The organism is Rhizobium acidisoli, assembly GCF_002531755.2.
Lineage (GTDB): Bacteria > Pseudomonadota > Alphaproteobacteria > Rhizobiales > Rhizobiaceae > Rhizobium > Rhizobium acidisoli.
Genome location: NZ_CP034998.1, coordinates 3,163,351 through 3,220,832, shown reverse-complemented (window position 1 = coordinate 3,220,832; position 57,482 = coordinate 3,163,351). Strand labels below are relative to the sequence as shown.

The window sequence follows — 57,482 nt, the reverse complement described above, 5'->3', positions numbered from 1 at the left end:
TCACAGTCTGGAATCGCGATCGCAGCAAGGCCGAGGCGCTGGCGCAAGACGGCGCGATCTGTGCGGAGACACCCGCGGATGCCGTTTCGGGCGCCGACGTCGTCATCACCATGCTCACCAATGCCGAGGCGGTGAAGGACGTGCTGTTCGACCGGGGAGCGGCCGATGCGATGACATCGGGGGGCACCGTGATCGATATGAGTTCGATCGCCCCGCATTTTGCCCGCGACCATGCTGCCAGGCTTGCCGAACGCGGCATCGCTCATGTCGATGCGCCGGTTTCCGGCGGCGTCGTCGGAGCTGATGCCGGTACGCTCGCCATCATGGCGGGCGGCGAAGAGGATGTGATCGACGCGCTTGCAGATGTCTTTGCGCCGATGGGGCGCGTGACCCGCGTCGGCCCAAGCGGAGCGGGCCAGCTTGCCAAGCTTGCCAACCAGCAGATCGTCGCGGTGACGATCGGCGCCGTCGCCGAAGCGATGATGCTGATTTCAGCCGGCGGCGGCTCGCCGGCAGCCTTCCGCGACGCCATTCGCGGCGGCTTTGCCGAGAGCCGTATCCTTGACCTCCACGGCAAACGCATGGTCGAGCGGCAGTTTACCCCAGGCGGTTCGTCCAGCAACCAGCTGAAGGATCTGAACGCCGCCATGGAGACCGCCAACGCCCTGTCGCTGACGCTGCCCCTGACTGCGACGGTACACGCCGAATTCACCGAATTCGTTGCAAATGGCAATGGTGAAAAGGATCATAGCGGCCTGCTCCTGCATCTCGAAGAGAAGAATGCCCTGCCCGGAGGCAAAAGGTGACCGACAGCCATCTTCCGAAGCGGCGCCTGCGGTCGCAGGATTGGTTCGACAATCCCGACCATATCGACATGGCAGCGCTCTATCTCGAGCGTTTCATGAATTACGGCATCACGCCGGAAGAGCTGCGCTCCGGCAAGCCCATCATCGGGATTGCCCAGAGCGGCAGCGATCTTACGCCTTGCAACAGGGTGCATGTCGAGCTTGCCAAGCGCGTGCGCGACGGCATTCGCGATGCCGGCGGCATTCCGATCGAATTTCCGACACATCCGATCTTCGAGAACTGCAAGCGCCCGACGGCGGCACTCGACCGCAATCTTGCCTATCTCGGCCTCGTTGAAATCCTCTATGGCTATCCGCTCGACGGCGTCGTGCTGACGACCGGCTGCGACAAGACCACGCCGTCGGCGATCATGGCGGCGTCGACGGTCGATATTCCGGCGATCGTGCTCTCCGGCGGCCCGATGCTCGACGGCTGGCATGAGGGAGAGCTGGCGGGTTCCGGCACGGTGATCTGGCGGATGCGGCGGAAATATGCGGCAGGCGAGATCGACCGCGAGGAATTCCTGCAGGCAGCGCTCGACTCAGCGCCCTCCGTCGGCCACTGCAATACGATGGGCACGGCCTCGACGATGAATGCGCTCGCCGAGGCGCTCGGTCTGTCGCTGACCGGATGCGGCGCCATTCCGGCTGCCTACCGCGAGCGCGGCCAGATGGCCTACCGCACGGGGCGGCGTGCCGTCGAGATCGTCTTCGAGGATCTGAAGCCGTCGGATATCCTGACGCGCGCGGCCTTCCTCAATGCCATCCGCACCAATTCGGCGATCGGCGGTTCGACCAACGCGCAGCCGCATCTGGCGGCGATGGCCAAGCATGCCGGCGTCGAGCTTCATCCCGACGACTGGCAGGTGCACGGCTTCGATATCCCGCTGCTCGCAAACGTCCAGCCGGCCGGCGCCTATCTCGGCGAGCGTTTCCACCGCGCCGGTGGTACGCCGGCGATCATGTGGGAGCTGCTGCAGGCCGGAAAGCTCGATGGCGACTGTCATACGGTGACGGGCAGGACGATGGCCGAGAACCTGCAGGGCAAGGAAGCCAGCGACCGCGAAGTTATCCGGCCATTCGGCGAGCCGCTGAAGGAGCGGGCGGGCTTTCTCGTTCTCAAGGGCAATCTCTTCGATTTCGCCATCATGAAGATGAGCGTAGTCTCGGAGGATTTTCGCCGGCGCTACCTTCAGGAGACCGGGCGGGAGGGCGTCTTCGAAGGCAAGGCGGTTGTCTTCGACGGGTCGGAAGATTATCACAAGCGCATCAACGATCCCGCCCTCGGCATCGATGAGAATACCATTCTGGTCATCCGCGGCGCCGGGCCGCTCGGCTGGCCGGGTTCGGCAGAGGTCGTCAATATGCAGCCGCCCGACCATCTTCTGAAGCGCGGCATCAGCAGCCTGCCGACGATCGGTGACGGCCGCCAGTCGGGCACGGCAGACAGCCCGTCGATCCTCAACGCCTCGCCGGAGAGTGCGGCCGGCGGCGGCCTTGCCTGGCTTCGCAGCGGCGATATCATCCGCATTGACTTCAACCATGGCCGTTGCGACATGCTGGTCGACGAGACCGAGATCGAACGGCGCAAGGGCGACGGTATTCCGCCGGTGCCGCCGGATGCGACGCCGTGGCAGCAGATCTACCGCCGCTCGGTCACGCAACTGTCGGACGGCGCGGTTCTGGAAGGGGCGGCGGAATTCCGCGGGATTGCCAAAAACCCGCCGCGCCACAACCACTGATCTCAACTGTGTTTACGGACTGCAAGTCCTTTGATCCAAAAGGGGAAAGTCGTAACGGACAGTTCACCTAGTGACTAGTTCGATCATCGGAACAAGGCTTCATTAATGCCGGCCTGAGACCATATTGCAATTATGGAAGCTTCTAAGGCTGAGACCGCGTTGCCAGAAAACAGACCCACACGATCCGAACAAGAGTTTCAGGATCTTCTGCGCCGGCTCGAACTCGCTCTCGATGCATCCCGGATCGGTGTCTGGGAGCACAGCATCGCAACGAGCGGGATCTTGTGGGATGCGCAGATGCACCGTCTCTACGAAACCGGCGAGACATGCCGGGAAGTGCCGGCATGGTTATGGTCGAATGCGATCCATCCCGACGACCGCGAGCAAGCCGAATACGACTTCGACCAGGCGATCGCCACCCGGGGCGCCTATAATTCGCAATTTCGGATCGTGCTGCCGAGCGGCGAAATCCGCCATCTGCGGTCACGCGCACATTTCTACGTGGATGCGGAGGGGCTGCCCTCCTTCATCGGCGCCGAATGGGATGTGACCGCCGACGTCCTGCTCAACGCTGAACTCGCCGGCCAGAAGATGGTGGCCGAGGCGAGGGCGCTGGCGCTCGAGGAAAGCAATGCGCGCATCGAGCATGTCGCCGATCACGACTATCTCACCGGCCTGCCGAACCGGCGTCTTCTCGACAAGCGGCTCGCCGAGCTGCCGGCCGACAGGAGCATCACCACGCTTGGCGTCCTGCATCTCGACCTCGACCAGTTCAAGCAGATCAACGACAGTCACGGTCATGCCGCAGGCGACGCGGTTCTGAGGGCGGCAGCCCTTCGCATCACCGCCGCCATCCCCGCAAATGGCATGGTCGCCCGCGTCGGCGGCGACGAATTCGTCATCGTGCTGGTCAATTTCAGCGATCTGGCCGAATTGAAACTCATTACCGACGACCTTCAGCGCCGGCTGCGGAAGAAGATCCGCTTCGGCCAGGAGATGCTTCAATCCGGCGCCTCGATCGGCGTTTCCTGGAGCGGCGACCGGCGGGCGCGCAGCCTGCTTGCCGAATCCGATCTGGCGCTCTACCAGGCCAAGAAGCTCGGGCGCAACCGCGTCGAATTCTTCACCCGGCAACTGCAGGAGGATCTGCGCGCCAAGCGTCGCCTCGCCGAAGAGCTGAAGCTCGGGCTGGAGCGCGGCGAAATCGTTCCTTATTATCAGGTGCAGCTCGATGCCCGGACGCGGGAAGTCATCGGCTTCGAGGCCCTGGCGCGCTGGAAACATCCGGAGAAGGGCGTGCTCGCCCCGGGAATATTCCTGAAGATCGCCGACGAGCATGGGCTTGCGGCGGAGATCGATGCGGCGATCCTCAAAAACGTTCTTGAAGACCGGCTGTTCTGGCTGTTGCAGGGACTTGCGGTTCCGCGCATTGCGGTCAATATCTCGGCGTCGCGGCTTGCCGATCCGACATTGCTCGGCAAGCTGAGGAAACTCGACATTCCGCCCGGCGTGATCGTGTTCGAACTGGTCGAGACCATTTTTCTCGACGACAGCGACGAAAAACTGCTCGACCATATCGGCGATATCAAACAAATGGGCATCGACATCGAGATCGATGATTTCGGATCCGGCCATGCCTCGCTCATCGGTCTCGTCAAGCTGCGGCCGAAACGGCTGAAGATCGACCGGCAGCTCATCGCCGAAGTCGTCAGCTCCGCCGAGCAGCGGCGCGTGGTGGGTTCGATCGTGGAAATCGCCAAGGCGCTTGATGTCGAGGTGATCGCCGAGGGCATCGAGACCGAGGCACATGCCGTCGTGCTGGCGCAACTCGGCTGCGATGGTCTGCAGGGTTACGCGTTTGGTTATCCCGCACCGGCGGGCGAGACAGCTCGTCTTTTCTCACCCATGGCGAGCGGGATCGAAAAGCAGAAGACGGTGATCGGCGGAACGGCCCGGTGATCCGTCGGTGGGCACCGCCGGCTGGCTTTTGCGGTCGTGGAGAGATAATTGGCGCAAGTAATTTTCTTGAGGTTGCATCGGCATTGTTTCATGCTAATGCGGAAACAAGCTTTCTGCATTGCATCGAAAAATGATTATACGCGTGGTCAAGATCATGAGCGCGACTTTCCATCATTCGCAGCTGCAATCGGGGAACTGGGGACCTGACAATTGCTTTGCGGTTGCCGGGATGGACTTGCGGGACATTCAATCTGGGAAAGTCGCATGAATTCGGAATTTGCCGTTCGTTCGATGCGGCCCGGCGAACTGGAACTCGTGCTCGAATGGGCGCGTCAGGAGGGCTGGAACCCGGGCCTCGACGATTCGCTTGCATTCCTCGAGGCTGATCCGTCGGGATTTTTCGTCGGCGCCATCGGTGAAGTCCCCGTCGGCTCGATCTCCGTCGTCAAATACGGCGAGAGTTTCGCCTTCCTGGGGCTCTACATCGTCCATCCCGATTTCCGGGGCAAGGGTTACGGAAAGGCGATCTGGGAGACGGGCATTGCCAGCGCGGGGGACCGCACGATCGGCCTCGACGGCGTCGCCGCCCAGCAGGACAACTACCGCAAGGCCGGCTTCGAACCCGCCTATTCCACCATTCGCTACGGAGGCGTCGCCACCACCTTGCCTGTTTCGGCGCTTGCCGCGCACCCGGTCATGGATTCGCGCCTCGAAGGCCTGCAGCGTTTTGATTCGGCGATCTTTCCGCAGCCGCGGGATGCCTTCCTCGCCGCCTGGTGCACCGGTCGCAAGGGCCGTCGCTCGGCTGTGGTGCGCAAGAGCGGCAAGCTCCGCGGTTACGGCACGATCCGCCGCTGCTACGAGGGTTACAAGATTGGGCCGCTCTTTGCCAACGATGCCGACAGCGCCGCAGCACTGCTTGCCGAATTGATCCCCGAAGCGAAGGGGGCTGCTGTTTTCATCGATATCCCCACGGAGAACCATGAGGCGGTGGCACTTGCCGAAGGCCTCGGCCTTCGACCGGTTTTCGAGACGACGCGCATGTATCGCGGACCGGCGCCGGCCACTCCGCTGAAGCACGTCTTCGGCGTGACGACGCTGGAGCTTGGTTAATCTACAGGGGAGGCGGGAACGGTCGGAGCCGAAGCTTTCGGCCGGCCTTTTTCGGCAATCGCGATGCCGCCCAAGGTCAGTGCCAGCGCGATCATGTGAAAGGACTGCAGCCTCTCGCCGATCAGGGCGACGGAGAGCAAAGTTCCAAACACCGGCACGAGATTGATGAACAGGCCGGCCCGATTGGCGCCGATCGCCTCGACGCCCTTGATATAGAGGATCTGCGCCAGCAGCGACGGGAAGGTCGCCGTGTAGAAGGTGATGACCCAGCCGGCCTGATCCGGCCATAACGCGGCACCCCGGCCGGCTTCCCAAAGGAGCAGCGGCACCGAGGTCAGCATGGCGCCGAGCGCGGGGAACGCCATCAGCGTGCGCCAGTCGACGGGCGGCTTCCAGCGCAGGAAGATGGTGTAGACCGAATAGGCGGCAATGGCGATCAGCATCAGCCCGTCGCCGCGGTTGAGGCTTAGTTGCAGCAATGTTGCCAGGTCGCCGTGAGCGGCGGTCAATGCGACACCGATCAGTGTCATGCCGAAGCCGAGACATTGCGCCAGCGAGATGCCGGTGCGGAAGAACATGAAATTCAACAGGAAAATCAGCATCGGGATGCCGGCCTGCTCGATGGCGACATTGATCGCCGTCGTATATTGCACGGCCGAATAAAGCATGGCGTTGAAAAGCGTGTAGCCGATGACGCCGTAGAAAAACAGCAGCGGCAGGTTCTTCCTGACCACCGGCCAGTCCCTCCTGAGCTGCGGCACCGAGATCAGGGCGATCAGCGCCACGGCGATGAACCAGCGCAGGAAGGTCAGCATCATCGGGCTGATGTGCCCGACTGCGAGCTTGCCGGCGACGGAGTTGCCGCCCCAGCAGAGGGTGGCGATAACGAGGCAGAAGTAGGCCGTGGCTTGCAAGAGCGTTCTTCCCGTCTTTCCGCGATCGCCAAGCGGCGTTTTGTGACGGGCAATAACCTGCCGGCTGCTGATTTGTCACGTAAAAAGCCCAATCACCTGTGACAACAGGGTCGCTTTCCCAAAAACAAAGCTTTATAGATGCGCGGGTTTGAGCAGGTGCGCGGTTTTCCGCCGGTAACAGGAAGAGTTGGATGACGAACGTAGTCGTGGTCGGTTCGCAATGGGGTGACGAAGGCAAGGGCAAGATTGTCGACTGGCTTTCGGAGCGCGCGGATATCGTTGTGCGCTATCAGGGCGGACATAATGCCGGCCATACGCTCGTCATCGACGGCACCAGCTACAAGCTGTCGCTGCTGCCCTCCGGCGTCGTGCGTCCGGGCAAAATGGCGGTGATCGGCAACGGCGTCGTCGTCGATCCGCATGCGCTGATCGCCGAGATCGGCCGGCTGGAGGCCCAGGGCGTGACAGTGACGCCGGACAATCTGCGTATCGCCGACAATGCGACGCTTATCCTGTCGCTGCACCGCGAGCTCGACGCGATGCGCGAGGATGCGGCGTCGAACAGCGGCACCAAGATCGGCACCACACGCCGCGGCATCGGCCCGGCCTATGAAGACAAGGTCGGCCGCCGCGCCATCCGGGTGATGGATCTTGCCGATCTCGACAGCCTTGCCGGCAAGGTCGACCGTATTCTGACGCATCACAACGCGCTTCGCCGCGGCCTCGGTGTCGCCGAAGTCAGCCACCAGACGATCATGGACGAACTGACCTCGATCGCCGATCGGGTGCTGCCGTTCCGTGATACCGTCTGGCTCTTCCTCGACAAGGAGCGCCGCAAGGGCTCCCGCATCCTCTTCGAAGGCGCGCAGGGCAGCCTGCTCGATATCGACCACGGCACCTATCCTTTCGTGACCTCGTCGAACACCGTGGCCGGACAGGCCGCGGCCGGTTCCGGCATGGGGCCGGGCTCGCTCGGCTATATCCTCGGCATCACCAAGGCCTATACGACGCGCGTCGGCGAAGGCCCGTTCCCGACGGAGCTGAAGGATGCGATCGGTGAGTTCCTTGGCGAAAAAGGCCATGAGTTCGGCGTGGTGACCGGGCGCAAGCGGCGTTGCGGCTGGTTCGATGCCGCCCTCGTGCGCCAGTCGATCGCCACCAACGGCATTACGGGCATCGCGCTCACCAAGCTCGATGTGCTCGATGGCCTTGAGGAGTTGAAGATCTGCGTCGGTTACATGCTCGACGGTGAACAGATTGATCATCTTCCCGCAAGCCAGGGAGCGCAAGCTAGGGTCGAACCGGTCTACATCACGTTGGAAGGGTGGAAGGAATCGACCGTCGGCGCCCGCAGTTGGGCGGACCTGCCGGCACAGGCGATCAAATATGTTCGCCAGGTCGAAGAGCTGATCGGCGCGCCTGTCGCGCTGCTTTCCACCAGCCCGGAGCGGGATGACACGATACTTGTGACCGATCCGTTTGAGGATTAAGCTCACGGGTCACTGTGGAGGATGGTTCGGTAGGGTGCCGGACTTCTTGAGAAAGTACTGATGGCGGATTTTATTGCAGTTATTCGGCGGGCCGTCGACGGCCTGGCTGAAAATACCCCAGAGATGCGGGTGAAGGTCTACGAACGTGCCCGCGGCGCAGTGCAGCGGCAGCTCGAGAACATGAAGCCGCGTCCGCCGGAAGCCATGCTGCAACGCCAGCTCGAAAAGCTCGAGGCCGCCATCCGCGAAGTGGAAGGCGAACACGCCGAGGCGCTGCCGCTCGACGAGCCGGTTGCCGCCGCCGTCGCGCCGGAATTCGCTGAAGAACAGACGGTCCACGACGAAGGCGAACCGGCGCCTGCACCGGAGACGACCGTCGAGGAGCCGGCCTACGAAGCCTCTGCGGAACCGCAGGCGGTTGAGCCCGCCGCCGAGCCGGGTCACGTAGAAGCTGCCGCGCCGCAGGAGCCCCAGGAAGAGCTCGCGGACGAGGAACCTCTCTCCGAGGAAGCACAGAGCCTTCCCACGTCCATTGCGGCCGAGGCTACTGCTCCCGCGCAGGCAGAGACACCGGCTCCTGCCGAAACATACTGGCATCCGTCGCATGAAGAGGAAGGGCCGGCCGAGGAATGGCATTCCGGCGAACGACGCGACGTCACTGCCGAGGCTTGGCCTGCAGATGATGAGCGCTGGGAGGCGCCTGCCGGTCATCGCAGCGAAGAAGCAGACGAATATCATGCTGACGAGCAGCATCCCGCGGAAGAGACCGCGCCCGAGCCGGCGGCGGTGGAAAGCGCGGAGCCGGAGGCAGCAGAGGTTTACGAACCCGTCGCGCCGCTTGAGCCGATCACACGTGGCATAGAGCATGCATCCAACCGGCTGGTGGAGCCGGTCGCCGATTTCGCTCGTCCGCAGGAATTCGTCGAGCACAGCCGTGAGGAGCCGCTGCAAGCTGACGCGGCTGCCCATTTCGATCCCGTCTGGACCGAGCCCGCCGCTGAGACGCCGGCTCCGGCGCCGAAGGATGCGGAGACCGAATGGGCGGAAGAGGAACTTCGGCAGTATTCGCAGACGGCGCCGATCACCCCGGATACCTCGGCGCGCGCCTTCGAGGAGGTGATATCGAGCCTCGAAAAAGTCGCACCTGCGGCCGTCATGCCGGCGGCCAAGGAAAGTTTCTCTTGGGAGACCGCAGTCTTCGACGATCTGCCGCCGATCGAGGCAGACAGCAGCAAGAAGGCGGCGCCGGTCGCCTCGCATTTCGATGATGTCGATATCTTCGCGGAAGTGCACAACGGCAAGCCGGCCGCCGCCGGCAGCGCGCCGAGCGAGGATTGGCGCGAGGCGAAGGCGCTGCGCGGCTACGACCGCCGCGGCTCGGTCGCGGCCGATGACGATGACACCAATCCGGCGATGGATATCGACCAGATGGTCGCTTCCAAGCTGCAGGGCAAGAGTTTCCGGATGGAGCCGAAGCGTCGCCGCTTCGGCATCGGCACCGTGATCACCCTCATCTTCGCGCTTCTCTTGATCGGCGGCGGCGCTTATGCCGGCTGGATGAACAGAGAGGCGCTGGTGGCGATGGTCGACGGGCTCGTCAGTTCGGCACCGTCGCAGGCGACCCGGAACGAGGCGGCGACACCGCCTGCCGGCTCCGCAACGCCGGCCGAGCCGAACGCTGCGACGCCGCCGGCCCAGCCGACCACACCGGGAGCGCAGAATACGCCAGCGGCGCCAGCTCAGCCGAACCAGAACCCGCAGGTGGCGTCAATGAACAATGACGGCGCCGCGGCCAATTCGAAATTCACCCAGCGGCTGCTGACCGATGGGACCGAGGTCGACAGCGGACCGGCGACAGTGCCGGGAACGCCGACCGCGGAAGGAAAATCGGTCGCCGAGCAGAATGTCGCGGCAGCGGACACGCCGCCGGCGGCGACCGCGCAGGGCGATGTCGCACCGGCCGAAACGCCGACGCCGAACGGCCCGGCAGCATCGCCGCAGCAAACCGCTCTCGTCGGCTCGTCGCAAAAGATGTTCCTCTATGAGGAGCGCATCGGTCAAAGCTCGCCGACGGCGATCGAAGGATCGGTGGTCTGGAGCGTGCAGCACGAGGCAGGCCAGGACGGCCGGCAGGAGGCGACGGTGCAGGGCAACGTCACCGTGCCGGAGCGCAATCTCTCGGCTCTCGTCACCTTCAAACGCAATTCCGATCCGTCGCTGCCGGCAAGCCATCTCGTCGAGATCGTCTTCTCGCTGCCGCCGAATTTCGAAGGCGGCAGCATCGACAGCGTCCAGCGCATTTCGATGAAGCGCACCGAGCAGGACCGCGGTGACGCGCTGATCGCGGTTCCGGCCAAGATCACCGACGATTTCCACATGATCGCGCTCAACGACTATCCCGATGCGCGCAAGGCCAATCTCGACCTGATGTCGACCCGCAGCTGGATCGATATCCCCGTCACCTACCGCAACGGCCGCCGCGCGCTGCTGACGATGGAAAAGGGCAATACGGGAACGGATGCCTTCAATACCGCCATCAAGGAATGGACCGCGCTCGGGGACGTCTCGACGAGCCAGTGAGGCGGTCATGGCAAGGGAGTTCCTTGCCCTTCGCTTGCGCTCAGCGCATTCGCCGCTCTGCCGCTCACGCCCCTCATCCGCCTGCCGGCACCTTCTCCCCGTAAACGGGGCGAAGGGGGATCGCCGTAGCCTCTCCGTTCCTCTCTGACCTCTCGCAGGGCACGTCCCCTCGCCCCGTTTTTACGGGGAGAGGGTTAGGGTGAGGGGCAGCTTTCTAACAAAAAAACGCCACCTCCTGCGTAAGGAGGTGGCGTTCCAATTTTCTTAAGTTCAGCCCTATCAGGCCGTGGCTTCGACGACCCGGACGGCCTTGGCGCGTTCCTGGGCTTCCTTGCGGACAGCGTCCTGCACCTTCTCGAAAGCGCGGACCTCGATCTGACGGACGCGTTCGCGGCTGATGTCGAATTCTGTCGACAGGTCTTCCAGAGTCACCGGATCCTCGGCGAGGCGGCGAGCCTCGAAGATGCGGCGCTCGCGCTCGTTCAGCACGCTCATCGCTTTCGCCAGCATGCGCCGGCGGGTGTCGAGCTCGTCCTGTTCGATCAGCACGTCTTCCTGGCTGTCATGGTCGTCCACCAGCCAATCCTGCCATTGGCCGCTGTCGCCTTCGGCCGCCTTGATCGGCGCGTTCAGCGAGGCGTCGCCGGACAGGCGGCGGTTCATCGAAATGACCTCCTCCTCCGAGACCTTCAGCTTGGTGGCGATTTCGGAGACGTGCTCCGGCTTCAGGTCGCCGTCATCGATCGCCTGGATGCGGCCTTTCAGCCGGCGCAGGTTGAAGAATAGGCGCTTCTGGTTGGCGGTCGTGCCCATCTTCACGAGCGACCACGAACGCAGAATATATTCCTGGATCGAGGCCTTGATCCACCACATGGCGTAGGTAGCAAGGCGGAAGCCGCGCTCGGCATCGAACTTCTTGACGGCCTGCATCAGGCCGACATTGCCCTCGGAGACGACTTCGCCGATCGGCAGGCCATAGCCGCGATAACCCATCGCGATCTTTGCGACGAGGCGAAGATGGCTGGTGACGAGCTTATGGGCGGCGTCGCGATCACCATGCTCGGCATAACGCTTGGCGAGCATGTATTCCTGCTGCGGCTCAAGCATCGGAAACTTGCGGATTTCGTCGAGGTAACGATTGAGACCGGCTTCGCCGGCGGTAATGGACGGCAAGGTATTTCGGGCCATAGTGCACCCTCCTCAAGTGAATTCCGGTTCCCGTTGGAAACGCGTCCTCGCGTTAAAAATGGCAAACCGGGACGTGCGGCTCTACTGCGAGCCCGCACTAAGTCAATATACAGATAAGTGTGGCGAAACAGCGGTTCAAGGTGCCGCTCACGCAGCTGTGAGAGGGGTCGGAGAGGACGCCTCTATCCCCGCAACGCCTCGACCAGCTCCACCATATCATCCGGCAGCGGCACTTCGAAATGCATGATTTCGCCGGTGCGGGGATGCTCGAACTGCAGCATGAAAGCATGCAGCGCCTGGCGGTTGAAACCGTTGACGACCTTGCGGACTTCCTCGGGTAGGCGGTTGGCCTTGGTCTTGAAGCCGGCGCCATAAACCGTGTCGCCGAGCAGCGGATGGCCGATATGGGCCATATGCACACGGATCTGGTGGGTACGGCCGGTTTCGAGGTGGCACTCGACCAGCGAAGCAAGTGCGGTCGCGTCCGGGTTCTCCTGGAAGCGCTCGATCACCTCGTAATGCGTGATCGCCTCGTCGGCGTCATGACTGTCGGGCCGCTTGACGGCGCGGCGCGTGCGATCGCCGGTGGCGCGGCCGAGCGGCGCGTCGACCGTGCCTGTCAGCGAGCGGGGGCGGCCCCAGACGACAGCCTGGTAGGCCCGCTCCAGCGGCATGGTGCGGCCATGATCGGCAAACTGGAGCGAGAGGTGGCGATGGGCAATGTCGTTCTTGGCGACGACCATGACCCCTGTCGTGTCCTTGTCGAGCCGGTGGACGATGCCCGGGCGGCGCACGCCGCCGATGCCGGAGAGCGTATCGCCGCAGTGATGGATCAGCGCGTTGACCAGCGTCCCCGTCCAGTTGCCGGAGCCGGGATGGACGACGAGACCGGAAGGCTTGGAGATGACGATGAGGTCTTCATCCTCATGGAGGATAGCAAGCGGGATATCCTCGCCCTGCGGCGTCGGGTCTTCCGGCTCGGGCAGGGTGATCTCGAAACTATCGCCGTTGCGCACCTTGCGCTGCGGATCGGTGACGGGTTCGCCGCGCAGAGAAACCTGGCCGTCCTTGATCAGCGCCTTGATGCGGCTGCGCGAAAATTCCTCCCCGACCTGCGCCGTCAGCCACGCGTCGAGCCGGCCTTCGGCAGTTTCATCGGCGGTCAGGACTTTTCTATTGCCGGCTGCTTGTTTAAAGGGGTCGCTCAAGACGCTTCTTCTCCGACGTATTTTTTTAGAACGGGACGCACAGATGACAGCTATCGAGCCAGACGACCAGGAAGAGAAGCCCCTTGATCCGGCGATGGAAAGTGTCCGGCGCAAGATGGTCCGCCTGCAGATCGTTTCCGGCGCCATCATGTTCGTGAGCCTTATGGCGGTCTTCGGCGCGGTTGTCTATAAGACGATGCACAGCGAAGCCAAGGAGACGGCGGCGACCGTTTCCGCCGCCGGCGTGCCCTCGGATGCGCCGCTTGCGGCGACGGTTTCCTTGCCGCTCGGCTTCAAGGTGCAGTCCACCTCGTTTTCGGCGGGGCAGATCCTGTTTTACGGCGAAACGGCTGAGGGCAAGAGCAAGGCGCTGGTCTTCGACCTGAGGACCGGCCGCACCGTCGCCGACGTCAGCGTCGCGGGCAATTGAGGCCGGCATGGCCGCCGTCCCGATCGCCATCGACAGCGCCGACGATCCGCGCATCGCCGAATTCCGCAATATTCGCGAGCGCGATCTGACGGGCCGGGAAAACCGTTTCATCGCCGAAGGCACCGTCGTGCTGCGCATGCTCGCCGAGGCGCATGCGCAAGACCGCGGCTTTTTCGCCGAGAAGATCCTGCTGCTGCGCAACCGCGTCGACGGCGTGCTGCCGATCCTCGAGCGGCTGCCGGCCGATGTGCCGGTCTATGTCGCCGAGGCCGACGTGCTTGACGGCGTCGTCGGATTCCATCTGCATCGCGGCGTTCTGGCGCTCGGCCGGCGGGAAGATCGCGGAGAGGCGGCTCTTCTCGAGGCGCTACCGGAACGGGCGCTGGTGCTCGTCGGCTGCGGCATTTCCAATCATGACAATGCCGGTTCGATGTTCCGCAATGCAGCCGCCTTCAGGGCGGATGCGGTGCTGCTCGACGAAACCTGCTGTGATCCGCTCTACCGCAAGGCGCTGCGTGTCTCGGTCGGTTCGGTGCTGAGCGTTCCGCACCGGCGCGGCGGCGAGGCGATGGATGTGCTGCTTTCGCTTGCCGAACGCGGCTTTGCCATCTGGACGCTTTCGCCGCACGGCAAGACCGATATCCGCGCCATTCCCGCCTCGGCACGCATGGCGCTGGTCATCGGCACGGAAGGGGAGGGGTTGCCGGAGGCACTGCTGGCACGCTTCCAGAGCGCGCGCATCCCGCAGTCGGAGGATCTCGACAGTCTCAACGCCGCGACGGCAACAGGCATCGCTTTGTTTTCGATGGCGTCGGCGATGGACCGGATCTAACTTACGACTTTATAGCGCGTTGCATCGAATCTGCATCATGCGCCGCGCTTTCGTCCTTTGCATGTCGTTATCCCGGAGCCGCTGCACACCGCCGAGCGGCATGTATTAGCGCTGGGGATCGGCGATGATGGCGGCCGCCCGGTCGGCAAGACTGACGCGATCACTCGGGGTCTTTTCTGTCGCATTCGGCAAAAGAGTGCGGATCGGCGAGGAGGGGCCCTCGTTGAGGGCGGTCAGCGCCACCATGTTGGCGGCGATCGAGGCGATTTCCTCACGGATCTCCCCATCGCGTCCGGTCACCGTCTTTGCCTTCTGCAGGCGCTCGGCAAGGGCGGCGCTGCGCTTGCGGACATCCTCGCCGATCTCAGACGTGACAACAGCGGTGTCCGGCATGGATGTTGTCGTATCTTCGGCCGTCTGTTCCGCCGGCGACTCCGCAACCGTCCCGGCAAGGCCGGCGTCGCGCAGCACGCGGTTGACCTTGCGGATCTCGGCATTGGCGGCCTTCAACTGATCCTTCACCTTGGCGATCTCCTGCTGGCGGCGAGCGACCAGGGCTTCCTTTTCGGCGGCGGAAGCGCTGTCGCGCGCGGCCTTGTCCTCCAGGCGGATCACCATGTGCTGCTGCTGCGTCAGTTTCTGTTCGGCATCCTTGGCGCGCTTCTGCAGCAGGTTGACGTCCTGGCGCAACGTGTCTCGTTCGTCGCGCAACGCGTTGGCGCGGAATTTCAGGCTCTCCGCCTCGGTTTCGCGTGCGGCCAGATCGATCCTCAGCCCATCGGTCTGTTCACCGAGCTTGCTCAGCCGCGTCCGCATCGTCGCCAGTTCGCTCTCCTTGTTGGCCGCGGACTGTTCGGCAATATGCAGATTGGTCTTCAGCTGACTGATATAATTCTCATCCTTGCGCAGACGCGAGCGCTGCTCGGCAGCCTCGACATGCATCTCGCCGATCTGGGCCTGCAATTCGCCGATCTCGGCGGCAAGCCTGCCGGCATCGACGGCGAGCGCGTCGTGGCGAAGCTGGAGCGATAGGGATTTCTCGCGCTCACGCAGCAGGTCCTGGGTGGTCCGGGCGTTTTCGGCGGCATAGAGCGCGCGCACCATATCCTTTTGGGCGCGAACCTCCTGCGGGCTGAGCGGCATGGTCGCCTTCAGGCGGTTCTCGGTATACCAGACGATACGGCGGTGAACGGCGGGCGAGACCAGAAAGACGAGGAAGGCCGCGGTCAGGAAGCCCAATCCGAACAATAGAGCGTATTCGATCACGGCGCGGCCATCGATTCGAAGGTTGATAAGAGGTCAGCCGCGATGATTAAGCACGCATGACGCATATGGGCAAGGCCGCCGATGCGGACGGCGGCGCTTTCCAGCGGCTTTGCCGCCTTAGAAGGGGTTCCAGGTCGGCGCCTGGGTGATCTTGAGATAGCCGACATTGACACCAAGGCGGGCGCCGACGCCGGTGCGGATCGGCACGACCAGCACGTCGTTGTTCTTGAGCAGGGTCATGCCGAAGCCGGCGATCACATAGGCCGAGCCGCTGACGCCGCCGAAGCGGGCATAGATGCCGTTGACCGAGGGCAGGTCGTAGACCAGCATCATCACGCGTGAGCCTTGGCCACCGTAATCGAGGCCGAGCGAGGGACCCTGCCAGTAGAGATTATGTTCGCCGGCGTTCTTGGTGTTCAGCTGGCCTTCGCCGTAGGTAAGGCCGGCGATGAAGGCGCCGCCGCCTTCCTGTCCGAGAATGTAGCCATTCGGCAGGCCGTATTTCTGGAAGGCACTCTCGACGACTTTGGCAAGCCCGCCGCTGGCGGAGCCGAAGAAGGAGTGGCCGGCATCGACGATTTCCTGCATCGTGTACTGGCCGTTATCCTGGGCGGAGGCAGGTGCGGCGACCATCAGCGAGGAAAAGACGAGGGCCGAAAGCAACCTGCAGAAGCCGATCAATCGGTGCGGAAATCGAGGGCGCATGGTGTCATCCGTTCGTCGTTTGGCTGGAGCGGGCAACCGCTCGCGGCGATTGGTGCATTTTGCGCCGATGATCTTAACAATCGGTTTACCAAATATGGTGTCATTATGGCACCGAATACGATCGCAAACTTCGCGCAATTTTGATGAAGCATATTCGCGGGCGCGATGAAATTGCCGCCCCTCAGGAGACGATGATGTCCAAGAACCTTAATCTCACCTTGGCCGGCCCGGATCTGGCCGCGCTTCTTTGCAGCCGCGTTTGCCACGATGTCATCTCACCGGTGGGTGCGATCAATAATGGGCTGGAACTCCTGGATGAGGGTGGTGCCGACGCCGATGCGATGGACCTGATCCGCACCAGCGCGCTCAACGCTTCGGTCCGCCTGAAATTCGCACGCCTCGCCTTCGGGGCATCGGGGTCTGTCGGCGCTTCGATCGATACCGGCGAGGCCGAGCGTGCAGCCAAGGATTTCGCCGTCGCCGAGAAAAAGACCGAGGTGATCTGGAACGGGCCGCGCGCTATCGTCGCCAAGAATCGCGTCAAGCTGCTGCTCAACCTGTTTCTCGTTGCCTATTCGGCAATTCCGCGCGGCGGCGTGCTCGAGGTAACGCTTGAGAATCCCGAGTTCGATGCCAGGTTCAAGCTCACGGCCAAAGGCAAGCTGATGCGCCTGCCGCCGAAATTCGTCGAGATCTCGACCGGCACGATCGAGGAAGCGATCGACGCGCATTCGATCCAGCCCTATTACACTGTGCTTCTGGCGCAGGAGTGCGGAATGACGCTTGATCACAGCGCTAGCGCCGAAGAACTGGTGTTCACGGCAGTGGCCGCGGCGGCGGCCTGATTTCGAGATTGGACGGGTGTCTTAGCCCGTCCGGTAACGATTCGTTAGCCTGATGGACCTATCCTCCAGGGTTGTAAGAGGCCTCTTGCTGCGACGAATGCGAGGGGCAAAGGAGCGCCCATGCAAAGGTTCATGATCACCGATAATTCGGATATCGTCCGCAAGGTCGGCAAGCGCATTCTCTCCGAACTCGATTTTCTCGTCAGCGAGGCCTCCAACGCCGGCGAGGCGCTGCAGCGCTGCCAGACGGAGCTGCCGGAATATCTGATCGTCGATTCCGGCATGGAAGGGGCCCTCGATCTCATCGCCGCTATCCGCGCCATGGATGGTGGCAAAGAGGTCAAGATCTATTACTGCGTCGTCGAGGCGGATCTGAAGAAGCTGATGGCGGGCAAACGGGCCGGCGCCACCGACTTCCTGCTGAAGCCGTTCGACCGCAAGATCCTGACCGCCGTCTTCGGAAACCGCGCGATCGCTGCCTGACAGCAGGCCTCCCTCCCATGCAGCCTCGCCGAACGCGCAAGCACGTTCGGCCGCCGGGTACTCCGTTTTCTTGATTGAAACGGAGAAGGTTCGACCGCTTGTCCAACCAGATCCTTTTATTAACGCGTCTTCTCACTGCCAGGCAGAAACGAAAAATCCCGCCGGAAGGGCGGGATCTTCGTTATCCGACAAGGGGAATCGGAAATATCAGGCGGTTTCGGCGTATTCGGCGCCATCCGGCTCGCGCAGAACGTAGCCGCGGCCCCAGACGGTCTCGATGTAGTTGGCGCCGCCGGCAGCGTTGGCGAGCTTCTTGCGGAGCTTGCAGATGAAGACGTCGATGATCTTCAGTTCCGGCTCGTCCATGCCGCCGTAAAGGTGGTTCAGGAACATTTCCTTGGTGAGGGTGGTGCCCTTGCGGAGCGAAAGCAGCTCCAGCATCTGGTATTCCTTGCCCGTCAGGTGGACGCGCTGGCCACCGACTTCGACCGTCTTGGCGTCGAGGTTGACGATCAGTTCGCCAGTCATGATGACCGACTGGGCGTGGCCCTTGGAGCGGCGGACGATGGCGTGGATACGGGCGACGAGCTCGTCCTTGTGGAACGGCTTGGTCATGTAGTCGTCGGCGCCGAAGCCGAGGCCGCGAACCTTGTCTTCGATGCCGGCCATGCCCGACAGAATGAGGATCGGTGTCTTGACCTTGGACAGCCGGAGCGTGCGAAGCACTTCATATCCGGACATGTCGGGCAGGTTCAGATCGAGCAGGATGATATCATAATCATACAGCTTGCCCAGATCGACGCCTTCTTCACCGAGATCGGTGGTATAAACATTAAAACTTTCTGATTTCAGCATCAACTCGATGCTCTGCGCCGTCGCGCTATCATCCTCGATGAGTAGTACCCGCATAATTATCCCCTTTACCGCCGCCGAAAGGTGGTCTGGCCCCCTACACGATACCGAACACGCTACGTGATTTGGAAGCTGCCACGAAATGGTTAACAAATTCTAATTCACTCTGGCAAGGAGTATCGAATTTATTAAATATTTTTTCCATTTCTCTGTTTTCCAATAGGAATCTCAAATGGCGCTCTTCATCTTCAACATTAGGAAAATGCGCTAAGTGATTCATCCGACTCGCCAATGAAAAGGTTCGAACTTAATGCCGCGGCATTTACCGACCCTTAAATCATCGGGCCTATCATTAACGATGCCCGTAAACGAAAGGTTACCAGCGGTAGGTATTTGTTAATATCGCAGGAAATTTTTTAGCAAACCGTGTCAAAGCGGCGCGCAGGGCGGTTTCAAGTTGAGCCGGGGTCTCGCATCACGGGAGTAATGCGTATGAAGTCGCGAGAGAGTCTCGTTCGCCTGAAAGAGTTTCAGGTGAACGAAAAACGACGTCAATTGCAGCAGTTGCAGATGATGATGTCCGAATTCGAACGGATGACGAAGGATCTGGAGAGCCAGATCGTCGTCGAGGAAAAGAAGTCCGGAATCTCAGATCCGAATCACTTTGCGTATCCGACCTTCGCCAAGGCCGCGCGTCAGCGGGCCGACAACCTGCAGGTTTCGATCAAGGAACTGAAGATGCAGGAAGAGTCGCTGGAAATGGCGCTCGAGGAGATGCAGGCGGAATATGCAAGGGCGACGGCGCTGGAAGAACGTGACACCAGCGCCCGCGCAAGGGCGTAAAAAACGGCGGGCGCCGGCTTCGGCGCCCTGGGATCGCCACTGAGAAGCCATGTATGACGGGCGCGCTGTCCGTCATACATGGCTTTTGGTGTTTCGCCGTTTTACACTCCATCACCCACTCGGAAATCGCAGCCGTTTGGGCAGCAAAGATCAGTTCACGACATCGTGCCATTCCGGATGGCGTTGCGCCTGTGCCTTGAAGAATGGGCAGAGCGGGATGATCTTCCAGCCGCCGGTCCGGGCCGCCTCCACTGCGTGCAGCGCCAATGCCTGGCCGACGCCCTTGCCGCGCAGCGCATCGGGAACGGCGGTGTGATCGACGATGACGAGTTTCGCCGATGTGCGTGAATAGGTCATCTCGGCTTCGTGCCCTTCGACCCCGGTCGCATAACGGCCGCCGGAAGCGCCTTCCTCGTTTCGAATGTCCATTATCTTTCCTCGCTGAGGGATGGGGATATTGTCGTCGGCGACGGTGACACGGCGACGCGATCATGCCAAGCCGGCAAGGCGATTGCTGGAGGAGACGGAGTGTTCATGAAAAATGTCGGGTCGGCGCGAGGTTCGTGCCTATGAGGGCGCTTTCGATGATCCGCCCCGTCCTGCTCGTCGCCGCGCCATTCCTCCTGGCGCTCGGCCTCATCCTGCCGCTGGTCCGTTTCGAGACGCTGTATTTCTTCGATCGGACCCCGTCGCTCATCGAAATCGTCGTCTCGCTCTGGCAGGGCGGGGATGGGCTGCTGGCGGCGATCGTCGCATTGGTCTCGATCGTGCTTCCGCTTTTGAAGATGATCGGGATCTCCGCGGAAGCAGCAGGTGCCGGCGGCGGGGCCGGCAGCCTGTTTTATCGTCGCGTCGTGCCGCATCTGTCCAAGTGGTCAATGATGGACGTGCTGCTGGTCGCGATCGTCATTGCGGCGGCGAAGACAACGGGGTTGGCGGATGCCTTCACGCAGCCGGGCCTTTGGTGCTACGCGGCCTCGTCAATGATTTCGGGCCTTCTTCATTCCCTGATGGGAGATGCGTCCGGCCCGAAATAAATCTCGATGATGGCGTGCGATCAGTGGCGGTATTGCTGGATGCGCGTGGTGCGCAGGCCGGCGAGACCGTGGCTGTTGATCGACGATTGCCAGGAGAGAAACTCTTCGACGGTGAGCGTATAACGCTCGCAAGCCTCTTCCAAGCTCAACAGGCCACCGCGAACAGCCGCGACAACCTCTGCCTTCCGACGGATCACCCAGCGCCGCGTATTGGGCGGCGGAAGATCCGCGATCGTCAGGGGGCTGCCATCGGGGCCGATGACATATTTTACTCGGGGACGTATCATTTCGGTCATTGGACTCTCTACACAACGCAAGACCACGGACGTCACTCTAGCCTGCCACATTTAAAAATTGCCTAAGCTCATCGTAAGACTTTGATAACAAATTTAGATGCCCCGAGGCCCCTGGCGATATGGGATGGCCATCTGCCGCCCCGTCAACTTGGGGCGGCCTGAATGGAGGCTTGCCGAATAAATATGATTGATTTCTCGCGATAAGTTTTGCCGTACCGGGCATAGGGATGAGCGTGAGACATCGTCCCGCTGGTTCAATCCAGCGCGCGCTTTTGATGCCTGTGAGCTCGGGATGCGGGGCACAAGCCGTGTCTGCCGATGCCCCGGCAGGGCCTCTTACTACCGACAACGAGGTCAGGCTGAAGCGGGCCCTACGTGGTATGAAGATGAAAAGTAGATGAGCATGCGCGCGGTGATTGCATTGAGCATACTGGGTTTTTTGCCTTCGCAGTCAGGTCGCGATGGGATCTCGCCGAACGGCGGCAAGGAGCGGCTCGGCAAGATCGCGAGGCTTGCGGGCTTCGGTTTTTATCTGCTCTGAGCTTTCCCAGGAGGTTTTGGCACGGCTCTCACGGAAAACCAGCTGACTGGCCGGAAAGCCTAATCGGTTTTTTTACCGGTCCGGCGATTTTCTTGTCTTGAGGTAGATGTGAGCGCAAGAAGGCGGACGATCGAGGCCGATCTTCAGCGAGGCGGGCGGCGCAAAAAAAGCACCTTCAACCCGCTTTTTCAGATGTACGCCTCGAAGAATATTTTCGCCTTCGCGCCCGCACGACGCTGACCTGAAACAATACATCTTCGCTTTCGGACGGATGTTTCACGCCCGCACGGGCGCAGGCGATGGTGCGCCTGGCGCGAAATCGGATGCCTGCGCTGGTCGCCGGCAAAGCAGCGACGAGATCGCGATCACTCTCGAATTCTTGTCGCATATGGGTTTGGGTTATTTGAAGTGTGCGATGCGCAAGCTCGATTCGGTCAGCCGCAGGAGGCGGTCACCGGAGCGGTCGGGTACCGGCTGCTCTTAAGCTGCCGGCACCTTTCTCAAAAGCTTAGAAGCCTTTTCCGCGGGTCAGCTCGGACACGACGGTGCCGGCAATGATGCGGATATCCATCCCGATCGAAAAATTTCCGACGTAGTAGAGATCGCTCACAATGCGGGCACGTGCCTTGGCCGGACGATCGGTCGGGCCGCGCAGGCCGCGCATCTGGGCAAGGCCCGTCATGCCGGGGCGCATGGCGTGGCGCTGATGGTATTCCGGGACAAGCTCTTCGTAGAGCATGCCGCCGGCGCGCATGCCGATTGCATGGCAGCGCGGACCGACGACGGACATGTGGCCCATAAGCACGTTCAGCAGCTGCGGCAGCTCATCGACATTAGTGCGGCGCAGGATGGCACCGACGCGGGTGATGCGCGGGTCGTTCTTCACCGTCTGGGCAACACCCGAGACATCGCAGAGATCCGTGCGCATCGAGCGGAACTTGTAGACCTTGATGGTCTTGCAGTTCTTGCCCCAGCGGGTCTGCTTGAAGAGCACCGGTCCCGGGCTGTCGAGCTTGATCAGCAATGCGACGAACAGAAGGAAAGGCGCAAGGACGAGGAGGGCGCTCAACGACGAAACGATGTCGAACGCCCGCTTCAGGGTAAGATCCACCCACGACGCCTGGGACGCGTCGCTATGGATAACGGGGGTCTGGATCTTCAGGCTCGGCTGCTGGCGGCGGCTCGGCCTAAAGGACTCAGTCGAAATGCTGTTGTTTAGTTCCGTGATGCTCAAGGATCGTACTCTGTTGTCTTCGAGGGGTGCGGCGGCAATAGGCGATCAATGGTTTACCCTGTCACCAGGGCTGCACTCAGGTCTTGGTAACCCTACTAAAACGGAAAAATGCGACAATTGTGTAATGGTGTCCAGAGAAATATCGCATCGCAATAAATCTTTCGCATCTGCGTTAAGTTGAGGCAACCTCATGATATTTCGTTAATAATTGGAATTTCGTCAAGGTTTTTAGGCCTTTGGCGAGGGCTTCCGGGGGTGGTCGGACGTGTTGTTTCGGCACGCGACCGACCCTCGTCCGGCGGTATTGTTAACGAGTTCCGGCATGAAATTTTTCTGGCTGGGACGCTCGATCGTTCCCAAACTGTGTCACAATATGACAAAATCAAGGCGAGACGGGTAACGATCCGGCGCGGGAAAACGGAAAAACGGGGTTCAAACCGAGAATCACCGGCCGTTTGCGAATCACTCTTAGACCGGCCGCCGAGGCCCGGTCGCGTGGATAGCGGCGAGTTCGGGGATGCAGGGGATGGGCTACGCCGGTTCAAGCACGCGTTTCGTGCCGCCCCAGGAGATGAAGTTCGGATTGGCGAAGTCGAAATCGGCTGCAGCACCCGTCTTGCCATAGGTCAGCGGCGCTCCGTCGAGCGTCACCGTCGAGCCGCCGGCGGCGCGCAGCACCGCATCGCCCGCCGCCGTGTCCCATTCCATCGTGCGGGTGAAGCGCGGATAGACGTCGGCCTTGCCTTCGGCCAGCAGGCAGAATTTCAGCGAGGAGCCGATATTGGTGCATTTGGAGATTGCGTGGTGGGCGAGGAAGCTTCCAGTCTCGGGGCTGTTGTGACGGAGGCTGGCGAGCGCCAGCCTGTCGTCCGGCTGTTCGCGCACGGTAATTGCACTGCGTGCACCGACGGTGAAATCGTCGGTGACCACGAGCCTTTCGGCGTGGCCGCGTTCGCCCAAGAAGGCAAGACCGAGTGCCGGGGCGTAGACGATGCCGGCCAGCGGGGCGCCGTTCTCTATATAAGCGATGTTGACGGTGAATTCCTGCCGTCCGTCGACGAATTCGCGCGTGCCGTCGAGAGGATCGACCAGGAAGAAGCCGCGGCCGGCGATGTCGGGCACTTTTCCGGCGGCTACCGATTCCTCCGCCACGACCGGTATTTCAGGATAATCTCTGGCGAGATGCGCGAGGATGATGCGTTCTGCCTCCTCGTCGGCGACCGTGACCGGACTTGCATCCGCTTTCATGGCGACGGGGAAGCCTTCGCGCAGGACCGTAATAATGGCCTTGCCGGCTTCGAGGGCCGCCCTTTCAAATGTCCTCAGCATTGTCCTTTTGCCGTTCGCCACGCGGGCCGAGCGCCCCACTGTCGCTCGTCCGCAAACCATCCCTGTCACCAGATCCTCGATATGGTGTTTCCCATCGCGCTCTGCATCCCCTAACGCAGTGTCATGAAGCTACCATAAGTTTTCAGCCTTGTCAGACGAAGAAGGGGCATCCTGATCTGAAATGGTATTCGCAAAATTGGTGGGGTTAGGGTGTGAATTTGCGCCATCTTCCAATTCTATGGAATAGCTTACGCGCCAAGCGGGCAAAGGAAATCGCCGACCAAATCTCCGAACCGTTAACTCAGTGGCAGTTTCTGATCAAAAATAGGCCTTTCTTTGCCGATTTTCTGTGGATTTTGGTTCAAAATGCGCCACTTAGGCCTGTTCCGACAAGAATTTGTCGGAGTAAATCCTTTTTGTCTTCACATTTCCACCGAAACCGGTATGCATTCGGCCTATGAGGTTCTCTGAAACGGGGAACCAAAGAACCAAAAAGAGATGCAGCCCGTGCGGTTCGCATCCAGGGGAAAACGACATATGGAGTATTTCGTCCAGCAGCTCTTCAACGGGCTGACGCTCGGATCCATCTATGGCCTTGTGGCTATTGGCTATACGATGGTTTACGGCATTATCGGCATGATCAATTTCGCCCATGGCGATATCTTCATGCTCGGTGGTTTCGCCGCTCTTATCGTCTTTCTCGTCCTCACATCCATCTTCGCAGGTCTCCCCGTGGCAGTTCTGCTGCTGGCGATGCTTGTCGTAGCGATGCTGATGACGAGTTTGTGGAATTGGACGATCGAGCGCATCGCATACCGCCCGCTGCGCGGTTCTTTCCGCCTCGCGCCGCTGATCACCGCGATCGGCATGTCGATCGTGCTGTCCAATTTCATCCAGGTGACGCAGGGTCCGCGCAACAAGCCGATCCCGCCGATGATCAGCTCAGTCTATCAGTTCGGCAACATCTCGGTGTCGCTGAAACAGATCGTCATCATCCTGATTACGGTCGTGCTGCTCGCCGTCTTTTGGTATATCGTCAATCGTACAGCACTTGGCCGCGCCCAGCGCGCCACGGAGCAGGACCGCAAGATGGCGGCGCTGCTCGGCGTCAATGTCGACCAGACGATTTCCATCACCTTCGTCATGGGTGCGGCGCTGGCTGCCGTCGCCGGCACGATGTATCTGATGTATTATGGCGTTGCTTCGTTCGCCGACGGCTTCACGCCGGGTGTCAAGGCATTTACGGCAGCCGTTCTCGGCGGCATCGGCTCATTGCCGGGCGCGGTTCTTGGTGGATTGATGATCGGCCTGATCGAATCGCTGTGGTCGGCCTATTTCACCATCGCGTACAAGGATGTCGCGACCTTCGCCATCCTCGCTTTCGTGCTGATCTTCAAGCCGACGGGTATCCTCGGACGGCCGGAAGTCGAGAAGGTATAACGTCATGGCAAACATTGAAAATTCTGCAGGCAAGCCCGATACCGGACTTGTCCGTAAAGGCCTTACCGAAGCCCTTTTCGCCGCCGTCCTGTCGTTCGGCATGTTCGTTCTCTATGTCGGCCTCAAGACCGACCAGAACATCAATAACGAGTTGATCATCGTCCAGCGCTGGGGGCTGCTTGCGGTCTTCGTCGCTGTCGCCGCGATCGGCCGCTTCGCCACGGTGGTTTTCCTGCGGCCACATCTCGACAGCCGCAAGCTGGCAAAGGCGAGACAGGGCGAACTCGCCATCTCAACCGAGAAGAGCTTCTTCCACCGGCATTTCCTAAAGATCGCGCTGATCGCGCTGCTGCTTTATCCCATGGTGGTGGTGGCGATCAAAGGTCCGCAGGGGTCGCTGACATATGTCGACAATTTCGGCATCCAGATCTTGATCTATGTGATGCTTGCCTGGGGGCTGAACATCGTCGTCGGCCTCGCCGGTCTTCTCGATCTCGGTTATGTCGCTTTCTATGCAGTCGGCGCCTATTCCTATGCGCTGCTTTCGAGCCATTTCGGCCTGTCCTTCTGGGTTCTCCTCCCGCTCTCCGGCATTTTCGCCGCACTTTGGGGCGTTATTCTCGGCTTTCCGGTGCTGCGCCTGCGCGGCGACTACCTTGCCATCGTGACGCTCGCATTCGGCGAAATCATCCGCCTTGTGCTCATCAACTGGACGGATGTCACCAAGGGGACTTTCGGTATCTCGAGCATTCCCAAGGTGACGCTTTTCGGCATTCCCTTCGACGCGACGGCCGGCGGCTTCGCCAAGCTCTTTCACCTGTCGATGTCCTCGGCTTACTACAAGATCTTCCTTTTTTACCTCATTCTGGCGCTCTGCATGCTGACCGCCTACGTGACCATCCAGCTGCGCCGCATGCCGATCGGGCGCGCCTGGGAAGCGCTGCGCGAAGACGAGATCGCCTGCCGCTCGCTCGGCATCAATACGGTGACGACCAAGCTCACGGCCTTTGCGACGGGAGCGATGTTTGCCGGTTTCGCCGGCTCCTTTTTTGCTGCCCGTCAGGGTTTCGTTTCGCCGGAATCTTTCGTCTTCTTGGAATCGGCTGTGATCCTCGCCATCGTCGTCCTCGGCGGCATGGGTTCTCTAACCGGGATTGCGATCGCCGCAATCGTCATGGTCGGCGGAACCGAGCTGCTGCGCGAAATGGACTTCCTGAAAGTGATTTTCGGGCCGACGTTCACGCCAGAGTTGTACCGCATGCTGATCTTCGGCCTCGCCATGGTCGTGGTCATGCTGTTCAAGCCGCGCGGTTTCGTCGGTTCGCGTGAACCGACCGCCTTCCTCAAGGCGCGCAAGGCAATTTCCGGAAGCTTCATCAAGGAGGGCCATGGTTGATGAGCCTCGTCACCAACACCATGTCCAGCGATACGCTTCTCAAGGTCGAACACCTGTCGATGAAGTTCGGCGGCCTGATGGCCATCAACGACTTCTCCTTCGAAGCCAAGCGCGGCGATATCACCGCGCTGATCGGGCCGAACGGCGCCGGCAAGACCACCGTCTTCAACTGCATCACTGGCTTCTACAAGCCGACGATGGGCATGATCACGCTTAACCAGAAAAGCGGCAAGCAGTACCTGCTCGAGCGTCTGCCGGACTTTCGCATCACCAAAGAAGCCAAGGTGGCGCGCACCTTCCAGAACATCCGGCTGTTCTCCGGCCTGACGGTTCTCGAAAACCTGCTCGTCGCCCAGCACAACAAGCTGATGAAGGCGTCAGGTTATACGATCCTCGGCCTCGTCGGCATCGGTCCCTACAAACGGGAGGCGGCCGCATCGATCGAGCTGGCGCGCCATTGGCTAGAAAAGGCCGATCTGATCGACCGCGCCGACGATCCGGCAGGCGATCTGCCCTACGGCGCCCAGCGGCGTCTCGAGATCGCCCGCGCCATGTGCACCGGCCCCGAGCTGCTTTGCCTGGACGAACCGGCCGCCGGCTTGAACCCGCGGGAATCGGCGACCCTCAATGCGCTGCTACAGAGCATTCGTGCCGAAACCGGAACATCTATCCTGCTTATCGAGCATGACATGTCGGTGGTCATGGAAATCTCCGACCACGTCGTCGTGCTCGAATACGGCCAGAAGATTTCCGATGGCACGCCGGATCACGTGAAGAACGATCCGAAGGTCATCGCGGCCTATCTCGGTGTCGAGGATGAGGAAGTGGAAGAGGTGATCGCAACCGTCGAGCAGCTCGAAGGAGGCGCAAACTGATGGGCGATGAAGTAATGACGGATCAAGCGCTCCTTCAGGTGAAGGGCGTCGAAACCTATTATGGCAATATTCGTGCGCTGGCCGGCATCGATGTCCACGTCAACAAGGGCGAGATCGTCAGCCTGATCGGCGCCAACGGCGCCGGCAAGTCGACGCTGATGATGACGATCTGCGGCAGCCCGCAGGCCCGGACCGGCTCGGTCGTCTTCGAGGGCCGCGACATCACCCGCATGCCGACCCACGAAATCGCCCGTCTGCGCATAGCGCAGTCGCCTGAGGGACGCCGCATCTTCCCGCGCATGACGGTTCTGGAAAATCTCCAGATGGGCGCCGGCCTCGACAATCTCAAATACTTCGCTGAAGACGTTGAGAAGATCTTCACGCTCTTCCCGCGCCTCAAGGAACGCCACGCCCAGCGCGGCGGCACGCTTTCGGGCGGCGAGCAGCAGATGCTGTCGATCGGCCGTGCGCTGATGGCGCGGCCGAAGCTACTGTTGCTCGACGAACCCTCGCTCGGCCTTGCGCCCCTGATCGTCAAGGGCATCTTCGAGGCGATCCGCAAGCTCAACGAACAGGAAGGCCTCACCGTTTTCCTCGTCGAGCAGAACGCGTTCGCTGCGCTGAGGCTTTCGCACCGCGCTTACGTGATGGTGAACGGCAAGGTGACGATGAGCGGCTCCGGCAAGGAACTGCTCGCCAATCCTGAGGTCCGCGCCGCCTATCTCGAAGGCGGAAGACACTAGCTCGAAGGGAGAGTTTAACATGCAGGGACTTTTCTTCGAAAGCGATACCGGTGCCCGCTTGATCATCCGCGCGATCGTCGTGCTGATCGGCTTCTGGACGGCCTGGCGCGCCGGCAAGGCGGTTGCCGAAGGCTGGAGCGACTATCCGCTGACAGTTGTCTACACTTTCCTGCTCGCCTGGGCGATGCAGTTCCTGCATCACGCCCTGTTCGATGGGCCGATGCTCAGCGCTCTCTTCTACGGCATCGATTTCGTGACGCTGCTGGTCTTCTCGACCGCCGGCTTCCGCTTTCGCCGCACCAATCAGATGGTCAACAACTATTACTGGCTGTACGAAAAAACTTCCGCGTTTTCGTGGAAGGACAAACATTGACAGTCCGTTGAAACTAGGCATGAATTGCCTTCAGAGTGGAACAGCTTTCCTGGCGCAGTCAATGGTGGGTAGTGCGCTGGGCCTTGGACCGGAACCCGCCCAAAAATTGGGAGTAACAATATGAAGAAGTCTCTTCTGTCGGCGGTGGCTCTGACGGCGATGGTCGCCTTCAGCGGCAACGCATGGGCCGACGTTCTCATCGCTGTCGCTGGTCCGCTGACCGGCCCGAACGCTGCGTTCGGCGCTCAGCTCCAGAAGGGCGCCGAGCAGGCGGCCGCCGATATCAACGCGGCTGGCGGCATCAATGGCGAGCAGATCAAGCTCGAGCTCGGCGACGACGTCTCCGACCCGAAGCAGGGCATTTCGGTCGCCAATAAATTCGTTGCCGACGGCGTCAAGTTCGTCATCGGCCACTTCAACTCGGGCGTTTCGATCCCGGCTTCGGAAGTCTATGCCGAAAACGGCATCCTCGAAATCACTCCGGCTGCTACGAACCCGAAGTTTACGGAACGCGGTCTCTGGAACACGTTCCGTACCTGCGGCCGTGACGACCAGCAGGGCGCCATCGCCGGCAAGTATCTTGCCGATCACTTCAAGGACGCCAAGATCGCCGTCGTTCACGACAAGACACCTTACGGTCAGGGTCTTGCCGACGAAACCAAGAAGGCGATGAATGCTGCCGGCCTGACGGAAGTCATGTACGAAGGCATCAACGTCGGCGACAAGGACTTCTCGGCCCTCATCGCCAAGATGAAGGAAGCCGGCGTCTCGATCATCTATTGGGGCGGTCTGCACACCGAAGCCGGTCTCATCATCCGTCAGGCCGCCGATCAGGGCCTGAAGGCAACGCTGGTTTCGGGCGATGGTATCGTTTCGAACGAACTGGCCTCGATCGCTGGCGACGCCGTTGCCGGCACCCTGAACACCTTCGGTCCTGATCCGACACTGAACCCGGCCAACAAGGAACTCGTCGAAAAGTTCAAGGCTGCCGGTTTCAACCCGGAAGCCTACACGCTTTATTCCTACGCTGCGATGCAGGCGATCGCCGGTGCCGCCAAGGCTGCCGGTTCGGTCGATCCTGAAGCCGTCGCCACGGCCATGAAGGAAAAGGGCCCGTTCACGACGGTTCTCGGCGACATTTCGTTCGACGAAAAGGGTGACCCGAAGATTCCTGGTTACATCATGTACGAATGGAAGAAGGGCGCAGACGGCAAGTACACCTACGTGCCGCAGGAGACTAAGTAAGCTTAGCTTGCTTATTGGTACCATGATCTGATGGAAGCCCGGTTTTGGCCGGGCTTCTTTCGTTCTGTGGGGAACTGAATTTCCGTCCGTCTCCGTGCCGCTTATCTGGCGCCGACGATTTCCGTCAATTGCCGGCCCTCACGAAGGTCCTCGGCAATCCCGGTGGCGATGCCGCCCAATATCCCTCACATCTCGTGCAGTACATGCGTGGCCTTGACGGCGGCCGATGCCCGGTTCTCGACGCCGAGCTTCACGTAGATCTGTTCGAGGTGCTTGTTCACCGTGCGCGCCGACAGTCCCAATATTTCGCCGATGTCGCGGTTGGCCTTGCCCTTGGCGATCCAGAGCAGCACTTCGGATTCGCGCTGGGTGAGCGAGAAGCGCTGGCGCAGCATCTCGTCGTCGCTGCGCTGATTGGCGGCGGTCAGGCGGAAGAGATATTCATCCGGGCCGATCGCGCCGAGAAAAGCAAGCTGCAGTGCCGCCTGGCCGGCATGGGCGATGGAGATGATGCCGTCGCGCACGGCGGCTGCACGCTCGCGCATCCAGCCGGCGATATGGCGGACGACGATTTCCATGCCCTCGTCGCTGCCCATGGCGGCATTGACCAGCCGTGTTGCCTGCGGCGTCGACCAATGGATTGCGCCGTCGCCCTTGACCGCCAGCAGATGGCGGCCGGCCGCGTCGAGCGCCACGCGGGCGCTTTGCGCCGAGCGGGCATTGCGCAGATGGACACGGATGCGGGCGCGCAGCTCGTCGATATTGATCGGCTTGGCGAGATAGTCGACGCCGCCGGATTCCAGCGCGTGCACGACATGCTCGGTCTCGGTCAGGCCGGTCATGAAGATGACGGGCACCTGCGCCACCGCCGCATTTGCCTTCAGCTTGCGGCAGGTCTCGAAGCCATCCATGGCGGGCATGACGGCGTCGAGCAGGATGAGATCAGGTGTGATGCGCTCGACGATGCCAAGGGCTGCCGCGCCCGATGTGGCGATCAGCACGGAGAAGCCGGATTGTTCGAGCGCGTCGGTCAGGAAGCCGAGCGCTTCGGGCGAGTCGTCGACGAGCAGAACGATGTCGCGGGGCAGGGCCGGCTCAGCCAATGGATTCCACCTTTTCGTCGAAGTCGTGCAGGAAGGTCATGAAGCCGGCGAGATCGAAGACGGCGACATAGGCGTAGAGTTTGTCGGTGAATGGCTGATTTGCTTCCACCTTGGCAAGGTCCGAAAGCTTGGCCTCGATGCCTCTGATATAGCCGATTTCGCCGAGCCGCAGCAATTCCTGCACATGGGCGGCACCCGGGCTCAGCATCGGCGCTTCGGTCTTCACAGGAAGGGCTGCTGCAGCAGCGTCGGCGTAGAGCCATGTCAGGCCAAGATGCAAAGCCAGCTTGTCGCGCAGCTGGCGGATGTCGACCGGCTTGCCGATCGCATCATTGTGGCTGTCGTCGCTGTCGCTGAGAACGGCCGCGTCGCCGATATTGGCCGAAAGCATCAGCATCGGCGCCGTCTGGCCGGCCTCGCGCAGACGCGAGACGAGCTGCCAGCCGTTCATGCCGGGCATCAGGATATCGACGAGGAAAAGATCAGGCATGATGCCCTCGATCAGCGTCAGGCATTCGGCGCCGCCTGCCGCCGTCAGAACGATGAAATCGAGAGGCGCCAGGATTTCGCGCATCATCTCGCGATGATCTTCGTTATCGTCGACGACAACCACCGTGCGGCGCGGGCCGTCATATCCGGCGATGCGCTTTTCTTGTGGCGCCGCGGCCACGGCGCGCATGACCGCCGATAGCATGAGGCGGACGCGGAACGTCGAGCCCTCGTCCTTGACGCTTGAAACCGCAATCTCGCCGCCGAGCGTGTTGGTCAGAAGCCGGGTGATGGTGAGGCCGAGGCCGAGGCCCGGCATCGGCCGCACGCTTTCGGCCTCGCCGCGCTGGAAGGGTTCGTAGATGCGCGTCAGATCCTTTTCCGTGATGCCGCGGCCGGTATCGGTGACGGTGAAGGTCGCAACCTGGCTGCGATAGGCGACATCGAAGGTGACGCTGCCCTCGTCGGTGAATTTGATGGCATTGGAGAGCAGGTTGACGAGGATCTGGCGCAGCCGTTTTTCATCGGTGCGGACAAATTGCGGCAAGGCCGGCGCGCGCTCGTGGGTGAAGGCAAGCCCTTTTGCCTGCGCCTGCGGGCGGAACATGTCGACGATCTGATCGAGGAAATCCTGGATGTTGATCTCATTGGAATAGACCTGCAGGCGGCCGGCCTCGATCTTGGAGATATCGAGCAGGCCGTCGATCAGGCCGGAGAGGTGCTCGGCACTGCGACGGATAACCTTGATCGAGGATTGGCGCGGCGCCGGGATGGTTTCGTCGCGCTCGAGGATCTGGGCATAGCCGAGCACAGCGTTCAGCGGCGTGCGCAGTTCGTGGCTCAAGCCCACGACATAGCGGCTCTTGGCGCGGTTGGCAGCCTCGGCCGTTTCCTTGGCGCTCTGCAAGGCGGTATCGGTCTTCTTGTGGGCGGCGATCTCTTTGAGCAGCAGCGTGTTCTGGCGCGAGGATTCCTCCTCGGCGACGACGCGGCTGTCATGGGCGAGCACATAGAACCAGCAGACGACACCTGAAATCACCGAGAAGACGAAGAAGACGATGAGGATGGTGCGGTTGACGACCTCGGCCGTCTCAGGCGAGCCGGCGGCGACCTGATGGGCGATCATCGCCAGGATCGCGCCGATGGCGGTCAAGGCCAGCACGACGGCTATGCCGTAGCGGCCGAGGCGCGTCGTCAGCTTGCCAAGCACAGTCTCCGGCAGCAGCGCCTTGGCGACGGTGCCGACCTGGGCGTTGAGACGGGCGGCCGGCTTGCACATGTCGTGGCAGCGGCTGTCGAGCGAGCAGCAGAGCGAACAGATCGGCGCGGCATAGGCCGGGCACCAGGCCATGTCCTCCGGCTCGAAGGGATGCTCGCAGACGGAGCAGGTGATGCTTGTCAGGTTCTTCCAGCTGTGGCGCGGCTTGCGGGCGAGGTAGAACCTGCCTTTCGTCGCCCAGGCAAGCGCGGGCGAGGCGATGAGCGCGATGACGAGGGTGATATAGGGAGCGAGCGAGGCGGCCGTCGCGCCGAAGGCGCCGAAATGGGCAATCAGCGATACCGTCGCCGACAGCGTCATGGCGCCGAGCCCGACCGGGTTGATGTCGTAGAGATGGGCGCGTTTGAACTCGATGCCGGGCGGCGCAAGGCCAAGCGGCTTGTTGATGCAGAGATCGGCGGAGATTGTGCAAAGCCAGGCCATGGCGATGATCGAGAAGATGCCGAGCGTCTCCTCCAGCAGCCGGTAGATGCCGAGTTCCATCAAAAGCAGGGCGATGGCGACGTTGAAGACCAGCCAGATGACGCGGCCGGGGTGGCTGTGGGTCAGCCGCGAGAAAAAGTTCGACCAGGCGAGTGAGCCGGCATAGGCATTCATCACGTTGATCTTCAGCTGCGAGACGACGACGAAGGCTGCCATTAGCAACAGCGCGGCATTCTGCCAGGGGACCATGTAACCGAAAGCGGTCAGATACATCTGCGCCGGGTCGGCGGCGCGATCGACCGGCACGCCCGAGGCCAGGGTCAACACGACCAGGAACGATCCCGCAAGCAGCTTCGGCGCGCCGATGACGACCCAGCCGGGGCCGGCGAGAAAGACAGCGAGGCGATGGCGCCACTTGCGCCGCGGCTCCGGCGGCAGGAAGCGCAGGAAGTCGGCCTGTTCGCCGATCTGCGACATCAGCGCCAGGATGACGGCGGAGGCGGCGCCGAACTCCACCAGATTGAAATCGGCGACGGTGCCGGGCGGCCCTGAGGCATGGCGGATGCCGGCAAAGGCGCGCCAGAGATCGAATTTCTCCCAGTCCATGAAAGCGATGAAGATGAAGGGCAGGATGTTCAGCACGATCCAGAAGGGCTGTGTCATCAGCTGGAACTTGCTGATCAGCCGCACGCCGTGCGTCACCAGCGGGATCACCATGACGGCGCTGAGGATGTAGCCGATCCAGAGGGGGATGCCGAGGGTGAGTTCCAGCGCCCCGGACATGATCGACGCCTCGATCGCAAACAGCATGAAGGTGAAGCTCGCATAGATCAGCGAGGTGATGGTCGAGCCGATATAGCCGAAGCCGGCGCCGCGGGTCAGAAGATCGATGTCGACGCCGTGGCGGATGGCGTAGCGACTGATCGGCAGGCCGATCGCCAGCATGGCGATCGAAGCGACGATAGTGGCATAGAAGGCGTTGGTGGTGCCGTAGGAAAGGGTGATGGCGCCGCCGATCGCTTCCAGCGCCAGGAAGGAGATCGCGCCGATCGCCGTCTGGGCGATGCGCTGGGAGGAGAAATGGCGGGCGCTCTTTGCGGTGAAGCGCAGCGCGTAATCTTCCAGCGTCTGGTTGGCGACCCAGCGATTATATTCGCGTCTTACCGGAATGATGCGTTGGCGCGCTGCCATGTCTTCCTTCCGGCATTCCGGTTGGCCTATCGTCTCGAAACAGTTTTGGCGGGATGGGTGAGAAAGGCAAGGGCGGAGCACTGGCAGATTCACGGAACCGCCATATTTTTGAAGCCGGTCTGTCACACTAGGCCTCTAACTCTCCCGCCGTTCCTTCAACCATTTCAGGTATCACCTATGTCTGTTTCAAGCTTTTTCCGCCTGAGCACCGCCCTCGTCTGCCTCGTTTCGATCGTGCCGTCGCTTGCCGTCGCCGAGCAGGCCACGGCGGCGAAAGCGCCTTATGCCGAGACGGGAAACACCAACAAGCGCGGTGACGCCTGCTTCTCGACGGTGGACACCAATGCCGCCGTTCATCTTCTCTCCGGTTTCCTCGAAGTCTGGACCCCGCGCACGCCATTCGTCGATGCGGGCGTCGAAGCGCCGGCCAAAGACAATTGCCCGGCGGTCGCCAAGACGGATTGGGATGGCATTCCCGCCAGCAAGACCGACGGCCAGATCGTCAACCAGGCCGTCCATGATGCGAACATCGCCTATGCCGTCAAGGTGACCAAGGCGCGGACGGCCGAGCAGGCCGTGGCCGCCTACCTGGACGACCGGCGCGGCAAGAATACCAGCATCGTCGACGGCCTCGGTCCTCTGACCGATGCGTGGAAGGCCGGCTCCAAGCAGACCACCACGATCACCGAGGTGGCCGCCGATGCGACGACGGTCAAATATGACGACAAGGGCAACAATCGCGGCGCCGGCAGCAAGCCCGACACCGAAAACAAGACCGATGCCAATCCGGACATGGGCCTTGCAATCGACTTCATCAACGCCGCCAGCGGTGATGGCTCGACGGAGCCCGCCAAGCGCTATTTCAAATATGGCCGTCCCTACCGCTGGAGCCAGGACGTCTCGGTCGTCCCGACGCTCGAGTCCGCCAAGAGCGGCAAGCCGGTCGAGGACGGCGGCTTCCCGAGCGGACATACGGCGGAAGCCTGGCGGGATGCGCTCGCCATGGCCTATCTCGTGCCGCAGCGCTTCCAGGAAATGATCACGCGCGCCAGCGAGCTGGGTGAGGACCGCATCCTTGCCGGCATGCATTCCCCGCTCGACGTGATGGGCGGCCGCATGCTCGGTACCGCGACGGTCGTCTACAATCTGAACAAGGCCGACAATGCCGGGCTGAAGAGCGATGCTTACGCCCAGGCACAGTCCTGGCTGATCGCCAAATCCGGCGTTGCCGATACGGGCGCGCTCGAAGTCGCCGCGCATGCGGCGCCGATCGCCGCGGACCGTTTTGCCAATCATGACGCCAATCGCGCCTACGTGCTGCAGCGCCTGAGCTACGGCCTGCCGACGATCCATCCGACCGATCAGCCGGCCCGCGTGCCGCAGGGCGCCGAAGCGCTTCTCGAAACGCGTCTGCCCTATCTCGACGGCGAGCAGCGCCGTGAGGTGCTGAAGACGACCGAGATCGCGTCCGGCTATCCGCTCCTCGACGACGCGGAAGGTTATGGCCGCCTCAACCTGTTTGCCGCCGCCGACGGATACGGCGCCTTCGACCAGGATGTGACGGTGACGATGGATGCGGCAAAGGGCGGCTTCGATGCGATCGACAGCTGGCGCAACGACATCGGCGGCAAGGGCAAGCTGGTGAAGCGCGGCAGCGGCATCCTCGGACTATCGGGCGCCAACAGCTATGCCGGCGGCACCGTGCTCGAAGAGGGCACGCTGGTGGCCGGATCGTCCTCGGCTTTCGGCAGCGGGGGACTGACGGTCGATGGCGGTTCGCTCGTTGTGGCGGCCGACAAGCCGCTGACGGTCGGCGGCGACTATCAGCAATCCGCCAATGCGACGGCGAAACTGGCGCTCGGTGCGAACGGCGTCGGCACGCTTGTTGTCGAGGGCAAAGCAGCGCTGGCCGGCGATCTCGACGTGACGCTTGCCGATGGTTTTGTCCCGGCGGCCGGAACGAAGATCGAGATCCTGAAGGCAGGCACCCTTTCCGGCACCTTCGGCAAGCTCACCATCTCCGGCCACAAGGGGAGCCTCTCTTACGGCCCGACCTCCGTCACCCTGACGATCGAAGGATAGTTTTCTTTCCGAACCAAGAGGGCATTCCCAATTGCGGGGATGCCCTTCGCTGTCCGGCCTGTTCGTTTGCCCCCTGCACCTACGTCATTTTGCGTATGTGATTTTGCGATGCAGCACCCGATAGTCCCCTCGGCAACAGTTAAATTCCGTTTCCGGCCTGTTGCGGAACAAGAAGAGGGGCTCAACCAAATGAATCTCAGATCCACGATCACCGGCGCTGCGCTCGGTGCCGTCATGGCGGCATCGGCCGCCTTCCAGGGCGCGCTCGCCGCCGACGACACGATCAAGGTCGGCGTATTGCATTCGCTTTCCGGCACGATGGCGATTTCCGAAACCACGCTGAAAGACGCCATGTTGATGCTCATCGACGAGCAGAACAAAAAGGGCGGCCTTCTCGGCAAGAAGCTCGAGGCCGTCGTCGTCGATCCGGCTTCCGACTGGCCGCTGTTTGCCGAAAAGGCCCGCGAGCTGATCCAGAAGGACAAGGTTGCCGCCGTCTTCGGTTGCTGGACGTCCTCGTCGCGCAAGTCCGTTCTGCCGGTGTTCGAAGAGTTGAATTCGCTGCTCTTCTACCCCGTGCAGTATGAAGGCGAAGAATCCTCGCGCAACATCTTCTATACCGGTGCTGCTCCGAACCAGCAGGCCATTCCGGCCGTCGACTACCTGATGGAAAAAGAAGGCGTCAAGCGCTTCGTTCTTGAAGGCACCGACTACGTCTATCCGCGCACCACAAACAAGATTCTCGAGGCGTACCTAATTTCGAAGGGTATTCCGAAAGAAGACATCATGACCAACTATACGCCGTTCGGCTTCTCCGACTGGCAGACCGAAGTTTCCAAGATCAAGGAATTCGGTTCGGCCGGCAAGAAGACCGCCGTCGTCTCGACGATCAACGGCGACGCCAACGTTCCGTTCTACAAGGAATTGGGCAACAAGGGCATCAAGGCAACCGACATTCCCGTCGTCGCCTTCTCGGTCGGCGAAGAAGAACTTGCCGGCCTCGACACCAAGCCGCTTGTCGGCCATCTCGCTGCCTGGAACTATTTCGAGTCTGTGGAAAGCCCGGCCAACAAGAAGTTCATCAAGGACTGGCACGCTTATACCAAGAACGACAAGCGCGTGACGAACGACCCGATGGAAGCTGCCTATATCGGCTTCAACGCATGGGTTAAGGCCGTCCAGGCTGCCGGCACGACCGATACCGACAAGGTTCTCGACTCCATCATCGGCGTCAGCGTTCCGAACCTCTCCGGCGGTTATGCGACCGTCATGCCGAACCACCACATCACCAAGCCGGTGCTGATCGGTGAAATCCAGGCCAACGGCCAGTTCGAAATCGTCCAGCAGACGCCCGCCGTCGTCGGCGACGAATGGTCGGATTACCTGCCCGACTCCAAGGACCTGATCTCCGATTGGCGCAAGCCGATGTCCTGCGGCAACTTCAACGTTGCCACCGGCAAGTGCGGCGGCAAGGGCTCCTGAGTACGACCCCGATCAGATGATTGCCTGAAGACTTCCGTCCGGGTTTGACACCCGGGCGGAAGCTCCGTCCCAGCGATTGCGCCGCGAGGCCAACACACTCAAGGGCGAGAAAGCCGATGTATCGCGCCATAAAGATTTTCCTCATCACTGTCTGCCTGACATTCTCGGGCCCGACACTTTCCGGCCTCGCATTTCCGGGCCTGGCAGCATCGAGCGAAGTTTGGGCCGAGGACGATATCCACGTGCTCATCGATGCGCTCGGCATCGGCGACTTCCCGGAGCGCGAAGCGGCCATCAAGACGCTGGTCGCCTCCAAGGACCCGCATGTCAACCAGATCCTGCAGCAGTTGAGCGACGGCCTGCTCTACGTCAATTCCGACGGCGGCCCGGTGCTCCTCCAGGGCGGCACCGATGACGAACCGACCTATTCCGATCCAATCACCGGCGAAGCCGCCGCCGATGTCGACCCTGACATGATGACCAAGGTCAAGATCAACAACGCACTTCGCGGTGTGATCAGCGCCGCCACCAGCCAGCTGACGCTGATGAGCCCAGACCGCTCGGCGCGGCTCGCCGCGGCACAGGGTCTGCTGAAAGACGCCGATCCCGCCAACCTCGACCTGCTGAACGCGGCGCTTGCGGCCGAAAAGGACGCCGAGATCAAGAATACGATGGAAGCGGCGCGTGCAGTGCTGCTGCTGAAGACGGATGCGAGCGTCGAAGACAAGAAGGCTGCGATCGATACGATCGCGGCTCGCGGCAATCGCGATGCGCTGACCATCCTCACGACCACGCTCGAAACCGCGCCTGACGATCTGAAGCCTGCGATCCAGGCCGATATCAGCACCATCAATCGCAGCTTGGCGCTTTGGGATGTCGCCCAGAACGTCTGGTACGGCTTGTCGCTCGGCTCGGTGCTGCTGCTTGCCGCGATCGGCCTTGCCATCACCTTCGGCGTTATGGGCGTCATCAACATGGCGCATGGCGAAATGGTGATGATCGGGGCCTATACGACCTATGTCGTGCAGGAATACATCACCTCGGCCTTCCCCGGCGTGGCGGACTATTCGCTTGCCTTTGCCGTGCCTGCCGCCTTCGTCTTTACCGGTTTCGTCGGCCTGGTGATCGAGCGCGCCGTCATTCGCTATCTCTACGGCCGCCCGCTGGAAACGCTGCTCGCCACCTGGGGCGTGTCGCTGATCCTGCAGCAGGCCGTGCGCAGCATCTTCGGCCCGACCAACCGCGAGGTCCGCAATCCAAGCTGGATGTCCGGCGTCTTCGATCTCGGCGGGCTCTCGATCACCTGGAACCGACTGTGGATCATCGTCTTTTCGATGGTCGTCTTCGTGACGCTGCTCCTGCTGCTCAAGCGGTCGGCCTTCGGCCTGCAGATGCGCGCCGTCACGCAGAACCGCCGCATGGCGTCCTCGATGGGCATCCGCACCGGCTGGGTCGATGCCTTCACCTTCGCGCTCGGTTCGGGCATTGCCGGTATTGCCGGCGTGGCGCTCAGCCAGATCGACAACGTCTCGCCGAATCTCGGCCAATCCTACATCATCGACAGCTTCATGGTCGTCGTCTTCGGCGGTGTCGGCAATCTCTGGGGCACGCTGGTCGGCGCCCTTTCGCTCGGCGTCGTCAACAAGTTCCTCGAGCCCTTCGCCGGCGCCGTGCTCGGCAAGATCCTGGTGCTCGTCCTCATCATTCTCTTCATCCAGAAGCGTCCGCGCGGGCTCTTCGCACTCAAAGGAAGGGCGGTGGAAGCATGATAACGGCCTTCCTTCTCCGGTCACTCGATCGCAAGATCGTCATTGCCATCGCGCTGCTGCTACTGGTCGCCGTTCTCGTGCCGGTCCTGAACCTGATGACCGGGCCGACCAATCCGCTGCATGTGCCGACCTATATCATGTCGCTGTTCGGCAAGTATCTGACCTATGCGCTGCTGGCGCTGACGCTCGATCTCGTCTGGGGCTTCTGCGGCATTCTCTCGCTCGGCCACGGCGCCTTCTTTGCGCTCGGCGGTTATGCGATGGGCATGTATCTGATGCGCCAGATCGGCACCCGCGGCAGCTACGGCGACCCGATCCTGCCCGATTTCATGGTGTTCCTGAACTGGAAGGATCTGCCCTGGTTCTGGTACGGCTTCAACCATTTCTGGTTTGCGGCACTGATGGTACTCGTCGTGCCCGGCCTGCTCGCCTTTGTTTTCGGCTGGTTCGCCTTCCGCTCGCGCGTCAACGGCGTCTATCTCTCGATCATCACCCAGGCGATGACCTACGCGCTGCTGCTGGCTTTTTTCCGCAACGACATGGGCTTCGGCGGCAATAACGGCCTCACCGATTTCAAGGATATTATCGGCTTCAACGTCCAGGCCGACGGCACGCGTGCAGCCCTCTTTGCGGCAACCGCGGTCTTGCTGGCGCTGTCGCTGCTGCTTGCCTCGGCCATCGTGCGCTCGAAGTTCGGCAAGGTGCTGGTCGGCGTGCGCGATGCCGAAAGCCGCACGCGCTTCCTCGGCTATCGCGTCGAACACTTCAAGCTCTTCACCTTCGTCGTCTCGGCGATGATGGCGGGCATTGCGGGCGCGCTCTATGTGCCGCAGGTCGGCATCATCAATCCCGGCGAATTCGCCCCTGCCAACTCGATCGAAGTGGTCATCTGGACGGCGGTCGGCGGACGGGCGACGCTGATCGGGCCGATCATCGGTGCGATCCTGGTCAATGGCGGCAAGACGATCTTCACCGGCCTCTTCCCGGAGTTCTGGCTGTTTGCGCTCGGCGGTCTCTTCGTCGCCGTCACGCTGTTTCTGCCGAAAGGTGTCGTTGGCACGATCGCCCAATATGTCGGCAGGCGGAAAGCCGTCTCCAAGGCTGCCCCACCCGTGGCGCAGGAAGACGTCATCGAACCGAAAATTCAGGCCGCGGAGTGAGCAGTATGATCCCCGACGTCAAACCCACCAGCGTGCTTTATCTCAACGGCGTTTCGGTTTCCTTCGACGGTTTCAAGGCGCTGAATTCGCTGTCGATCGTCATCGAGCCCGGCGAACTGCGGGCCATCATCGGCCCGAACGGGGCGGGCAAGACGACGATGATGGATATCATCACCGGCAAGACCAGGCCCGATGAAGGCGAAGTGTTCTTCAACGGCACGATCGACCTTACCAAGAAGGACGAGGCCGATATTGCGGAGCTCGGCATCGGCCGCAAATTCCAGAAGCCGACGGTCTTCGAAAGCCACACGGTGTGGGACAACCTGGAACTGGCGCTGAACCGCCGCCGCGGCGTGTTCTCCACGCTGTTCTATCGGCTTTCGGGCGAGGACAAGGCACGCATCGAAGAAATCCTCGAAACGGTGCGGCTGACGCATCGGCGCGACGAATTCGCCGCCAACCTCTCGCATGGGCAGAAGCAGTGGCTGGAGATCGGCATGCTGCTGGCGCAGGAGCCGAAGCTGCTGCTGGTCGACGAACCGGTGGCCGGCATGACGGATGCCGAAACGGCTGAGACCGCGATCCTGCTCAAGGATATCGCAAGGACCCGGTCGGTGGTTGTCGTCGAACACGACATGGGCTTCATCCGCGACCTCGGCGTCAAGGTGACATGCCTTGCGGAAGGCTCGGTGCTGGCTGAGGGATCGATCGATTTCGTCAGCTCGGATCCGAAGGTGATCGAGAACTATCTGGGCCGGTGATTCATGCAACTTAGAGGCTTGAACCTGACAAAGGAAAACGCTCTAAAACGGGCGGGTTTTCTTGTGGGGTTTCATCATGGCTTTTCTCGGTATTCTGGTCGCGGCGATCAGCGGCGCGGTCATCTGGTATTGGCGTTTTAAGATGGTGCGTGAGGCGGGAAACGAGATCATCGATTCCGTCGAGCGGATGCGGGGCGCCTATAAGCGCGGAAAGTTGCGCAAGCAGGCGGAGGCAGCGCCGCTGGCCTCGATCGCCGATCCGGCGATTGCGGCAGTGGCTTTCTTCTTCTGCCTCGCCAAGGAAAAGCCGATGTATCTCGACGCTGCGAAGGATGTCGTCCGCAGCCGCATGAAAGGCATCATCCGGCCGGGCGATATGGAAGAGGTACTGGTTTTCGCCGATTGGGCGTCCAAGAACGTCACCAGTCCCGAAGACCCGATCCGCCGGTTCCGAGACCTCTGGATGAAGGCGCTCGACATGCAAGAGCGTCAGCAATTGATCGGCATTGCCGAGGACGTGGCCGTTGCCGGCGGCGAGAAAACGAAGGAACAGGAGTACGCCCTGCAGATGCTGAGGCGTACGCTGATGAACTGATGGGGAATGGGTGAACGGATGCTGACAGTCGAAAACGCAAATCTGCACTATGGCGCAGCGCAGGCGCTGCGCGGCGTCTCCGTCAAGGCGGAGATGGGCAAGATCACCTGCGTGCTGGGGCGCAACGGCGTCGGCAAGAGTTCGCTTCTGCGTGCCGTGACCGGCCAGCATCCGCTGTCGGCCGGCACCGTCACCTTCAACGATACCCGGCTGAACGGCCTGCCGCCCTTTGCCCGCGCCAAGCAGGGCATCGGCTATGTGCCGCAGGGGCGGGAAATTTTCCCGCTGCTGACGGTCAAGGAAAATCTCGAAACCGGCTTTGCCCCACTCGGCCGTCGCGACCGGAATATCCCCGACGACATCTTCAGTCTCTTCCCGGTGCTGAAGTCGATGCTGTCGCGCCGCGGCGGCGATCTTTCCGGCGGCCAGCAGCAGCAGCTTGCCATCGGTCGCGCCATGGTGACGCGGCCTCGGATTCTCGTGCTCGACGAGCCGACCGAGGGCATTCAGCCGTCGATCATCAAGGATATCGGCCGGGCGATCCGTTATCTCCGCGATTTCACCGGCATGGCGATCCTGCTGGTCGAACAATATCTCGACTTCTGCCGGGAGCTTGCCGACTACGTCTACATCATGGATCGCGGCGAGATCGTCCATCAGGGTCTTGCCGAAACGCTGGATACGCCGGAGGCCCGCCGCCATCTGACCGTCTGATCGGCAAATGCTGCATTTTTCGGCAGGTGACGCAGCGCCTTTCAAATCTGCCAGGCCCGTTGCGCGTATCCTTGGACGGCACGGGAATTGCTTGCTTTCCGTAACCCGCGCGATCAGGCGAACCGGTGGCGCGACCGAAAGGGACGTTATGATGATTGCGGCGGCAGGCACGCGACCGCAAAGAGCGGAAGGACGCGGGCATCTGGCGGCAAAGCTGTTCGACGGTCGCACGCGTCTGCGCGAGCTCTACCAGGAGGGCGCGGCGAAGATCCGCCTGCCGGATACATTCGATGCCTCGATGGAAGCCGTCATCATCAACACCGCTGGTGGACTGACCGGCGGCGATCGGATAGATTGGAGCATTGAGGCCGGAGCGGGCACGCGCATCGACGTCACCACCCAGGCCTGCGAGAAGATCTATAAGGCCTCTGCCGGCACGGCCGAGGTGACGACCAGCATCAAGGTCGGAACCCAAGCCCGCGTCGACTGGCTGCCGCAGGAAACGATCCTCTTCGATCGTTCCGCACTTTTTCGCCGCCTGGATGTCGATCTCGACGAGAGCGCCGAATTTCTGGCCGTCGAAGCCATACTGCTTGGCCGCAAGGCGATGGGCGAGACGGTGATGACCGGGCTTTTCCGCGACCGCTGGCGCATCCGCCGCTCAGGTCGGCTGATCCATGCGGAAGAACTGAGGCTTTCGGAAGGGGTGGCGGCGCTGGCAGCGCGCCAGGCGGTGCTCGGCGGGCAGGTGGCTTTTGCGACGCTGCTTTATGCCGGGCCGCTTTCGGAAGCCTATCTCGGCAAGGTGCGGCTGCTCGTCGAAGGCGCGATGGGCGGTGAGAGCGCCTGGGACGGCAAGCTCGTCGTCCGCCTTGCGGCAGCCGACGGCTTTTCGCTGAGAAAAATCCTGATCCCGGTCATTTCCGCCTTGCGCAATGGTGCGCCCGTGCCGAAAGTCTGGAATCTATGAACTCAATAAGCAGGTAGAAGATGAACCTCACTCCGAGAGAAAAAGACAAGCTGCTGATATCCATGGCGGCGATGGTGGCCCGGCGGCGGCTGGAGCGCGGTGTCAAGCTGAACTACCCGGAAGCGATCGCGCTGATCAGCGACTTCGTCGTCGAAGGCGCCCGCGACGGCCGCCCGGTCGCCGAGTTGATGGAGGCCGGCGCCCATGTGATCGGCCGCGATCAGGTGATGGAGGGGATTGCCGAGATGATCCATGACGTGCAGGTCGAGGCGACGTTTCCGGATGGAACCAAACTCGTCACCGTGCACGAACCGATCCGGTAGGGAGACCGATATGCTCGAGCTCAGGCCCAACTGCGAATGCTGCGACAAGGATTTGCCGCCGGAAAGCGCGGAGGCACGGATATGCACCTATGAATGCACCTTCTGTGCCGACTGCGTCGACGAAGTGCTGAAGGGCGTCTGCCCGAATTGCGGCGGCAATCTCGTCCCGAGACCCATCCGGCCGGCAGCGATGCTTGCCAAAAATCCGGCATCGACGAAACGTGTGCTGAAGGCCGAGGGCTGCGCGCCCAAGGCGGCTTAAGGAGATAAGATGATTCCGGGCGAGATCATTGCCGCAAGCGGCGACATCGAACTGAATGCCGGCGCGCCGACCGTGACGCTGGAGGTTTCCAATACCGGTGATCGGCCGGTGCAGGTCGGCAGCCACTATCATTTCGCCGAGACCAATGCCGGGCTTTCCTTCGACCGCGCGGCGGCGCATGGCAAGCGGCTCGATATCCCGGCGGGAACGGCGGTACGCTTCGAGCCGGGACAGACGCGTTCGGTGACGCTGATCCCCCTTTCCGGCAAGCGCGAAGTTTATGGCTTCCGTCAGCTGGTGATGGGCAAGCTTTAACGGGAGGGACGCATGCGTTTGAACATCTGCCTCATCGGGGCGGCGATGCTGCTTTCGGCGGGTAGCGCTTCCGCTCAGGATGTCGATTGCCAGAACCCCAAGACACAATCGGACATGACCTCTTGCGAGGCGGCGCGCCACGACACCGCCGACAAGGCTCTGAATGTGCAATACAAGAAGACCCGCGCCGCTCTGGCGGCGGTCGACAAGGATCTCGACGGCGACATGAAGGGCGCGGAGCAGGCGCTGGTCAAGGCGCAGCGCGCCTGGATCGATTATCGCGATGCCGAGTGCGATGCCTTCGGCTTTCAGGCCCGCGGCGGCACGATGGAGCCGATGCTGGTCGCCGGCTGCCTCGCCAACATCACCGACAAACGCACGGAAGAGCTGAAAGAGCTCGAAGACACGATGAGCAATTAAGGTGATCAGGAAAATCGCAATCGTCGGCAATGGCGAGGTCGCAGAGGCGGAAGCTGGCGTGATCGATGCCGCTGATTTCGTCATCCGCTTCAACGATTGCCGTTCCTATGGGGCCGGCGGCGGCAGGACGGATGCCGTTGCGGTCTGCAATACCGGCCGGCCGGCAAAGGCGATGCTTGGTTCGCCGCAATGGCGTGCCCATCCCGGCGTCGTTTCGGCTCACGAAATCTGGAGCGTGCGCGACCCGGAAAAATTCGCCGCGATGCGGGCGCCGCTTGCCGTCTCGCATCCGGAACTCGACGATTTCTGCGACGATTATACCGATGAATTCACTGCCTTCTGCGCGGCGACGGGCAAGAGACATATCGTCATCGGCAAGTCGGTCCATGACGCCGTCGATGCCGCGCTATCGGCCTTTGCGCCGGCACCCTATGTCGTGCCGAGCAGCGGCTTGATCGTCATTGCCGAGGTGCTGAACAAACATGCCGGGGCCGAGGTGATGCTGGCCGGCTTCGGCCACGTCGGCTGGGAATGGCACCCGTTTGCGGCCGAACGACAGCTCGTCGATCATTATATTGCCGCCGGCCGCCTCACGCGGCTTGGCGGAAACTCACTAGTCTCTTCCTCCCACGGAGCCTGACGGATGCCCTATAAGATCTCGCGCGCTGCCTATGCCGGCATGTTCGGACCGACGACCGGCGACAAGGTGCGCCTTGCCGATACTGAGCTCTTCATCGAGATCGAGAAGGATTTCACCACCTATGGCGAGGAGGTGAAGTTCGGCGGCGGCAAGGTGATCCGCGACGGCATGGGCCAGAGCCAGGTGACGCGGGCGGACGGCGCGGTCGATACCGTCATCACCAATGCGGTGATCGTCGATCACTCCGGCGTCTACAAGGCCGATATCGGGCTGAAGGACGGGCGCATCGTCGCAATCGGCAAGGCGGGCAATCCCGATATGCAGCCCGGCGTCAATATCATGGTCGGCCCGGGCACGGAGGCGATCGCCGCCGAAGGCAAGATCGTCACCGCCGGCGGCATGGACAGCCATATCCACTTCATCGCGCCGCAGCAGATCGAGGAAGCGCTGATGTCGGGCATGACCTGCATGCTCGGCGGCGGCACGGGGCCGGCGCACGGCACGCTCGCGACCACCTGCACGCCCGGTCCCTGGCATCTCGCTCGCATGATCGAAGCGGCCGACGCCTTCCCGATGAACCTCGCCTTTGCCGGCAAGGGCAATGCCTCGCTGCCGGGGGCACTGACCGAAATGGTGCTGGCCGGCGCCACCTCGCTGAAGCTGCACGAGGATTGGGGCACGACGCCTGGCGCCATCGACTGCTGCCTGTCGGTCGCCGACGAATATGACGTGCAGGTGATGATCCACACCGATACGCTGAACGAAAGCGGCTTCGTCGAGGATACGATCGGCGCCATCAAGGGCCGCACCATTCATGCTTTTCACACGGAAGGGGCAGGCGGCGGCCACGCGCCCGATATCATCAAGATCTGCGGCCAGCCGAACGTCATTCCCTCGTCCACCAATCCGACCCGGCCCTATACGGTCAATACCATTGCCGAGCATCTCGACATGCTGATGGTCTGCCATCACCTGTCGCCGTCGATCCCCGAGGATATCGCCTTTGCCGAAAGCCGCATCCGCAAGGAGACTATCGCCGCCGAAGATATATTGCACGACATCGGCGCCTTCTCGATCATTTCGTCCGACAGCCAGGCCATGGGCCGCGTCGGCGAAGTGGCGATCCGCACCTGGCAGACGGCCGACAAGATGAAGCGCCAGCGCGGTCGTCTGAAGGAGGAAAACGGCGACAACGACAATTTCCGCGTCCGCCGCTATATCGCCAAATATACGATCAATCCGGCGATCGCCCATGGCCTCAGCCACGAGATCGGCTCCGTCGAAGTCGGCAAGCGCGCCGATCTCGTGCTCTGGAACCCGGCCTTCTTCGGGGTGAAGCCCGACATGGTGCTGCTCGGCGGCTCGATCGCCGCTGCGCCGATGGGCGATCCGAACGCTTCGATCCCGACGCCGCAGCCGGTGCATTACCGGCCGATGTTCGCCTCCTACGGCCGGAGCCTCACCAATTCCTCCGTGACCTTCGTCAGTCAGGCCTCGCTCGATGCAGGCCTGAAGGGCCGGCTCGGCGTCGCCAAGCAACTCGTGGCGGTGAAGAATACCCGCGGCGGCATCTCCAAGGCCTCGATGATCCACAACGACTTGACACCGGAGATCGAGGTGGATCCGGAGACCTATGAGGTCAGGGCAAACGGCGAATTGCTGACCTGCGAGCCGGCGACGGTGCTGCCGATGGCGCAGCGCTATTTCCTGTTTTAGGCGCACGTCTCCGATGCGAAGGACTGCTCTGATGAAAACAGGCATCCGCTGGCTGTTGCGGGCCGTATTCCTGCTCGTGTTTCTGGCGGCCTGCGGAACCTTCATTCCCCGGCCGCTGATTGCCCCCGTCGAGGCGTGGTCTGCGGCGGCGACGCATCGGATTTTGCTGCTGTCCGGACCGATCCATACCGATATTGCTATTCCGCTCGACGAGGAGACGCGGGCTGCCTTTTCCTTTCTCGCCGAGACCGGTTTTCCGCTCGGCCATCCGGATGCGGAATGGCTCATCATCGGCTGGGGCGGCCGCGCCTTCTATCTGGAAACCCCGAGCTGGTCGGAGCTGAAGCCACTGCCCGTGCTGCGGGCGCTGACGATCGACCGTTCGGTGCTGCATGTCGACCTTGCCGGTCACATTACCGAGCCGCAGCCCGCCGTTGCGGCGTTCGATATCGGCGACGATCAAATGGCGCGGCTGCGCGATTTCATCTCGGACAGCTTCGTTCGCGACGCGAGCGTGGTGGCGCCAATCCCGGATGCGGGTTACGGCGAGATCGACCGGTTCTTCGAGGCTAAGGGATATTTCAACGCCCTCTTCGGCTGCAACACCTGGACGGCTGCCGCGCTCCGCTCGGCGGGGCTTCAGACCGGCTTATGGAACCCGCTTCCACAATCATTGCGATTGTCTCTCGGTGTCTACAATTGAAGCAGTCGCTGGGCGATCCGCTGTTAAAGTGAATTGTGTATCATGCTCTCCGTTCGGTTGTAAAAATCGGTGGAAAAGCCGGTATTTTTCTCAGCTAGACCATTCTGGAACAGTGCCGTCGTCCAGGCTTATAAAGCTGTTTTAAATCAATCGTCTAACTGTCTCACCGCACTGTCCGATTCAGGGATTGGAAGGCTGCATCTCCTGCTAGAAAAAATCTGTCCACCGAAAGCTCCAAAACCGCTCGAATTTTAACGAGTCGATTAAGACACCCGCAGCAATTGGGCTCCTATCAATGCCGTGAAACGCCGGGCAGGAAGGTCGATTCTCATGAGAAACTGGATGTCGCTGCAGGCCGATTTCGGCAATTTCCAATATCGTGGGAACGTCTATGTCTTTGCATTGAAGATGAGCTTTTTGACGGTTCTTCTCTCCGGCGTCATCATGGCGGTGACAATACCGCCGCTCGGTTTTCTCGGGCTGCTGCCGGTGACGCTCTCGCACGCGATCGGCTTCGGCGTCATTTTTTCCTGGCTCGTCGGCGGCACGGTTTCCGGCATGCTGTCGCTGGCCGCTGGTTTTGCCCTGCACGAACTGACGCTGTCGCGGGCGGAGTTCGAAAAGCTCAGCCGAACGGACACGCTTTCCGGACTGTTGAACCGCCGCGCTTTTACAGAGGCGCTCGAAAACACCGAAGGCGACGCCTCGCTTGTTATTTTCGATGTCGACCGCTTCAAGGCGATCAACGATCGCTTCGGCCATGGCTGCGGCGATGCCGTCATCACCGCGGTCTCGGCCATGCTCATATCCGCCTTCGATGAAATGTCCGTCGTCGCAAGGCTGGGCGGGGAGGAGTTCGGCGTCATCATCTCCGGCGAGCCGCTGGAGGCGCGGATGGAACGCATCGAAGGTGTCCGGGCCCGGATCGCAGGCGGCGCCATCGCAGCCGAGGGGCATGATATCCGCATCACCGTTTCCGGCGGTGTCGCCGATCTCGCCGCCGGGCGCAACAAGCAGGCGGTCTATGCGTCGGCAGACCGGGCGCTTTATCTCGCCAAGGCGCTCGGGCGCAATCGGGTCGTACATGAGCGGGAAGGCCTGCATCATGCCTGGCACGGGCTCGCCGATAATGGCCTCGAGGCCAGGGGCAGGGGAGTTGAGAGCGACAACGTGATGCAGGCTTACGGAATATAAAAGCCCGAAGCGAGCACAAAGGCCATTGGTGCTTGCATCGGGAAAGGCTATTTTGCATGGTCGCCTCAGCAAAACGGACATATCATGCAGCGCGTTACCTCCTATCTTCCCGCCGGAACCCCGTCCTCCCATCCGACCGCCCAGGTCAAGCTGCCGCACGATCTGCGCCATCTGCGCCGCAAGCTGCTGCATCTGGAAAATGGCGAGATGGTCATGCTCGATCTCAAGGACCCGGTGCTTTTTGCCAATGGCGACCTGCTGGTGCGCGACGACGGCGAACTGATCGAGATTCTCGCGGCCGATGAGAAACTGTTTGAAATTCGCGGCCATGACCGCACGCATCTGGTCGAGCTTGCCTGGCATCTCGGCAACCGCCATCTCGCGGCCCAGATCGAGGAAGACCGTATCGTCATCCTGCGCGACCACGTCATTCGCAGCATGCTGCAGGGGCTCGGCGCCACCGTCCTCGACATCGACGAACCCTTCCAGCCGGCGCGCGGCGCCTATCATTCCCATGGCGCGCATTCGCACGATCAGGGTCATGCGGCGCATGACCACGGGCATGAGCACAAACATGATCACGGCCACGACCATGTGCATGGGCCGGGATGTGATCACGACCATGACCATGACCACGGACATCATCACGACCATAAGCACGACTGAGGCTCGATGACGGGAGATCGTGAGCTGCAGGCATTGCTGCGTCTGACGGCATGGCTCTCGCCGGCCTTTCCGGTCGGCAGCTTTGCCTATTCGGGCGGGCTGGAGCGGGCGGTGGCGGACGGGCTGGTCACCGATGCCGTCTCGCTGGCGGCTTGGATCGGCACGCTGATCGGCTATGGTTCGGTTTGGAACGATGCGGTGCTTTTGGCCGAAAGCCACAGGTGGCAGGCAGAGCCCGCACGCCTTGTCGAGATTGCCGCGCTTGCGGAGGCGCTTGCCGGATCGCGCGAGCGCCATCAGGAAACCATGCTGCTCGGCGACGCCTTCCTGACGGCGGCACGCGCCTGGCCTGATGGCGTGTTCGAAAGACTGCCTGACAAGGCGGCCTATCCCGTCGCGGTCGGGGCGGTCACTGGCGCGCACGGCATCGGGCCTGAGAAGGCGCTCGCCGTCTTCCTGCATGCCTATGCCTCGCAGGCGGTTTCCTCAGGCATCCGCCTCGGCGTGACCGGCCAGAGGGACGGTGTTGCCGTGCTTGCCGGTCTCGAAGAGTGCATCACGGAGGTCGCGCGGCGGGCAGCGGCCTCGACGCTCGACGATCTCGGCTCGGCGACGGTGCAGGCCGATATTGCCGGCCTGCGGCATGAGACGCAGGCGACGCGGCTGTTCCGTTCGTGATGGCGTAAATTATCCGACCATCTGCGTCATTTGACGGTGGCGTGCGCCCTCGGCGTCGCTATCATCGGGTTCGATTGGAGTAAGGCATATGAAATCTAGAAACGGACCTCTGCGCGTCGGCATCGGCGGGCCGGTCGGCTCGGGCAAGACGGCGCTGACCGAAAAGCTCTGCAAGGCGATGCGCGACAACTATTCCGTCGCTGTCGTTACCAATGACATCTACACGACCGAGGATGCCGAGGCGCTGGTGCGCATGCAGGCATTGCCTTCGGACCGGATCGTCGGTGTCGAAACTGGCGGCTGTCCGCACACCGCCATTCGCGAGGATGCAACGATCAATCTTCAGGCGATTGCCGGCCTCAACCAGCGGATTCCCGATCTCGACGTGGTCTTCATCGAGTCCGGCGGCGACAATCTGGCAGCGACCTTTTCGCCCGATCTTGCCGATATCACCATCTATGTCATCTCCGTCTGCCAGGGCGAGGAAATCCCTCGCAAGGGCGGGCCCGGCATCACCCGCTCGGATCTTCTCGTCATCAACAAGAAGGATCTGGCGCCCTATGTGGGCGCCGATCTCGAGGTGATGGACCGGGATGCGACGCGCATGCGCGCAAGCCGCCCCTTCGTCTTCTCCGACATGAAGCGCGGCGACGGCGTCAGCTCGATTGTCAGCTTTCTCAGGGAGCTGGGCGGGCTCTGACGGGCAGACTTGCCGCTGCAGACCGACGCTGCGGATAGCGGCGAGAACGGCAAAATGAAACGGGCCGGGAGATCGCTCCCGGCCCGTTCATGTTCTGCGTTCTGCTTATTCTGCTGCGAAAGGCGGCAGCCGCAGCACGTTGGTGTCTTTGCCATTGGCGTTCTTGCGCTTGCTTTCCGGCTTTTCGATCGCGGTCAGCCGCTCCTCCAACGAGTCGATATCGTCGCGGTTCTCGCGGGTGACGCGGGTGAGATCCTCGCGCGACAGCGGCAGTTCCTCCTCGTCCTTCCTGCCGACCAGGCGGCCGAACATCCAGCCGAGCAGGCGGGACAGATCGTCCATGATCAGGAAGAAGGACGGCACGACGACGAGCGAGAGCACCGTCGAGACGATGATGCCGCCGATCACGGCGATCGCCATCGGCGCGCGGAACGAACCGCCTTCACCGACGCCCAGCGCGGAAGGCAGCATGCCCGCCGACATGGCGATCGAGGTCATGATGATCGGCCGGGCGCGCTTGCGGCCGGCTTCGACCATGGCTTCGACGCGAGCCATGCCCTGGTGGCGCATCTCGATCGCGAAATCGACGAGGAGGATAGCGTTCTTGGTGACGACACCCATCAGCATCAGGATGCCGATCATCACGGGCATCGACAGCGGATTGCTGGTGATGATCAGAGCCGCCGCGACGCCGCCGATGGCGAGCGGCAGCGAGAAGAGGATGGTGAAGGGCTGAATCACGTTCTTGAAGAGCAGGATCAGCACTGTCAGCACCAGCAGGAGGCCCATCAACATGGCGTTGACGAAGCTCTGCTGCATCTCGCTCTGCACCTTGGTATCGCCGCTTTCGGCAAGATGCACCGTGGCCGGGATATTGGCCGCCTTGACGATCTCGCGGAAGCGGGCCGAAGCCGTGTCGAGCGCTACGCCCTGCGGCAGGTCGGAGCCGATCGCCACGACGCGGTAGCGGTTGTTGCGCTTGATCGAACTTACGCCTTCGGAATAGTCGATATTGGCGACGCTAGCGAGCGGAACGGTGCCGCCGCTGGCTGTCTGGATCTTCAATGCGCGGATGGCCGAGAGATCACGGCGCATATCGACCGCCGCCTGGACCCGGATCGGGATCTGGCGATCGTCGAGCGAGATCTTGGCAAGAGCCGCATCGACATCACCGATGGTGGCGACACGGATCGTCTCGGAGATCTGCTGCGGCGTGATGCCGAGGCGTGCGGCCTCATCCTTGCGTGGATAGACCTGCAGTTCCGGACGGGGCAGGGCGCCGTCGGCGCTGACATTGGCAAGCAGCGGATCGGCGCGGAGCTTGGATTCCAGAATGCCGACGGCGTCGTTCAGGTCCTTCTCGTTCTTGGAGAGGAAGTTGAAGGCGAGGTCGCGTTCACCGCGGTCATTGAGTTTCAGGATATGGACGTCGGGAATGTCGCGCAGCTTGGCGAAAACTTCCTTTTCGATATCCCATTGCGGACGTTCACGACCGTGGACTTCCACCTTCGGCAACATCGGACCGATGACCGGGATGGCGCCGAGCCCGTCATTGACCATCTTCTTGATCAGCGATTGGTCGAGCTTATCAAGCGCCAGCGTGATGGTCGCACGGCGCAGTTCGAGATCACCCTTCGGCGATGCGCCGCCGAGGACGAAGACGCTTTCGACGCCGTTGATATCCTTGACCCTGTCATAGATCGCATCGGTCGTCTTCTCGGTATCGTCAAGCCGTGCATTCGGCGGCAGTTCGACGGAGAGAACGATGCGCGAAGCATCTTCCGTCGGCAGGAAGCTGCCGGGCACGAACATGAACAACGAGATGACCGAACCTACCGTGAAGATGAAGGCTACGATCAGGGTCGTATAACGCCAATACCACTTACGGGTCGTGCCGGTGACAAGGCGCGTATAGCCCTTCATCAGCAGGCTGTCATTGTCGTGATGATCGTCGACGCCGTCTTCCGCACGCATCAGATAGGCGGCCATCATCGGGGTGATAAGGCGTGCCACCATCAGCGAGAAGAAGACGGAGAAGGCGACGGTCAGGCCGAACTGGATGAAATACTGGCCGGGAATGCCCGGCATGAAGGAAACCGGCACGAAGACGGCGATGATGGTGAAGGTGGTGGCGATGACGGCAAGGCCGATTTCATCCGCCGCCTCGATCGCCGCCCGATAGGGCGTCTTGCCCATCTTGATGTGGCGGGCGATGTTCTCGATTTCGACGATCGCGTCGTCGACCAGGATGCCGGTCGCGAGCGTCAAGGCGAGGAAGCTGACGAGGTTCAGCGAGAAGCCCATCATGTCCATGACCCAGAAGGTCGGGATCGCCGACAGTGGCAGGGCGATGGCCGAGATCAGCGTCGCGCGCCAGTTTCTCAGGAACAGGAGGACGACGATGACGGCGAGCAGCGCGCCTTCGAGCAGCGTATGGATGGCGGCTTCGTAGTTGCCGTAGGTGAAATAAACCGAATCGTCGATCAGTTCGATCTTCACGTTCGGGTTTTCGCTGCGGACCTTGTCGAGGCTCTGTGCGACGGTTTCGGCGACGCTGACTTCGCTGGCGCCCTTGGAGCGAAAGACGCCGAAGGTGACAACAGGCGTATCATTGAAGCGCGAGAAGGATTTCGGCTCTTCATAGGTGTCCTTGATGACACCGAGATCGGACAGCTTGACAAAGCGGCCGTTCGGCAGCGCAATCGTCGTGTCGGCGAGCTCGGCGACGTTGCGGGCATCGCCGAGAACGCGGATCGCCTGTTCGCTGCCGGCCACCTGGCCGCGGCCGGAGCCGAGGTCGATGTTTGTGCCGCGCAGCTGCTCGTTCACGCTCGCCGCGGTGATGCCATAGGCATCGAGCTTGCCGGGAGTGAGTTCGATGCGCACTTCGCGCTCGGCGCCGCCGTAACGGTCGACGCGGCCGATGCCGGCCTGGCCCTGCAGCGCACGCTTGACCGTATCGTCGACGAACCAGGAGAGTTCTTCCAGCGACATGTCGGGCGAGGACACGGCGAAGGTCTGGATCGCCTGGCCCTCGACATCGACCTTGGTGACGATCGGTGCCTCGGCGGTCGCCGGCAGATCGCTGCGAATGCGGTCGATCGCATCCTTGACGTCCTGCACGGCCTGCTCCGTCGGCACTTCCATGCGGAACATGACGTTGGTCTGCGAGCTGCCGTCGGTCACCGTCGACTGGATTTCGTCGATGCCGGTGATGGAGGCGATCGCGTCTTCGATCTCCTTCGTCACCTGCATTTCGAGTTCGGCGGGCGACGCGCCGCTCTGCGTCACGCTGATCGAAACAAGCGGAACGTCGATGTTCGGGAAGCGCGTGATCGGCAGCTTGTTGAAGGACTGCATGCCGATGAATATCAACAGGCAGAAGGCCAGCAGCGGCGCGATCGGATTTCGAATGGACCAGGCTGAAAAATTCATCGGATGGTCTCTTTAGTTGGAAGCCGGGGGCTGTTCACGCACCGGCGTGATGTGGTCGCCGTCACGGACATAAGCGCCCGCCTTGGCCACGACCTCGTCGCCGCTCTTCAATCCATCGACGATCTCGACATAGGCTCCGTCCTGGATGCCGGTCTCGACCTTGGCGAATTTCACCACGCCATCCTCGACCTTGCGGGCCGACGAGCCTTCGTTACCAGTGAGCACGGCGGTCAGCGGAAGCGATACGCCCTCCGTCTCGCGAACGATGATCTCGGCGCTGCCATACATGCCGGAGCGCGCCTTGCTGTCGTCGTCGATAGAGATATGGACGAGGCCGAGGCGGGTGACCGCATCGACGGTCGGCGACACCAAGCGCACGGCGCCGGAAAGCTTCTCGCGGCTGCCGGAAAGCGAAATCGCCGCCTTCTGGCCGGCCGCGACCCTGACGATGTCGCTTTCGGCGACCTCCGCGACAAGCTCGACATCGCCGTCGCGGATCAGGGTGAACAGCGGATCGCCGTTGCCGGCGGCAATGGCGCCGACCTTGGCGTTCTTCGCCGAGACCGTGCCGGCCACCGGCGTCTTCACATCGGTGCGCGCCAGCTTCAAATCCGCATCGGCGATCTGGCTGTCGAAGACTTTGAGATCGGCCTCGGCGACCTCGATCGCCTGTTCGGCGGAGACGACGCGGGCATTGGCGGCGGCGGCCGTCGCATCGGCCTGCTCGACCTGGGCGGTGGAAACCGTGCCCTTCTTGACCATTTCCTGGGCGCGGGCCTGCTGCTGTCTTGCCTGTTCGGCATTGGCCTGCGCCTCGATGAGCTGGGCGCGCAGCTGGGCGAGGCTTGCCTCACCCTTGGCTTTCGTCGCCATCATCTGGCTCTTCTCCAGCACCAGCGCGTCGTCGTTGAGCGTCGCCAAGGTGCTTTCCGCCTGAACCTTGTCGCCGACATCGGCTTTCAGCGTGCGGATTGACAGGCCTTCGACCTGTGGTTGAATATAAACTTCCTCGACGGGCTTGATCGTTCCCGTGCCGATGACACGGTCGACGAGCGTGCGATTCACAGCCTTGGTGACGACGATCGCCGGCAGATTCTGCTGCGGTTTTTCGACTGGCTTTTCCTGCGAAAATACCGTGGATGCAGCGAGAGCTGCTGCAAAAAGGGTAGCGGCGCCTAGAATTTCAATCGGCTTGCGTGCCATGCGTCTTCGTCCAATCTTGTAACAAGCTTAGCCGAACTCGCGCGTCTGCCACTCAGCTCGCGACCAGGCCACTGCCTTTCCTGCATTCTCAGGGGTATCCGCACATCATTGCCGTCTTCATCCCTCGCCGGCAAATCGGCTTTTAGTTGGTATCGATTTGCTCGATATGCAAGCCCGGCAGAAAACAATTCCCCATGAGCCGATAATAATTACCATCGAAACCTGAATCAATCACCGTAGGGTTATGTGAACATGACGATGATTGATCCTGCTTCTTCCCCCATGACGTTTGACGCCCGACAAATGCGACAGTTGCAAGGCGTTTTTTATCAGGCGGATAAAAGAAACGCGCGGAGATCTCCCGCGCGTTTCGTTTTTGCATTGTTTGCCGCGGTTACTTGGATGCGGCGTCGGTAATGTCGTGCGTCCAGGCGCCCGAGGGCTCCTTGTTGATGATCTTCTGATCGAGCAGCGCCTTTGTGGTGCGGGCATAGAGCGCTTCGTCCAGCTTGCCTGAGCCGTCACCGACCAGCTTGGCGACTTCGCCCATCATCCGCTTCTGGTGATTATCGTCCTGACCGCCATTGTCCATCACGATCTCGGCGGCTTCGTCGGGGTTTTCGGTCGCATATTTCCAGCCCTTCATCGAGGCGCGGACGAACTTGACCATCTTCTCCTTGAAGGCCGGGTCCTTCAGCTTGTCTTCCATCGCATAGAGGCCGTCTTCCAACAGGTCGTTGCCCATCTCGGTATAGTTGAAGACCGTCAGTTCCTCCGGCTTGAAGCCGGCATCGATCGCCTGCCAGTATTCATTGTAGGTCATCACAGAGATGCAGTCGGCCTGCTTCTGGACGAGTGGCTGCACGTCGAAGCTCTGCTTCAGCACGGTGACGCCGTTCGCGCCGCCTTCCGTCGACAGACCCAGCTTGTTCATCCAGGCGAAGAAGGGATATTCGTTGCCGAAGAACCAGACGCCGAGCGTGTGGCCCTTGAAGTCGGCTTCGGTCTTGACCGGGCCGTCCTTGCGGCAAATCATTTCCAGGCCCGATTTCTGGTAGGGCTGGGCGATGTTGACGAGCGGGACGCCCTTTTCGCGGGCAACCAGGGCGCCGCCCATCCAATCGACGATGACATCGGCGCCACCGCCGGCGATCACCTGCTCGGGGGCAATATCAGGGCCGCCCGGCTTGATATCGACGTCGAGGCCTTCTTCCTTATAGAAGCCCTTGTCCTTGGCGACGTAATAACCGCCGAACTGGCTCTGCGTGACCCATTTCAGCTGCAGCACCACCTTGTCGGCGGCCATCGCCTGGGCAGCGGCAAGCGTCATCGCGCTCGCCATCATTGCAACCATCAACTTTTTCATTTTCTTATCCTTACCCTCTGAAGTTATGCCCGAACCCCA

General features: G+C 61.7%; 53 protein-coding genes (1 of these 53 running past the window's edge). 38 read left to right on the top strand and 15 right to left on the bottom strand.

Annotated features, from left to right (window positions below):
- The 4 genes from CO657_RS15870 to CO657_RS15855 form a co-directional block, all read left to right on the top strand.
- Positions 1-806, top strand: partial view of an NAD(P)-dependent oxidoreductase gene (locus tag CO657_RS15870; protein WP_054182923.1) — the 3' portion only. 106 nt of this gene lie to the left of the window's left edge; 806 of the gene's 912 nt are visible here — the last part of the coding sequence; its start codon lies beyond the left edge, outside the window; it ends in the stop codon at positions 804-806.
- Positions 803-2,587, top strand: coding sequence for an IlvD/Edd family dehydratase (locus CO657_RS15865; protein ID WP_054182922.1), 1,785 nt, complete (start codon positions 803-805; stop codon positions 2,585-2,587). Before CO657_RS15870 ends, CO657_RS15865 begins: the two co-directional genes overlap by 4 nt.
- Before the next feature lie 132 nt (positions 2,588-2,719).
- Positions 2,720-4,546: a putative bifunctional diguanylate cyclase/phosphodiesterase gene (locus CO657_RS15860; RefSeq protein ID WP_054182921.1), complete on the top strand. Its 1,827-nt coding sequence runs from the start codon at positions 2,720-2,722 to the stop codon at positions 4,544-4,546.
- 264 nt (positions 4,547-4,810) lie between these two features.
- On the top strand, positions 4,811-5,659 hold the full coding sequence (locus CO657_RS15855; protein ID WP_054182920.1) for a GNAT family N-acetyltransferase: 849 nt from the start codon (positions 4,811-4,813) through the stop codon (positions 5,657-5,659).
- Here the strand turns inward: CO657_RS15855 and CO657_RS15850 are convergent.
- Entirely contained in the window at positions 5,656-6,573 is a 918-nt protein-coding gene (locus tag CO657_RS15850) for a DMT family transporter (RefSeq protein ID WP_054182919.1), read from the bottom strand. The two genes, CO657_RS15855 and CO657_RS15850, sit on opposite strands and share 4 nt — an antisense overlap.
- Before the next feature lie 191 nt (positions 6,574-6,764).
- On the opposite strand from CO657_RS15850, the gene CO657_RS15845 reads away from it, so the two are divergent.
- Positions 6,765-8,063, top strand: a complete 1,299-nt coding sequence (locus CO657_RS15845) for an adenylosuccinate synthase (RefSeq protein ID WP_003590514.1) — start codon at positions 6,765-6,767, stop codon at positions 8,061-8,063.
- Between the two features lie 60 nt (positions 8,064-8,123).
- Positions 8,124-10,643, top strand: coding sequence for a RodZ family helix-turn-helix domain-containing protein (locus CO657_RS15840; RefSeq protein ID WP_054182918.1), 2,520 nt, complete (start codon positions 8,124-8,126; stop codon positions 10,641-10,643).
- Positions 10,644-10,922: 279 nt separating this feature from the next.
- On the opposite strand, the gene rpoH is transcribed toward CO657_RS15840, so the two are convergent.
- Together rpoH and CO657_RS15830 are read right to left on the bottom strand one after the other, a co-directional pair.
- Positions 10,923-11,831, bottom strand: coding sequence for an RNA polymerase sigma factor RpoH (rpoH, locus tag CO657_RS15835; RefSeq protein WP_003566040.1), 909 nt, complete (start codon positions 11,829-11,831; stop codon positions 10,923-10,925).
- 182 nt (positions 11,832-12,013) lie between these two features.
- Positions 12,014-13,039 carry an RluA family pseudouridine synthase gene (locus CO657_RS15830; protein ID WP_054182917.1) on the bottom strand — a complete coding sequence of 342 codons (1,026 nt, stop codon included), beginning with the start codon at positions 13,037-13,039 and terminating at the stop codon, positions 12,014-12,016.
- A 43-nt stretch (positions 13,040-13,082) separates the two neighbouring features.
- On the opposite strand from CO657_RS15830, the gene CO657_RS15825 reads away from it, so the two are divergent.
- Together CO657_RS15825 and CO657_RS15820 are read left to right on the top strand one after the other, a co-directional pair.
- The gene (locus CO657_RS15825; protein WP_054182916.1) at positions 13,083-13,469 is read left to right on the top strand and encodes a hypothetical protein; all 387 of its coding nucleotides are present in this window, start codon (positions 13,083-13,085) and stop codon (positions 13,467-13,469) included.
- Between the two features lie 7 nt (positions 13,470-13,476).
- A complete protein-coding gene (locus CO657_RS15820; RefSeq protein ID WP_054182915.1) occupies positions 13,477-14,301 on the top strand; it encodes a TrmH family RNA methyltransferase in 825 nt (274 codons plus the stop codon).
- Positions 14,302-14,406: 105 nt separating this feature from the next.
- On the opposite strand, the gene CO657_RS15815 is transcribed toward CO657_RS15820, so the two are convergent.
- Positions 14,407-15,567 carry a coiled-coil domain-containing protein gene (locus tag CO657_RS15815; RefSeq protein WP_054182914.1) on the bottom strand — a complete coding sequence of 387 codons (1,161 nt, stop codon included), beginning with the start codon at positions 15,565-15,567 and terminating at the stop codon, positions 14,407-14,409.
- 117 nt (positions 15,568-15,684) lie between these two features.
- Positions 15,685-16,272, bottom strand: coding sequence for a DUF1134 domain-containing protein (locus CO657_RS15810; RefSeq protein ID WP_003590525.1), 588 nt, complete (start codon positions 16,270-16,272; stop codon positions 15,685-15,687).
- A 194-nt stretch (positions 16,273-16,466) separates the two neighbouring features.
- Here CO657_RS15810 and chpT point away from each other — a divergent pair, with 194 nt between their 5' ends.
- Entirely contained in the window at positions 16,467-17,117 is a 651-nt protein-coding gene (gene chpT / locus CO657_RS15805) for a histidine phosphotransferase ChpT (RefSeq protein ID WP_003590527.1), read from the top strand.
- Positions 17,118-17,237: 120 nt separating this feature from the next.
- Positions 17,238-17,600 carry a response regulator gene (locus CO657_RS15800; RefSeq protein WP_003566026.1) on the top strand — a complete coding sequence of 121 codons (363 nt, stop codon included), beginning with the start codon at positions 17,238-17,240 and terminating at the stop codon, positions 17,598-17,600.
- Positions 17,601-17,807: 207 nt separating this feature from the next.
- Here CO657_RS15800 and ctrA read toward each other — a convergent pair whose 3' ends face one another.
- Entirely contained in the window at positions 17,808-18,509 is a 702-nt protein-coding gene (gene ctrA, locus CO657_RS15795) for a response regulator transcription factor CtrA (RefSeq protein WP_003542362.1), read from the bottom strand.
- Positions 18,510-18,944: 435 nt separating this feature from the next.
- On the opposite strand from ctrA, the gene CO657_RS15790 reads away from it, so the two are divergent.
- Positions 18,945-19,295 (top strand): hypothetical protein, encoded by a 351-nt coding sequence (locus CO657_RS15790; RefSeq protein WP_003566024.1) that lies wholly within the window; start codon positions 18,945-18,947, stop codon positions 19,293-19,295.
- Between the two features lie 150 nt (positions 19,296-19,445).
- Here CO657_RS15790 and CO657_RS15785 read toward each other — a convergent pair whose 3' ends face one another.
- Positions 19,446-19,724 carry a GNAT family N-acetyltransferase gene (locus CO657_RS15785; RefSeq protein ID WP_054182913.1) on the bottom strand — a complete coding sequence of 93 codons (279 nt, stop codon included), beginning with the start codon at positions 19,722-19,724 and terminating at the stop codon, positions 19,446-19,448.
- A 62-nt stretch (positions 19,725-19,786) separates the two neighbouring features.
- On the opposite strand from CO657_RS15785, the gene CO657_RS15780 reads away from it, so the two are divergent.
- Positions 19,787-20,332, top strand: a complete 546-nt coding sequence (locus tag CO657_RS15780) for a paraquat-inducible protein A (RefSeq protein ID WP_184697133.1) — start codon at positions 19,787-19,789, stop codon at positions 20,330-20,332.
- A 20-nt stretch (positions 20,333-20,352) separates the two neighbouring features.
- Here CO657_RS15780 and sciP read toward each other — a convergent pair whose 3' ends face one another.
- Positions 20,353-20,628: a CtrA inhibitor SciP gene (sciP, locus tag CO657_RS15775; RefSeq protein ID WP_007533628.1), complete on the bottom strand. Its 276-nt coding sequence runs from the start codon at positions 20,626-20,628 to the stop codon at positions 20,353-20,355.
- Positions 20,629-21,025: 397 nt separating this feature from the next.
- Between sciP and CO657_RS37130 the strand changes: the two genes are divergently transcribed.
- Positions 21,026-21,169 (top strand): hypothetical protein, encoded by a 144-nt coding sequence (locus CO657_RS37130; protein ID WP_174293577.1) that lies wholly within the window; start codon positions 21,026-21,028, stop codon positions 21,167-21,169.
- 508 nt (positions 21,170-21,677) lie between these two features.
- Here CO657_RS37130 and CO657_RS15765 read toward each other — a convergent pair.
- Entirely contained in the window at positions 21,678-22,403 is a 726-nt protein-coding gene (locus tag CO657_RS15765) for a sugar transferase (protein ID WP_054182911.1), read from the bottom strand.
- Positions 22,404-22,934: 531 nt separating this feature from the next.
- The gene (gene cysQ, locus CO657_RS15760; RefSeq protein ID WP_054182910.1) at positions 22,935-23,732 is read right to left on the bottom strand and encodes a 3'(2'),5'-bisphosphate nucleotidase CysQ; all 798 of its coding nucleotides are present in this window, start codon (positions 23,730-23,732) and stop codon (positions 22,935-22,937) included.
- A gap of 537 nt (positions 23,733-24,269) precedes the next feature.
- On the opposite strand from cysQ, the gene CO657_RS15750 reads away from it, so the two are divergent.
- The 6 genes from CO657_RS15750 (at position 24,270) to CO657_RS15725 (ending at position 29,804) form a co-directional block, all read left to right on the top strand.
- Positions 24,270-25,172 carry a branched-chain amino acid ABC transporter permease gene (locus CO657_RS15750; RefSeq protein WP_003590537.1) on the top strand — a complete coding sequence of 301 codons (903 nt, stop codon included), beginning with the start codon at positions 24,270-24,272 and terminating at the stop codon, positions 25,170-25,172.
- 4 nt (positions 25,173-25,176) lie between these two features.
- Complete coding sequence (gene livM / locus CO657_RS15745) at positions 25,177-26,568, top strand: high-affinity branched-chain amino acid ABC transporter permease LivM (RefSeq protein WP_054182909.1); 1,392 nt, start codon at positions 25,177-25,179, stop codon at positions 26,566-26,568.
- The gene (locus CO657_RS15740; protein ID WP_054182908.1) at positions 26,568-27,443 is read left to right on the top strand and encodes an ABC transporter ATP-binding protein; all 876 of its coding nucleotides are present in this window, start codon (positions 26,568-26,570) and stop codon (positions 27,441-27,443) included. Before livM ends, CO657_RS15740 begins: the two co-directional genes overlap by 1 nt.
- Positions 27,443-28,186 (top strand): ABC transporter ATP-binding protein, encoded by a 744-nt coding sequence (locus CO657_RS15735; RefSeq protein WP_197283885.1) that lies wholly within the window; start codon positions 27,443-27,445, stop codon positions 28,184-28,186. Before CO657_RS15740 ends, CO657_RS15735 begins: the two co-directional genes overlap by 1 nt.
- 19 nt (positions 28,187-28,205) lie before the next feature.
- The gene (locus tag CO657_RS15730) at positions 28,206-28,559 is read left to right on the top strand and encodes a DUF6867 family protein (protein ID WP_003590546.1); all 354 of its coding nucleotides are present in this window, start codon (positions 28,206-28,208) and stop codon (positions 28,557-28,559) included.
- Between the two features lie 120 nt (positions 28,560-28,679).
- Positions 28,680-29,804 carry a branched-chain amino acid ABC transporter substrate-binding protein gene (locus tag CO657_RS15725; RefSeq protein WP_003590548.1) on the top strand — a complete coding sequence of 375 codons (1,125 nt, stop codon included), beginning with the start codon at positions 28,680-28,682 and terminating at the stop codon, positions 29,802-29,804.
- A gap of 185 nt (positions 29,805-29,989) precedes the next feature.
- Here the strand turns inward: CO657_RS15725 and CO657_RS15720 are convergent, their stop codons facing one another.
- A complete protein-coding gene (locus tag CO657_RS15720; protein ID WP_054182907.1) occupies positions 29,990-30,907 on the bottom strand; it encodes a response regulator transcription factor in 918 nt (305 codons plus the stop codon).
- Positions 30,900-34,289 carry a hybrid sensor histidine kinase/response regulator gene (locus CO657_RS15715; protein ID WP_054182906.1) on the bottom strand — a complete coding sequence of 1,130 codons (3,390 nt, stop codon included), beginning with the start codon at positions 34,287-34,289 and terminating at the stop codon, positions 30,900-30,902. Before CO657_RS15715 ends, CO657_RS15720 begins: the two co-directional genes overlap by 8 nt.
- A 177-nt stretch (positions 34,290-34,466) precedes the next feature.
- Here CO657_RS15715 and CO657_RS15710 point away from each other — a divergent pair, with 177 nt between their 5' ends.
- From CO657_RS15710 to ureG, 19 genes are all read left to right on the top strand, one after another.
- Positions 34,467-36,371: a phosphatase PAP2 family protein gene (locus CO657_RS15710; RefSeq protein ID WP_054182905.1), complete on the top strand. Its 1,905-nt coding sequence runs from the start codon at positions 34,467-34,469 to the stop codon at positions 36,369-36,371.
- A gap of 189 nt (positions 36,372-36,560) precedes the next feature.
- Positions 36,561-37,853, top strand: coding sequence for an urea ABC transporter substrate-binding protein (urtA, locus tag CO657_RS15705; RefSeq protein WP_054182904.1), 1,293 nt, complete (start codon positions 36,561-36,563; stop codon positions 37,851-37,853).
- 116 nt (positions 37,854-37,969) lie between these two features.
- Positions 37,970-39,622 carry an urea ABC transporter permease subunit UrtB gene (gene urtB / locus CO657_RS15700; protein ID WP_054182903.1) on the top strand — a complete coding sequence of 551 codons (1,653 nt, stop codon included), beginning with the start codon at positions 37,970-37,972 and terminating at the stop codon, positions 39,620-39,622.
- Positions 39,619-40,782 (top strand): urea ABC transporter permease subunit UrtC, encoded by a 1,164-nt coding sequence (gene urtC, locus CO657_RS15695; protein WP_054182902.1) that lies wholly within the window; start codon positions 39,619-39,621, stop codon positions 40,780-40,782. The genes urtB and urtC overlap by 4 nt, the downstream gene beginning before the upstream one ends.
- A gap of 5 nt (positions 40,783-40,787) precedes the next feature.
- On the top strand, positions 40,788-41,543 hold the full coding sequence (gene urtD, locus CO657_RS15690; protein ID WP_054182901.1) for an urea ABC transporter ATP-binding protein UrtD: 756 nt from the start codon (positions 40,788-40,790) through the stop codon (positions 41,541-41,543).
- A gap of 76 nt (positions 41,544-41,619) precedes the next feature.
- The gene (locus tag CO657_RS15685; protein ID WP_054182971.1) at positions 41,620-42,138 is read left to right on the top strand and encodes a hypothetical protein; all 519 of its coding nucleotides are present in this window, start codon (positions 41,620-41,622) and stop codon (positions 42,136-42,138) included.
- An 18-nt stretch (positions 42,139-42,156) separates the two neighbouring features.
- Positions 42,157-42,852, top strand: a complete 696-nt coding sequence (gene urtE / locus CO657_RS15680; RefSeq protein ID WP_054182970.1) for an urea ABC transporter ATP-binding subunit UrtE — start codon at positions 42,157-42,159, stop codon at positions 42,850-42,852.
- Positions 42,853-43,000: 148 nt separating this feature from the next.
- Positions 43,001-43,822 (top strand): urease accessory protein UreD, encoded by an 822-nt coding sequence (locus CO657_RS15675; RefSeq protein ID WP_054182900.1) that lies wholly within the window; start codon positions 43,001-43,003, stop codon positions 43,820-43,822.
- A 20-nt stretch (positions 43,823-43,842) separates the two neighbouring features.
- The gene (locus tag CO657_RS15670; RefSeq protein WP_003561955.1) at positions 43,843-44,145 is read left to right on the top strand and encodes an urease subunit gamma; all 303 of its coding nucleotides are present in this window, start codon (positions 43,843-43,845) and stop codon (positions 44,143-44,145) included.
- Positions 44,146-44,155: 10 nt separating this feature from the next.
- Positions 44,156-44,407 carry a DUF1272 domain-containing protein gene (locus CO657_RS15665; RefSeq protein ID WP_054182899.1) on the top strand — a complete coding sequence of 84 codons (252 nt, stop codon included), beginning with the start codon at positions 44,156-44,158 and terminating at the stop codon, positions 44,405-44,407.
- A gap of 9 nt (positions 44,408-44,416) precedes the next feature.
- Positions 44,417-44,722, top strand: a complete 306-nt coding sequence (locus CO657_RS15660) for an urease subunit beta (protein ID WP_003542314.1) — start codon at positions 44,417-44,419, stop codon at positions 44,720-44,722.
- Between the two features lie 12 nt (positions 44,723-44,734).
- Positions 44,735-45,142: a lysozyme inhibitor LprI family protein gene (locus CO657_RS15655; RefSeq protein WP_054182898.1), complete on the top strand. Its 408-nt coding sequence runs from the start codon at positions 44,735-44,737 to the stop codon at positions 45,140-45,142.
- A gap of 1 nt (position 45,143) precedes the next feature.
- A complete protein-coding gene (locus CO657_RS15650; protein WP_054182897.1) occupies positions 45,144-45,782 on the top strand; it encodes a hypothetical protein in 639 nt (212 codons plus the stop codon).
- Between the two features lie 3 nt (positions 45,783-45,785).
- The gene (gene ureC, locus CO657_RS15645) at positions 45,786-47,498 is read left to right on the top strand and encodes an urease subunit alpha (RefSeq protein ID WP_054182896.1); all 1,713 of its coding nucleotides are present in this window, start codon (positions 45,786-45,788) and stop codon (positions 47,496-47,498) included.
- Between the two features lie 31 nt (positions 47,499-47,529).
- Complete coding sequence (locus CO657_RS15640) at positions 47,530-48,201, top strand: TIGR02117 family protein (RefSeq protein ID WP_054182895.1); 672 nt, start codon at positions 47,530-47,532, stop codon at positions 48,199-48,201.
- Between the two features lie 330 nt (positions 48,202-48,531).
- Positions 48,532-49,395, top strand: a complete 864-nt coding sequence (locus tag CO657_RS15635) for a GGDEF domain-containing protein (protein ID WP_003590577.1) — start codon at positions 48,532-48,534, stop codon at positions 49,393-49,395.
- An 84-nt stretch (positions 49,396-49,479) separates the two neighbouring features.
- Entirely contained in the window at positions 49,480-50,061 is a 582-nt protein-coding gene (gene ureE / locus CO657_RS15630; protein WP_054182894.1) for an urease accessory protein UreE, read from the top strand.
- 6 nt (positions 50,062-50,067) lie between these two features.
- Positions 50,068-50,739, top strand: a complete 672-nt coding sequence (locus tag CO657_RS15625) for an urease accessory protein UreF (protein ID WP_054182893.1) — start codon at positions 50,068-50,070, stop codon at positions 50,737-50,739.
- Between the two features lie 88 nt (positions 50,740-50,827).
- Entirely contained in the window at positions 50,828-51,439 is a 612-nt protein-coding gene (gene ureG / locus CO657_RS15620) for an urease accessory protein UreG (protein ID WP_054182892.1), read from the top strand.
- A 105-nt stretch (positions 51,440-51,544) separates the two neighbouring features.
- On the opposite strand, the gene CO657_RS15615 is transcribed toward ureG, so the two are convergent.
- The 3 genes from CO657_RS15615 to CO657_RS15605 all read right to left on the bottom strand — a co-directional run bounded on the left by CO657_RS15615 (position 51,545) and on the right by CO657_RS15605 (position 57,443).
- Entirely contained in the window at positions 51,545-54,874 is a 3,330-nt protein-coding gene (locus tag CO657_RS15615) for an efflux RND transporter permease subunit (RefSeq protein WP_054182891.1), read from the bottom strand.
- Positions 54,875-54,886: 12 nt separating this feature from the next.
- The gene (locus CO657_RS15610; RefSeq protein WP_054182890.1) at positions 54,887-56,077 is read right to left on the bottom strand and encodes an efflux RND transporter periplasmic adaptor subunit; all 1,191 of its coding nucleotides are present in this window, start codon (positions 56,075-56,077) and stop codon (positions 54,887-54,889) included.
- Positions 56,078-56,471: 394 nt separating this feature from the next.
- Positions 56,472-57,443, bottom strand: coding sequence for an ABC transporter substrate-binding protein (locus CO657_RS15605; RefSeq protein ID WP_054182889.1), 972 nt, complete (start codon positions 57,441-57,443; stop codon positions 56,472-56,474).
- Positions 57,444-57,482: the final 39 nt, after the last annotated feature.

Excerpts from the sequence above, each read along its gene's own strand:
- urtC (WP_054182902.1), top strand. The coding sequence starts at position 39,619 with ATGATAACGGCCTTCCTTCTCCGGTCACTCGATCGCAAGATCGTCATT.
- CO657_RS15820 (WP_054182915.1), top strand. The coding sequence starts at position 13,477 with ATGGCCGCCGTCCCGATCGCCATCGACAGCGCCGACGATCCGCGCATC.
- ureC (WP_054182896.1), top strand. The coding sequence starts at position 45,786 with ATGCCCTATAAGATCTCGCGCGCTGCCTATGCCGGCATGTTCGGACCG.
- CO657_RS15605 (WP_054182889.1), bottom strand. The coding sequence starts at position 57,443 with ATGAAAAAGTTGATGGTTGCAATGATGGCGAGCGCGATGACGCTTGCC.
- CO657_RS15610 (WP_054182890.1), bottom strand. The coding sequence starts at position 56,077 with ATGGCACGCAAGCCGATTGAAATTCTAGGCGCCGCTACCCTTTTTGCA.
- CO657_RS15810 (WP_003590525.1), bottom strand. The coding sequence starts at position 16,272 with ATGCGCCCTCGATTTCCGCACCGATTGATCGGCTTCTGCAGGTTGCTT.
- CO657_RS15825 (WP_054182916.1), top strand. The coding sequence starts at position 13,083 with ATGACAGCTATCGAGCCAGACGACCAGGAAGAGAAGCCCCTTGATCCG.
- urtD (WP_054182901.1), top strand. The coding sequence starts at position 40,788 with ATGATCCCCGACGTCAAACCCACCAGCGTGCTTTATCTCAACGGCGTT.
- sciP (WP_007533628.1), bottom strand. The coding sequence starts at position 20,628 with ATGACCGAAATGATACGTCCCCGAGTAAAATATGTCATCGGCCCCGAT.
- ureE (WP_054182894.1), top strand. The coding sequence starts at position 49,480 with ATGCAGCGCGTTACCTCCTATCTTCCCGCCGGAACCCCGTCCTCCCAT.
- CO657_RS15670 (WP_003561955.1), top strand. The coding sequence starts at position 43,843 with ATGAACCTCACTCCGAGAGAAAAAGACAAGCTGCTGATATCCATGGCG.
- urtB (WP_054182903.1), top strand. The coding sequence starts at position 37,970 with ATGTATCGCGCCATAAAGATTTTCCTCATCACTGTCTGCCTGACATTC.
- CO657_RS15660 (WP_003542314.1), top strand. The coding sequence starts at position 44,417 with ATGATTCCGGGCGAGATCATTGCCGCAAGCGGCGACATCGAACTGAAT.
- rpoH (WP_003566040.1), bottom strand. The coding sequence starts at position 11,831 with ATGGCCCGAAATACCTTGCCGTCCATTACCGCCGGCGAAGCCGGTCTC.
- CO657_RS15730 (WP_003590546.1), top strand. The coding sequence starts at position 28,206 with ATGCAGGGACTTTTCTTCGAAAGCGATACCGGTGCCCGCTTGATCATC.
- CO657_RS15785 (WP_054182913.1), bottom strand. The coding sequence starts at position 19,724 with ATGGACATTCGAAACGAGGAAGGCGCTTCCGGCGGCCGTTATGCGACC.
- ctrA (WP_003542362.1), bottom strand. The coding sequence starts at position 18,509 with ATGCGGGTACTACTCATCGAGGATGATAGCGCGACGGCGCAGAGCATC.
- urtA (WP_054182904.1), top strand. The coding sequence starts at position 36,561 with ATGAATCTCAGATCCACGATCACCGGCGCTGCGCTCGGTGCCGTCATG.
- CO657_RS15750 (WP_003590537.1), top strand. The coding sequence starts at position 24,270 with ATGGAGTATTTCGTCCAGCAGCTCTTCAACGGGCTGACGCTCGGATCC.
- CO657_RS15640 (WP_054182895.1), top strand. The coding sequence starts at position 47,530 with ATGAAAACAGGCATCCGCTGGCTGTTGCGGGCCGTATTCCTGCTCGTG.
- CO657_RS15740 (WP_054182908.1), top strand. The coding sequence starts at position 26,568 with ATGAGCCTCGTCACCAACACCATGTCCAGCGATACGCTTCTCAAGGTC.
- CO657_RS15735 (WP_197283885.1), top strand. The coding sequence starts at position 27,443 with ATGGGCGATGAAGTAATGACGGATCAAGCGCTCCTTCAGGTGAAGGGC.
- CO657_RS15715 (WP_054182906.1), bottom strand. The coding sequence starts at position 34,289 with ATGGCAGCGCGCCAACGCATCATTCCGGTAAGACGCGAATATAATCGC.
- urtE (WP_054182970.1), top strand. The coding sequence starts at position 42,157 with ATGCTGACAGTCGAAAACGCAAATCTGCACTATGGCGCAGCGCAGGCG.
- CO657_RS15665 (WP_054182899.1), top strand. The coding sequence starts at position 44,156 with ATGCTCGAGCTCAGGCCCAACTGCGAATGCTGCGACAAGGATTTGCCG.
- CO657_RS15845 (WP_003590514.1), top strand. The coding sequence starts at position 6,765 with ATGACGAACGTAGTCGTGGTCGGTTCGCAATGGGGTGACGAAGGCAAG.
- CO657_RS15710 (WP_054182905.1), top strand. The coding sequence starts at position 34,467 with ATGTCTGTTTCAAGCTTTTTCCGCCTGAGCACCGCCCTCGTCTGCCTC.
- CO657_RS37130 (WP_174293577.1), top strand. The coding sequence starts at position 21,026 with ATGAGCATGCGCGCGGTGATTGCATTGAGCATACTGGGTTTTTTGCCT.
- CO657_RS15780 (WP_184697133.1), top strand. The coding sequence starts at position 19,787 with ATGCCAAGCCGGCAAGGCGATTGCTGGAGGAGACGGAGTGTTCATGAA.
- CO657_RS15615 (WP_054182891.1), bottom strand. The coding sequence starts at position 54,874 with ATGAATTTTTCAGCCTGGTCCATTCGAAATCCGATCGCGCCGCTGCTG.
- chpT (WP_003590527.1), top strand. The coding sequence starts at position 16,467 with ATGTCCAAGAACCTTAATCTCACCTTGGCCGGCCCGGATCTGGCCGCG.
- CO657_RS15725 (WP_003590548.1), top strand. The coding sequence starts at position 28,680 with ATGAAGAAGTCTCTTCTGTCGGCGGTGGCTCTGACGGCGATGGTCGCC.
- CO657_RS15685 (WP_054182971.1), top strand. The coding sequence starts at position 41,620 with ATGGCTTTTCTCGGTATTCTGGTCGCGGCGATCAGCGGCGCGGTCATC.
- CO657_RS15840 (WP_054182918.1), top strand. The coding sequence starts at position 8,124 with ATGGCGGATTTTATTGCAGTTATTCGGCGGGCCGTCGACGGCCTGGCT.
- cysQ (WP_054182910.1), bottom strand. The coding sequence starts at position 23,732 with ATGCTGAGGACATTTGAAAGGGCGGCCCTCGAAGCCGGCAAGGCCATT.
- CO657_RS15625 (WP_054182893.1), top strand. The coding sequence starts at position 50,068 with ATGACGGGAGATCGTGAGCTGCAGGCATTGCTGCGTCTGACGGCATGG.
- CO657_RS15635 (WP_003590577.1), top strand. The coding sequence starts at position 48,532 with ATGAGAAACTGGATGTCGCTGCAGGCCGATTTCGGCAATTTCCAATAT.
- CO657_RS15655 (WP_054182898.1), top strand. The coding sequence starts at position 44,735 with ATGCGTTTGAACATCTGCCTCATCGGGGCGGCGATGCTGCTTTCGGCG.
- CO657_RS15855 (WP_054182920.1), top strand. The coding sequence starts at position 4,811 with ATGAATTCGGAATTTGCCGTTCGTTCGATGCGGCCCGGCGAACTGGAA.
- CO657_RS15860 (WP_054182921.1), top strand. The coding sequence starts at position 2,720 with ATGGAAGCTTCTAAGGCTGAGACCGCGTTGCCAGAAAACAGACCCACA.
- CO657_RS15790 (WP_003566024.1), top strand. The coding sequence starts at position 18,945 with ATGAAGTCGCGAGAGAGTCTCGTTCGCCTGAAAGAGTTTCAGGTGAAC.
- livM (WP_054182909.1), top strand. The coding sequence starts at position 25,177 with ATGGCAAACATTGAAAATTCTGCAGGCAAGCCCGATACCGGACTTGTC.
- CO657_RS15800 (WP_003566026.1), top strand. The coding sequence starts at position 17,238 with ATGCAAAGGTTCATGATCACCGATAATTCGGATATCGTCCGCAAGGTC.
- CO657_RS15675 (WP_054182900.1), top strand. The coding sequence starts at position 43,001 with ATGATGATTGCGGCGGCAGGCACGCGACCGCAAAGAGCGGAAGGACGC.
- ureG (WP_054182892.1), top strand. The coding sequence starts at position 50,828 with ATGAAATCTAGAAACGGACCTCTGCGCGTCGGCATCGGCGGGCCGGTC.